This is a genomic window from Psychrobacter sp. YGAH215, assembly GCF_007280595.1.
Taxonomy (GTDB): Bacteria; Pseudomonadota; Gammaproteobacteria; order Pseudomonadales; family Moraxellaceae; genus Psychrobacter; species Psychrobacter faecalis.
Genome location: NZ_VKLR01000008.1, coordinates 57672 through 115342, shown reverse-complemented (window position 1 = coordinate 115342; position 57671 = coordinate 57672). Strand labels below are relative to the sequence as shown.

The following is a 57671-nucleotide window of genomic DNA, read 5'->3' as shown; positions in this document are numbered from 1 at the left end:
CAATCACATCCAATACTATCACCCTCTTTATCAATACACATTTTATTGCCATTTTCTAAATTGCCAATCCAAGCTTTGCCATTCGTAAATACAAATGCAGGTTGGTCTTTATAATGATCGCTCGCATTCACAACGCTATTGTCAAAGCGAAAAGGAATCACTAATTCACCGCCTAAATTGACAAAGCCCCATTCATTATCGATACGCACGCCCGCCAAACCTTCAGAAAATGGTCGCACGTCATCGAAAGAATAGGTAATCATAGACACATTATTATCATCAACAAAACCCCATTTGCCGTCTTGTTGCCGTGGCTGCAAGGTGGTAAAACTACGGGACGGTGGCAACTTTTGCGCAGCTTCATTGCTGCTAACAAGTGTACTTTTCGAATTTTGACTAGCAGCCTTGCTATTTGGGTCAGAGGTAGGTTTGCCGTTTTTATCCAACCAGCTGATAGCTTGATTTTTACGTACGCGCGTCATGCCGCTACGATAATCGTCAATATCACTAATTGCAGCGGAAAATGGTATGACTGTCTTGTTGGCAGTATCTACAACCCCATAGTGACCGTTTTGCTTGACCACAATCCGACCTTCAGAGACGGGACGCGCCCAACTTTGTCCTTCTTTGAGCATATCGTACATCGCAGGAATAACCTCGCGACCTTGCATATTGACGTAGCCCACCCGACCATTACGCAGCACTGGTAGCAAGCCGCCCGATATTTTGTCAGCATCTACTCTTTGATAGCGGGTTAAATCAAGCACGCTTTTGCCTTGCTTATCAATCAAGGCAACTGGTGCACCGAAATCTTTTATGGCTAAAAAATAGCCGCGACTAGAGGTACAAGAGACATTTTTATAATAGCTTTTGGGTATTTTGCAGCTGGCGGCCTGTGCATTTAACGTCAAAAAAAACGTAGCAGCTATGATGCTTATGACAGACAGGCGCCCGACAAAGATTGCACGCGATAGTTGTCGCGGCAGTGTCAATAAGAAATCTATTTTTCGTTTCGATATAGAACGTTGCAGCATAAGCAAACCTAGACTAAAAATAATAGAAGCTCTGTAAATATAGAGTGAGTTCATTATAAAAACCATATAGCGGAACTGTCATAGATTTTTTGAAGCCTCTGGAGTGCAAAGCGCACAGCAAGCGAGGAAAACTTACGACAGTTTCGCGTAAAAATATCATGTCTCTATTTTATATAGAATTCACTATATTAAGTTAAGTATTTGAAGAGTATCGCTATTTTAAACATGACGCACTTCAAACTACAAATGAGTGTTAGAGTAACAAATGGCAGCACGTGTGCCAATGCTATTGCTGTAAGAAGGTGACCGCTTTATTTATCTAAGGTGGGTGATACGTCATTATAAAATAAATCGCGCCAAAGCATTCCAATTTAAGAGCAAAACACTGACAATATGGCCTGTCTATATAAACCAGCTCTTGAGCGAACAACATTAAAAAAATGTCTTAAAAAAGCATCATAGTAATGAGATAAGGATATTGCATGGCTATCGCCTCTTCACGCTCTGCCGCTACTGGCTTGGTCATTGGTTGCGTCATTTTTGGTTTGGGCAGCTTAATTGTCGCTCATGTCGATATCGGCGGCTGGGCAATGTCATTTTGGCGACTGGCTATTTCAGGCGTGGTCTTTGCTCTATTGGCTAAAATGACAGGACAACGACTTCCACGCTCAAAGCGGGCTGTTTTTTACGGTCTATTATCAGGCGCGTTTTTAGGACTCGATTTAGCGCTATGGCACGAGAGTATTTATGCGGTCGGTCCCGGTATCTCAACCTTACTTAATAGCTTGCAGATTTTCTTTTTAGCGGCCATTGGTTTTTTATATTTTAATGAGCGCCAATCTATCGTGCAGCTTGTCAGTTTATTTTTAGCCATGCTAGGCGTGGCAATGATAGGTAGCCCTGAATTTGCACAAAATACCGCGGCGACTTGGGGGTTTGTCACGGGTATCGTTTCAGGCGCTATGCTTGCCGCGTCGATGACCTTTATCCGTAAAACCCATGATACTGAGCCAACGCCGATATTTATGCTGATGCAGTTGGTGAGTATCGGCGGCGTCATAGCAATGATTCTGCCGATGTTTATCTTTGATATGGGTAATATTTTGCCCAATACTTGGTCTGAGATTGGTTGGATATTGATTTATGGCACGGTGATGCAATGCTTGGCGTGGGGACTTATCGCCTACTCAATTCCTAAGCTGTCTTTAGCATTGACAGGGCTACTTTTATTAACCGAGCCCATCGCAGCCTTGGTGATTGATTATAGCTGGCTTGATAAACCGATTAATACGATGCAATGGAGCGGCGCGCTATTGACTATGTTTGCCATTTATTTAGGGTCGTTAAAACCTAAGCCACGCGCACTACGCCGTTATCGTTTTTTTGCCAGATTTTATAAACGAAATTATAAATAAATCGGTAATGAGTAAAAGTTATAATAAGTAAGAGCCGTAATAAGTAAAAGCCACAATAATCATTGTGGCTTTTTTTACGATGAACAAATCAAGCTTTTTGACGGTTAATCTTTTTGTCTATTAAATAAAGCATTCAGCACAATCGCCGCTAAGGTAGCCGTGCCGATACCACCCAAATCAAAGCCGCCTAGATGCAGACTAAAATTACCCGTACCCATAATAACGGTAACCGCGGCAATGATTAAATTGCTGTTTTTGCTAAAGTCGATATGACTGTCTATCCAAATTTTTGCCCCAGCAATCGCAATCAAACCAAAGACTACGATAGAGGCGCCGCCCAATAAAGCCGCCGGTATGGTCTGAATAATGGCACCAAACTTTGGTGACAAACCGAGTAAAATAGCAACCAAACCTGCTATCACAAAAATCGTCGTGCTATAGACTTTGGTTACGGCCATGACACCGATATTTTCTGCATAAGTGGTCACGCCTGTGCCACCAAAGCCTGCCGAAAACGTCGTCGCCAAGCCATCAGCAAAAAATGCTCGACCCATATAAGGTGTCACGCGCGCTTTGGTCATACCTTCGACCGCTTTAAAATGCCCTAAGTTTTCGGCAATTAAGATAAAGGCAACAGGTGCAATCAAAATAATCGCACTCATCTCAAAATGCGGCGTATGAATACTTGGCAGACCAAACCATGAAGCCGCCGATACATTGCTAAAATCAATCGGTACGCCATAACCGAGTATATTGGTCATGACAAAATAAGCAATATAAGACAAAATTAACCCAACCAGCAACAACAGACGGCGCAGCATACCGCGGGTAAATACTGCAACCCCACTGATAAGCAATACCGTCAGCGTCGCCATCCATGCATCAAACTGGTTGGCAGACACCCCTTGAATGGTCACAGGCGCTAAATTTAGACCAATAATCATCACAATGGCACCGGTGACAATAGGCGGCATCAAACGCTCAATCCAGCCTGTACCCGTCTTCATTACCAACAAACCTATCAAGGCATAAATGATGCCGCAAGCCATGATACCGCCCAAGGCGACATTCAGATTGTCATTGAATCCCACACCCGCATAAGCAGTAATCGCAATCACAGGACCGATAAAAGCAAAACTTGAGCCCAAATAACTGGGCATGCGCCCGCCAGTAATAATAAAAAACATCACCGTACAAATACCGGACATCAAAATGGCCAAATTGGGGTCAAACCCCATTAGTAATGGCGCAAGTACGGTCGAGCCAAACATGGCAAACGTATGCTGCACCCCTAATAACACACTCTTGCCAGGCGGTACGTATTCATTAATGCCGACCGGATCGCGATCCAAGTTGCCCTTATAAGGACGCCACGTTGGAAACCAACGACCATTATCAAAGTCTGGATTGTGCGAGTAACTCACCGCAGCTGTATCGATGCCAGCTGCTGCTAATGCATTATGAGGCTCTGGATGATTGCTCTCTGGTGCTGGAGAGTGAGGTTCAGGTGTGGTCATGCGCTGTCCTATTTGAGCTAAGAGAATAACAATCAGCTAAAAACTGTGAAAATACGGCTATGAAAATACAACTGTGAATTGAGTCAAAACGATAATAGCGAAAATTCATTTTCTTACAGTAAATATAAATCGCTACATAAATGGCGTTAAAAAACATGCTCGACTGTTTGCGCCATTCTCTACACTATCGTGATGGCTGAATTACAGGATGTTACATGGATATTGGTTGCGAGCATGATAACGGAGTTCTCTGATAAATAAAAGTTATTATTCACTCGCCTCGTGTCCGCCTATACTGATAGGTATTCATAGATAACGTCGCAAATTTTTAAATGCTTAGCTTTTTTATTTAAGTAAACATCTAAAAAAACACTCTGTATCGTCATAGTACGGTATTTATCAGAGAGTTTTTGGACGGCTATCTATTATTTTTTCACCCCAGTACTAAGCCCCTTCTACAACAGACGCTGATGCACTGACAATTTCTTGGTATTTTTATGATTAGTGTTTTCGACTTATTTAAAATTGGTATTGGGCCATCAAGCTCTCATACCGTTGGGCCTATGGTGGCAGCCAACTTATTTTTGACGTCATTGCTTAAACAAAGCGCATTGACAACGATTAAGAATATTGAAATCGAGCTTTATGGTTCTTTAGCTGCTACTGGTAAAGGGCACGCAACTGATACGGCGATATATTTAGGCTTACTTGGGCATACGCCAAGCACCATTGATACGCGCTTAACGGATCAATACTTGGCGCCTATTTTCGCGGACAAGCAGCTTAATTTGTCTGGCAAACATGTTATCGAGTTTGACACCGAGCGTAATGTGTATTGGTATGATGATACGGTATTGCCTTATCATCCGAATGCTTTGACTATCCGCGCGGTATTGACCGATGGTAGCAAATATCAGCAAACTTACTATTCAGTTGGCGGAGGCTTTGTTATTAACGAAGATGACGCCAATAATCCCGATGAGGACCATGCCAGCCCAACGATTGATATCGTTCCCTACCCTTTTAATACTGCCGCAGAGTTACTTGAGCAGTGCCATGAACATGGATTAAGTATCAGCGAGTTGGTACTTGCTAACGAGTGCCATTACCGCGATCAAGCCGATATCTTTAGTTATTTAGATGCTATTTGGCAAGTGATGCAAGACTGCGTAACCCAAGGCTGTAAAAATAGCGGCATTTTACCCGGCGGCCTTGATGTTAAACGCCGTGCCCACGATTTACACAATCAATTATGCGCTGAGAAAGGCCTACCTACCGCCAAGACTGACAAGCTGGCCGCAATGGATTGGGTCGATTTGTATGCGCTTGCCGTCAACGAAGAAAATGCCAATGGAGGTAAAGTCGTCACCGCCCCAACTAATGGTGCGGCGGGCATCATTCCGGCGGTCTTGCACTATTATCGTGATTTTCTGCCTAATTATAACCAAGCTAGCGTGCGTAAATTCTTATTAAATGCCACCGCTATCGGCAGCTTAATTAAACAAAACGCTTCTATTTCGGGTGCTGAAGTTGGCTGCCAAGGGGAAGTTGGTTCAGCCTGTGCGATGGCAGGTTCGGCATTGGCCGAGATAATGGGTGGCTCGCCAGCACAGTGTTTGAATGCCGCCGAGATTGGTATCGAGCACAATTTAGGTCTGACTTGCGACCCGATTGGCGGTTTGGTACAAGTCCCTTGTATCGAGCGTAATGCGATGGGCGCTGTCAAAGCCATCAACGCCGCGCGTCTTGCCTGCCGCGGCAATGGGCAGCATTTTGTTTCACTAGACAAAGCGATTGAAACCATGAAGCAAACAGGCGCTGATATGTCTGATAAATACAAAGAAACCGCACGCGGCGGTCTGGCTATTTATGCTGATAACCGCATTCCCACTGCTACCCGCGGTGTCAGTGTCAATTACAGTCAATGTTGATATAAAATATGTTTTCCTTTTTATGTCACCAAAAAAAAGCCTCTAATGATTAGAGGCTTTTCTATAATAAGCTACAACTAAAATTATTCAGCAGTTTTTGAAATCACTTCGTTTAGGATCCAAACTGGTTTAACCACTTTCGTCGCTTCATTCATAACCGCTTCTTGACGCACATCCAAGATATAACGATAGTTTGGCTCATAAGTAAAGCCTTGAATATCACCATTTAGAGGCGTATAGTTTTTCTGATAAGTCTGACGATATTGTAGGCATTCTGACTCAACCATAGTACCACTGGCGGTTGGCAGCTCACACACCGCTTTAAGTGGCGCTATTTCAATTTTGAAACTTGGAATATTTACCACTTTCACATTCACAGGCTCGCCTTCAACCACCATAGTACGCTCATCATTCATACCCATGGTAGAACAACCTGACAAAACAAAAGTTGTCATCAATGCCGCAATCGCTAATTTTTTCATTATTAAATCCTCAGTTTATTTATTAGTATTAATCATTACCTTTCAAACTCATTTTAATCAATTATCACTATCCAAAAGGTAGCAAGCAGTCATAAAGATACTGTTAATCAGAAAATCAATCTAAGCTCATATAAAATAAAAACGAGCATTATTGATATAAACTTCCTCAACTGTTAATAGTACCGTCTATTGTTTACTGCAACCAGTATAGGTCGCGCAGATGCCCAGCCTCTATAACTGCTTTGTAAAGTAACGTCAGCTTTTGCAACTGCTGTTAATAAACGGTTTAAATTAAGCCCTATTTAATACAAAAATATTGAGCAAAAAAAACGCTCAAACTATGCATGACAATACTAGCTTCGAGCGTTTTATAAAATAATAAAGAACTTTTAACTGCGATATTCTGCATTTATCTTAACGTAATCATAAGACAAATCGCAGGTATAAACCGTATCCTCAGCGTCACCACGGGCCAAATCAATATTAATGGTAATCTCAGGCCGGCTCATGACTTCTTTGCCCGCCGCTTCCGTATAACTTGGCGCCACACCGCCATTTTGACAAATCATCACTTCATCTAAGTAGACATCAACTTGCTCGGTATCAAGGTCGTCGATACCTGCATAGCCAACCGCTGCCAAGATACGTCCCCAGTTGGCATCACTGGCAAAAAACGCGGTCTTGACCAGTGGTGAATGCGCGACCGCATACGCCACATCGCAGCATTCTTGCGTGGTTTTGCCGCCCGTGACTTTGACCGTCATAAACTTGGTTGCGCCTTCTCCATCTCGTACAATCAATTGTGCCAAACGTACAAAAACTGATGTCAAGGCCTCAAATATCGGCTGATAATGTGGATGTTCTGGGCTATCAATAACCTCCGAGCTCGCCGTTCCGGTTGCAATTAAGACGCAGCAATCGTTGGTTGAGGTATCGCCATCGACAGTAATGCGATTAAAAGATTGCTCGTTAATTTTGCTCAGCATTTCTTGCAATAAATCAGCAGCGATATTGGCATCGGTCGCTACATAGCCGAGCATGGTCGCCATATTGGGACGTATCATACCTGAGCCTTTTGACATCCCAGTAACATGATAGCTGCTAGCGTCAACATCGACCTTTTCACTGGCAAGTTTTGGAATTGTATCAGTGGTACGAATACCATTTGCTGCTACTAACCAATTATCAGCGCCCAAACTGGCTAACGCATTGTCTAAACCTGCGATGATGGCATCGCTATTGAGTGGCTCACCTATCACGCCTGTCGAAAATGGCAACACAGAGCTGACGTCCACACCAGCTTTGGCAGCTAAGGCGGCACAGATATCAAGCGCGCGGCGTTTACCGTCAGCGCCAGTCCCAGCATTGGCGTTGCCAGTATTGGTGATTAAATAGCGCGGACTGGCTTTGGCAAAATGCTCTCGTAACACGCGTACTGGTGCTGCACAAAAGGTATTTTTGGTAGTGACAACGGCAGTGTTGGCACTATCAGCAATCTCTATCACCACCAAATCATCGCGGTCTTTGTAGCGTACGCCTGCCGCGGTAGCGCTTAGTTTAATCCCATCAATAGGATAAATCGTATTAGGTACTGCAACGTTGCCGACAGCCATCATTCAATCCTTATTCATCAATGCTGATGTATTATTTATTGGTTATTCATTTTTAGTTGTGCAAAACTGGTACTAAAAACCTGATGTTAAAAGTCTATGGTTCAAAGCCAGTTATTATACTTTATTTAAATCAAACGCTGCCCAAATTGGCGCGTGGTCAGACGGTTTTTCCATGCCGCGTAGCTCATAGCTGATACCAGCATCGACACAATGGTCGATCAAATCTGCCGTACATAAAATATGATCGATACGCAGCCCGCGCTTAGGATCATCATTGAAACCGCGACTGCGATAATCAAACCAGCTATATAATTCGGTGCTGTCTGGATAATGCAGACGATAAGTATCGGTCAGCTCTCGCGCCATCAAGTTACCATACCATTCGCGCTCTTCAGGCAAAAACGAGGTTTTTCTATTTTTAAGCCAGCGCTTGGCATTGGCCTCGCCGATACCAACATCGATATCTTCTGGGGCAATATTCATATCACCCATGATAACCAGCGAGCGCCCTTCAGCTTTTAGCGTATCAATATAGGTTATCAAATCCGCATAATAGGCACGCTTCATAGGAAATTTGGTCGGATGGTCTTGGCTCTCGCCTTGCGGAAAATAACCGTTAAGCACATCCACTTCGCGACCGTCAAATACGTAACGCGCATGGATAAAGCGCTTCTGTGCTTCTTCATCTTCTCCCGGAAAACCTTTTTGCACAAAAATAGGGGCAATTTTAGATAACAATGCGACGCCGTAATGCGCTTTTTGACCAAAATACTCGACGTGATAGCCCAAACCTTCCACATCTGCGAGCGGGAACTGCTCGTCGTGTACTTTGGTTTCTTGCAGACCGATCACATCAGGGTCGATAATCTCTTTTATCGCTTCTAACTGATGTTGACGAGCGCGAATACCATTGATGTTAAAACAAACAAAACGGGTCATAAACTATCCTATCATTATGAATTGAAATAAAATCTTTCTATAACAAGTATTTTTATAAAATAAGGCAAGCAGCGAGACATTATAAATAAAGGCTTATCATAACAGACATCGCCACAGCTAGCTGTTGCGCGCCTTTATCTCTTACGATAGAGTAGCTGTCATGAGTAATAATCTAGGCATTATTACTTCTTATTTTTATAACCTTATATATCAACCTCTCAAACTCTACACGCTATTAATGGCGCAAACTTACTGAGCAACACGATAATGACAACCATGAATAAAAATACCGCTGCACAATCGATGCACGCAAGCACCCCGCTATTTGCTACTGATTATAATGTCTATATTAACCATACTGATGCAGGCGGGATTGTCTACCATGCCAATCACTTAGTGTTTTTTGAAAACTGCCGCCGCGACTGGTTCACCAAGCTTGGTTTAAATGGCTATTTTTTACAGACCGATGATGGTGAAATTCAGCATTTTGTCGTCAGCCAAGCAGATTTGCAATATAAAAAAGCCATTTTATTAGATGAGGTCATCAATGTCCGCATTGATAAGGTTGAGCTAAAACCTGCCAGCATTATATTTTATCAAAGTATCCATCGCTTAGCGCCGAATGACAATGATAGCCCTCAGAAAAGAAATGCCTTTTCAAACACTACTTTATTAAGTCGCGCTAAAATCGTCATCGCTTGCGTGCAAAACCAAATCACGCCTGACTCTGCAAGCAATCATGGCGCACCCATGCGCCCTATTCGTGTACCGCAAAAATTAAGCGAAACCATTAATCAGGCAATAACCTCACATAGTATTGAACAGTAACCCGTACATAGTGCTGATTCATTCTCGTTTAAAGCTTAAGTCATAACACACTACTCTTTCACATATCGCCATTCCTTTGCAGTGGTATTTTTAGGCACGACTTAAACGGTTTTTTAAGTTATCTATCGTATTTATCCAAAGACCATCTTAAATTTCTATTAAAATATCAGCTCGTTTCACTACCATCTCATTGATGGTCTTTTCCTATAGAAGCATTTATTTATAAACATTTTATATGTACTGGGCAGTACTCGCATGCTAATATTGCATTTACTTAGATTCATGCTAATGTGTTGCTTAAATGTATCATTATATCGTCGATACATTATATTTTAGTTGCAAAGAAACTTAGTAGTCCGTCAATAGATAAGGATGTTATCAAACTCAGCGGCCATTGCTTTACGTCAGCGCTGATTTTTTATTGACACGGATACGACTGCTTAACGATAGAAACTTAATTGAAATTCCAGGACGCTGACTATGACGTTGAATAAACCTTGGCTTGCCCAATATCCTAAGAGTGTGCCGAAAACGATCGATCCAGATAGATATGGCAGCATCGTGGAGCTGTATGAAGAGTGTTTTGATCGCTTTCGTCTGCATCCTATGAGTATCTGTATGGGCGTGACTCATACCTATGATGACATTGATAAAGCATCTCTTGCCGTCGCCGCTTGGCTACAAGCACAAGGACTGCCTCAAGGCAGTGTGGTCGCGCTGATGATGCCAAACGTGCCGCAATACTTGCCAACCATGATTGGTATTTTGCGCGCAGGTTACGTCTGTACGCCCGTCAACCCTCTTTACACTGGCCGTGAACTGCGCCATCAGTTAAATGACTCAGGTGCGAAAGTTATCTTTGTGGTGGATAATTTCGCTCAAGCGCTCGAGCAAGTGATTGATGAGACACAAATTAAGCGTATCGTCTTATCAAAAATGGGCGATATGATGGGTCTCAAAGGTATTCTAGTAAATACCATTATCCGTCAAGTCAAACGCTTGGTGCCTAAATACAAGCTGAACGACCCTAAGCATGAAGTCACGAAGTTTCCCGATGTGCTCAAAAAAGGTAAAAACCTGCCCTTCCAAAAGCCAAAAATGACTTTGGACCAAAAAGCATTTTTGCAATATACCGGTGGTACAACTGGACTTTCTAAAGGTGCGATTTTATCTCAGCGTAATATCGTCGCAGGAGCCATGCAATCAGAAGCATGGACGCGCCCTATCACGTCAGAGATTAACGAAGTTTATATCAATATGGTCATGGCGCTCCCGCTGTATCATATTTTTGCCTTTATGCTAAGCTCACTTGGTATGCGTTCAGGCTATACCTTTATCCTCATACCCAATCCACGCGACATCCCTGGATTTATCAAAACCTTATCTAAACAACCGTTCCATATTTTCCCAGCAGTGAATACTTTGTTTAAAGGCTTGCTTGATAATCCAAACTTTAAAGACCTTGATTTTAGCTCGCTACGTATCTCGCAAGCAGGCGGTATGGCAGCGACCGAACAGACGGCAGCGCGCTGGCTTGAAACCACTGGCTGCGCCATGATCGAAGGCTGGGGTATGACTGAGTGCGTGGCTGTCGGCACTGCCAACGTGATTACTGACCGTAAGTTTAACGGCACTATTGGCGTTCCTGTCCCTAGCGTTGATGTTATTATCATTGACGATGAAGGCAATCGCTTAGGGGCCAATGAAGCGGGCGAATTGTGCGTTAAAGGTCCTAATGTCACCTCAGGTTATCTGAACAGAGACAGTAGCGAAGACTTTACTGAAGATGGTTACTTTCGCACGGGCGATATCGTCAGTATGGATGAAAAAGGCTACTTTAGATTATTAGACCGTAAAAAAGACATGATTTTGATCTCAGGCTTTAATGTTTTCCCGAATGAAGTAGAATCCGTGATGCTTGATTGTGAAGGCATTATTGATTGCGCGGTGATTGGTATTCCTGATGAGCGTCAAGGAGAAGCGGTCAAAATTTACGTCATCCCTGCCGACAATAACGTGACCAAAAACTCGATTAAAGAATTTGCTCTAGATAATTTGACCGGCTATAAATGTCCGCGTTATATCGAGTTTGTTACTGAGCTACCAAAGAGTAACGTTGGTAAAGTACTGCGCCAAAAACTGCGGGAAAAACATATGGCTGATAACCCTCAGCTATAATTAAAGCAAATATCTATGCTCAAAAAGCGCTCTAACTAAACGATAGAGCGCTTTTTTATTTTAAAATTTTAAACTTTAGTATGGATAATACTTATGCCGTTGATAGTCACGCTGTTATAGTATTACTATTTTTTAAGAAAAATACAAAAAACCCTCTAGTAGAGTTATCCATGTTAGTTAGCCTTACTTATATGATGCATCGTTTTAATTTAGAAATCCTTTCATCTCGTATTTTTAACCATTTATCGGATTTTACTTGCAACATAGTTTTCTTTTTTTATCAAATTTAACTATATACGCACAAGTTTCTGTATTATAATACCTGGTTCAATAGTAGTTATGTTAATGTAACGCCAAAATATGTTACGCTATTGTTTATTATTAGTTAGTACTGATAGTATCCTCGATAACTGGATATTTAATCTACTTCAGTAGTTGTTTCTCGTAGTTAAATACCTTTCTAGTCAAACAATCTTGTAATTAAATATATTTGTATTAAGGCCACCGTATTTTTTTAGCAGTATGTGAATAAATGGGATAGCACGCGACAAGCCACCGACTATAGGACGTATCGTCTATAGAGCAAGAATGGGTTTGTTGACAGGGATGTGACTACTTTTTTATAAAGCCTTAACTTATCACAAATTTAAGGACACTAAGTATGACCACTGATAAGCCTTGGCTTGCTCAATACCCAGAAAACGTACCTAAAACCATTAATCCCGATCAGTATGAAAGCCTTATAGACCTCTATGAAGAATGCTTTGATCGCTTTCGTATGCACCCTATGACCATTTGTATGGGTGTGACTCACACCTATGGCGACGTGGACAAAGCTTCTCTTGCCGTGGCTGCATGGTTACAAGCGCAAGGGATTCCTAAAGGTAGTGTGGTTGCACTGATGATGCCAAACGTGCCGCAATATCTACCGACGATGATTGGTATTTTGCGTGCAGGCTACGTTTGCACGCCGATTAATCCGCTCTATACGGGTCGTGAGCTGCGCCATCAGCTCAATGATTCTGGTGCTCAAGTTATCTTTGTGGTCGATAATTTTGCCCAAGCACTCGAGCAGGTAATCGAAGAGACGGATATCAAACGTATTGTCCTATCGAAAATGGGCGATATGATGGGATTAAAAGGTATCTTAGTCAATACGGTAATCCGTCAGGTCAAACGCTTGGTGCCTAAATACAACTTGAATGATCCTAAATATCACGTTACCAAGTTTCCAGATGTACTAAAAAAAGGCAAAAGCCTACCATTCCAAGCACCAAAAACGGCTTTGCAACATAAAGCGATTTTGCAATATACCGGTGGTACCACAGGACTATCTAAAGGCGCGGTATTAACTCAGCGTAACGTCGTCGCTGCTGCCATGCAGGTAGAAGCATGGTTTCGTCCGGTCACGTCTGAGATCAATGAAGTGTATATCAATATGGTCATGGCGCTGCCGCTGTATCATATTTTTGCTTTTATGCTGAGCTTACTTGGCATGCGTTCTGGTTACACTTTTATTTTGGTACCAAATCCGCGTGATATGCCTGGATTTATCAAAACTTTATCCAAACAGCCGTTCCATATTTTCCCAGCGGTTAATACTTTGTTTAAAGGCTTGCTTGATCAGCCAAACTTTAAAGACCTAGATTTTAGCTCACTTCGTCTCTCGCAGGCAGGTGGTATGGCGGCAACCGAACAAACAGCGGCGCGTTGGTTAGAAGTGACAGGCTGTCCGATGATTGAAGGTTGGGGTATGACTGAATGTGTAGCAGTCGGCACCAACAATATCGTCATTGATCGTAAATTTAATGGTACGATTGGCACGCCTGGTCCAAGCGTTGATATTATTGTTATCGATGAAGATGGCAAAGAAGTAGGCGTTAATCAGGCAGGCGAGCTGTGCATCAAAGGTCCAAATGTCATGTCGGGCTACTTTAATAAAGACAGTAGTAGCGACTTTACTAAAGAGGGTTATTTCCGTACGGGTGATATCGTCAGTATGGATGAAAAAGGTTACTTTAGATTATTAGATCGCAAAAAAGATATGATTTTGGTCTCAGGCTTTAACGTCTTCCCAAATGAAATCGAGTCGGTTATGCTTGACTGTAAAGGCATTATTGAGTGTGCAGTCATCGGTGTTCCTGATGAACACCAAGGCGAAGCGGTGAAAATCTATATCGTCCCTGCCGACAACAATGTAACTAAAGAAGATATCAAAGAGTTCGCTATCGATAACTTGACCGGTTATAAATGCCCGCGTCATATCGAGTTTGTCAGCGAGCTACCAAAGAGTAATGTCGGCAAGATACTACGTCAAAAATTGCGTGAAAAACATATGTCAGATAATCCGCAAACCTTGTAGTCGTTAAGACTCTCAGTAGTTAAGACTTATAAGTTTTAAAAAACAAAAGCCCGCTATATAAAATGTAGCGGGCTTTTTGTTGCGTTAATTTTTCTTGATTAGTTTTAAAATTAATAACAACACAACTGCTATCAGCTGACTCTATTGACCACTTGTAATGGCAAATGCTTCATCGCTTGACCGACAATCGACCATGGCAGGCTTGGTACGCAAGCTTCGTCTACTTCCGCCTCAATCGCAGCGACGATTGCTTTGGTGCCTGTTTCTGCATCTACTTCAAACGGTAAAGGTTTGGCATTTTCATTGATTTCGGTGCGCACATAACCTGGATAAATAGTCGACACCTTAATCGGCAATTTGGTCAATAGCATATCGGCACGGATACCTTCTGCAAGATGTGCTAAACCCGCTTTACTTGCGCCATAAGCGGTTAAATGTTTAGGCAAGCCGCGCATCGCTGACATACTAGATATCACCACCAGATGACCGCTATTTTGGGCTCGGAAAATATTCATCGCCGCTTCACATTGGGCAAGCGCTGAGATGAAGTTAATCTCGACGGTTTTGCGATTGGTATCAAAGCGCCCTTTGCCAATGCGGCGGCTATCACCGACGCCCGCATTGACCACCACGCGATCGATATGACCAAAATCCGCTGCGAACGCATCAAACACCTCGAATATCGCATCGTAATCACTGACATCCAAGACACGGTATTCAATACGAATATCAGGATACTGCGCCGATAGCTCGGTTTTTAAATTTTCTAAACGATCAGTACGGCGGGCGCAAATGGCAAGATTATAACCAAGTTTTGCAAATAACTTTGCCATACCCTCGCCCAATCCAGAGCTTGCGCCAGTGATTAAAATCGTTTTGCCATGCCCAACCTGCTGCTTATTTAAACCTTTAAGATAACGCGCCGGCTGAATGGCACTAAATAACTGATTTTTATGGTGGTTAGCGCTACTGGTCACTAAGTTTATTAATTTATTTTTCATAAACCATCCTATTGGTATTGATATAAATGAGGTCGACTGTCTATCATAACGTAAATCTACAGAGTAAGTTTAGCAGTTATAGCCTAAAGCAAACACGCAAGCAACCTAAAGCAGCATAGAATTAAACTAATTTAAAGATAGTGATGAAAGCTCATGTAAGAAAGCGGCTACCTATTTACAGTAACCGCTTTATGATGTTTTTAAGTAGCTTCTTAATTAGCTGGCTTTAAAACTTTGATCTTTGTTTGTTAGCGCCAAGTCACAAAGCGTTTGCCCTCAGCAAATAAATGACAGTATTCGTTCAAAGACAACAGGCGACTCCGTTCATTTTTAAGCGTCAGCGATGTCACGCCAGTGTTAACCAAACATTTATTGATCTGATACGCCGTCGAGCTACCTTGTTGTAATAACTGCGCGGTGATCGCAGCGATGATACCACCTGAGGTAAACACCAACACCGTACTATCAACGCCTAACTGTAAATTGGCAACTTGTTGACGTACTTGCTCAAGTGCCTGCTTGGCACGCTCATTAAACTGTAGCCAGCTTTCGATATAATCGCTGTCGTTTTCGCCCGCATGCCAACGCTGCATCGCGTCGTCAAACAACTCTGCCAGCCGTGTGACCGGCACCTCTGCTTTAGCAATCTCAGCAGCAATTCCCACACGGCTAGCAAAAGCAGGATTCGATTTTATCAGTACATCTTTATGATTAAACTCATCAAATTGCGGCAGTACATAGCTATCAGGCTCATCTAAATTGATGGCAGTTACGCTTGGTTTTTCGTTACTCTCGCCAAAAGATGACTGATAACTTTGCCAAAAATGGCGAGCAGAATCTTGCTGCCTAACCAAACTACCGCTAAAAATCGCATCGATTCGGCGCTGGGTCGTTGCATAATGCTGACCCAGCATTTGCGCCTGCATACTACCAAGCTCTGAGAGCTGGTCATAATCCTCTTGCCCAAATGACGCTTGACCATGACGCGCTAAAAGTATGGTTGTCATAAAACATTGCCTTATTAATCGTACTTTTCTAAGTTTTTTAGATTGAATCAACGGCTATAAATTTGTGCATTTACTATGCGTTTAAAGCGTTTACTCTTTAGCTTTAGAATTACTTTGTCCAAAATAGCTTTTTGGTAAAATGCCCTTGATAACCGTTTGAATCGGACTTGGCAGTTGCTCGACCATCGCCGCATCGACGCCCATATCTTGCAGATGCGGTTGCACGTGGCTTATAAATAAAGCCTCGCCTTCATACTGAGCAATCAGCTTGAGACATTTAGCATGTAAGACATGGACGATAATCCAAAAGTTCTTAAAAGCTGGATTGCTGGTTTGTTTATTATAATAACGATAATAAATCTGCTGCACGATACCGGCTAGGCGAAATAGTCCAAACACTTCATAAAACGTCCAGTTGTCTATCTTAAGGCCCGTCTTTTTAAGATAATAAGCCACCACTTCATCACGGGTCATCATGCCCTTTAAGTGCGTTGGCTGACGGCGAGATTGCTGCATGATGATGTTGTCATCTTCTTCAATCCAGTACGCTAACGCGCTACCCAAATCCATCAAAGGGTCGCCTAAGGTAGCCATTTCCCAGTCAAGCACACCGATGACCTTGGTCGGATCATCAGCCGCCAAAATCACATTATCAAAGCGCCAATCATTATGGATAACACAAGTTTTACTATCGGCAGGCGTGTGCTTGCCAAGCCATTGTCTTACCAAAGCAAAGCTTGGCACATTGGGCGTTTTGGCTTTGACATAACGCTTATCCCAGCCCATCACTTGACGCTCACAATAACCTTCGCCGCGACCAAGATTTACCAAATCAGGGTGCTTGGTATAATCGACTTCATGCAACTCAATCAAAGCGTCGATGACATTGGTACATAACTCTCGTGTTTGGGCTTCGTTTAAATCGACGCCTTTTGGCAAGTTAGCCCGCGGAATGATACCTTCCATTCGCTCCATGACATAAAAATCTGCGCCAATAACGTCTTCGTCAGTACAGAGCGCGACCATTTTTGGTACATACGGATAAGCGTCTTTTAAAGCTTTTTGCACGGTATATTCGCGCACCATATCATGTGCCGATTTGGCCTTGGTGCCTTTTGGCGGACGACGTAAAATTAAATCTTGGCTGTCACCTTCGCCTTCATATTGCAGCCGGTAAGTCCAGTTTGAAGCGCCACCTGAGAACTGGGTAACGGTTGGATCGCCCTCTACGTCAACGCCTTGCTCGCGTAGCCAGTCGCTGACCGCTTTGGCGTCAAGCTCTTCGCCCTCGCGCACTTCGCCGCCTTTATCTAGGACTTTATTAACGGTTTGATTGTCAGTATCAGTATGGTTGGCATGATGTTCAGTTGCCATAAGACATTCCTTATCGTGTGGTCGTTTATTTTTTACCAGTTATTTGTTGTTTATAAAAGCTTAAGAGTTAAAAATTCACTATCAAATCATTGATAGTGAATTTTTGGTCATATAATTTAAATGACAATGTAGCCGACTTTTTAAGATTTAGCAGGTTTAGACGAACGGCTAAATCCTTGACGTTTTAATTCTAATTTGGCAATCATAGTTTTATGCACTTCATCAGGACCATCGGCTAAACGTAGTGCGCGAGCTTGGGCAAAGAAAGCAGGCAACATCGTATCTTGACAAACACCCATGCCACCGTGAATTTGAATCGCCATATCAACCACTTCTTGCAAGACAGTCGGCGCAACCACTTTAATGGCAGAGATTTCAGTTAGGGCCGCTTTGGTCCCCTTCGCGTCCATTTTTTGCGCCGCGTATAAAGTCAGCAGGCGTGCTTGGTCAATCTTAATACGCGCCTCAGCGATACGCTCAAAGTTACCGCCCAATTGTAGCAATGGCTTACCAAACGCGGTACGCTGCATACCGCGCTTAACCGCGAGCTCAAGAGACTTCTCAGCAGCACCAATACAGCGCATGCAATGGTGAATACGACCTGGCCCTAAGCGACCTTGTGCAATCTCAAAGCCCATACCAGGCCCACCGATAAAGTTATCAGATGGCACACGTACATTGTTAAAGCTGACTTCACCATGGCCGTGCGGCGCATCATAATCGCCAAATACCTTTAACATACGCTCGATGTTAACACCTGCGGTTTTTGCTGGCACCAAGACCATCGAATGCTGATGGTGACGGTCTTTATTCTCATCAGGAGTATAAGCCATGACAATCAAAACATCGACGGCAGGGTCGCCAAGACCCGATGACCACCACTTGCTACCATCGATAACAATCTCATCGCCATCGACGACAGCAGTCGCTTGCATATTGGTTGCATCACTTGACGCCACATCAGGCTCAGTCATACAAAATACCGAACGCGTTTTACCTTCTAATATCGGCGTCAGCCACTTGTCTTGCTGCTCCTGTGAACCATAACGCCATAACAGCTCCATATTACCGCTATCAGGGGCATTACAGTTAAAGACATAAGGCGCGAGCAAACTGCGACCGGTGAGCTCGGCAATCGGTGCATAATCAGTAACCGAAAGCCCAGCGCCAAGCTTATCATCAGGTAAAAATAAATTCCATAAACCCGCTTCACGCGCTTGTTTACGTAGGCTCTCGTACTTTTCTGGCCAATGCCATTTGGTCCAATCGCCGTCTGGATTTTGCGCATGACAATCCGCCCAAAACTGTGCTTCTATTGGTTCGATTTGGGTTTCGATAAACTCTTTGACTTTGGTATGCATGGCTTGACCATGTTCGCTGGCGGTAAACATTAATGTGTCGCTAGACATAGTTGACATCCTTTTCTTTACTGATGATTAATGGCTTTTATAAAATTCACATCAAGATTCTATATATCAATACTTTATATATCGAGATTTCATAAAAAGATTAATGAGACTTTATAGTGTACGTGCGTATACTCTGTTTTATCTGCCCCATTTATAACACAGCATTTGCGATTAAACAGCAAAAAAGGCGCGACCCGCTAGGACACGCCTTTTACAAAATACAAACAATGCACGATTCGCTGTTGAAATACTAGAACGCTAGCTATCAATTAACCTAATGATATTTAAACTTATTTTAGGATATTTAAGCGAGTGTCTAAATCAAAACGTGCCAATGCATCTGGTAGCTTATCAATAGCCATGCTGAGTGTTGCTTCTGCGGCTTGTGATAAACCCAATTTTTCGGCAAGCGTTGGCTTTTGACGTGAATGCAGCGCGTACACTTCATTATTTTCCATACGCTCTAAAATATAACTGTCAGAGGTTTGCAAGCTATCAATTAAGTTAAGTTTTAGCGCATCTTCTCCATACCAATGCTCACCAGTGGCGACTTTCGCAACATCCAGTGTTGGACGATAGGTATTAACGAAGTGCTTAAATAACTCGTGCGTCTGCTCCAGCTCTTCTTGGTATTTGGCGCGGTCTTCGGCGTCATTTTCACCAAACACGGTCACGGTGCGCTTATAGTCGCCTGCGGTGAACATCTCGTAATCGACGTCGTGATTTTTGAGCCATTTATGGAAGTTTGGTAACTGTGAGACCACACCGATTGAACCAATAACCGCAAAGGGTGCGGCAACGATATTGTCGGCGACACAAGCCATCATATAACCGCCACTGGCGGCGACTTTATCGACACAGACGGTGAGTTTTAGACCCGCGTCTTTTAAACGGGCCAATTGTGCCGCTGCCAAGCCATAACCATGAACCAAACCGCCGCCCGACTCTAAGCGTACGACGACTTCATCGCCTTTATTGGCGGTACTGATGAGTGTGCTGATTTCTTCGCGTAAATGCTTCACCGCCGTGGCTTTGATATCACCATCAAAATCAAGCACAAAAACTTGCTGCTTCTCATCGCTATTATTCTTTTTGCTTTTACTTTTTGCTTTTAATGCTTGCTTGGCTTTTTTCGCCATGGTTTTCTTCAGTTGTTTAAGCGCCGCTTTACCTTGCGTCGCCTCCATCAGATCTTCACGACGTTGCTCTTGGCTTTTATTGAGATGGATAACTCTTAGCTCAACAGGATTTTTAGAAGGATGAAAAAGCATGAGCAGGATTCCTTGATAGTTGAAATAAATAATTTTAATAGATAATTTAAGGGGTTTTAATACGGTTTAATAAGTTAGCTTGATATGCGCACAGTGGATAGTATTTTCAAGCAAAATGACAATATTTTACCCAAGACAAATACTACTGCATAAATACCACCACTACTGATACGTCCCTGCCCTTCGTTTGAACACTACTGATTGGACGCCACAGGTTGTATAACAAAGGCAGATTAGGCATAATATGCGTTTACATCAAATTTTCTGCAGCCAACGTGATGACCATTTGTCTTATATCGCGTTATTCGTGCTTTTTTGGCTAAATACTCAAAGGCACGGCGCTTATATTACACGCTAGCGGCTGCATTATTGTATTTCGAATTGGGCTGACAACTGGATAATTATATTATGACGCAAAGCACTATGACGCATAGCGAATACCGAGACGAATATTGCGGCGCTGTAACCGAAAGCTTACTTGAGCAAACCATTAGCATCGTAGGCTGGGTACATCGTCGTCGCGATCACGGTGGTGTGATTTTCTTAGACATGCGTGACCGCGCAGGCATCTTACAAGTTGTCGTTGACCCTGACACCCCAGAAGCGTTCGCGACTGCTGATGCGGTACGTCCTGAATATGTTTTAAAAATTACCGGTCGCGTTCGCCGTCGTTACGAAGGCACTGAAAACGCTAATATGACCAGTGGTCAGATTGAGCTATTGGGTAAAGAGATTGAAGTATTGGCAAAATCTGAAACCCCGCCTTTCCCATTAAATGATGAGAAAACCACGGTATCAGAAGATCTGCGTTTAAAATATCGCTACCTTGATATGCGTCGTCCGCAAATGCAAGAGCGTATGGTTTTCCGTGCTAAAGCCACCTCAGCCATTCGTCGTTATCTAGATGACCATGGTTTCTTAGACGTTGAAACCCCTATCTTGACTCGTGCCACACCAGAAGGCGCACGGGATTATCTGGTACCTTCACGCACTCGCCCGGGTAACTTCTTTGCTTTGCCGCAGTCACCACAGCTATTTAAACAGTTATTGATGGTGTCAGGATTTGATCGTTATTATCAAATCGCTAAGTGTTTCCGTGACGAAGACTTACGTGCTGACCGTCAGCCAGAATTTACCCAAGTCGATATTGAGACTTCTTTCTTAAATGAAGAAGAAATCATGAATATCAACGAAGGTTTGATTAAGCATCTTTTTAAAACCATGATGGATGTGGAGTTTGAAGATTTCCCACGTATGACTTACGCGGAAGCCATGCGCGACTATGCCTCAGACAAGCCTGACTTACGTATCCCATTAAAATTGGTCGACGTTGCTGATTTAATGAAAGACGTTGATTTTAAAGTCTTTGCCGGTCCTGCCAACGATCCAAAAGGCCGCGTTGCTGCCCTTCGAATTCCTGGCGGTGCTTCATTAAGCCGTAAGCAAATCGACGCTTATACTAAGTTTGTGAGCATTTATGGTGCACGTGGTTTGGCTTATATTAAAGTCAATGACGCCAGCAACATCAACAACGGTGTCGATAAAGAATCTGGTCTACAATCGCCTATCATCAAAAACATGACTGATGACGTATTGGCAAGCTTGATTGAGCGTACGGGTGCCGAGAGTAATGATATTATCTTCTTCGGTGCTGATAAAGCCAGTATCGTCAACGATGCCATCGGCGCACTACGTCAAAAAATTGGTCTAGACTTAGAGATGCTAACCTGTGAATGGGCGCCTCTTTGGGTGACTGACTTCCCAATGTTTGAAGAAACGGATGATGGCCGCTGGACGTCAATGCACCATCCGTTTACTAAGCCAAAAGGGTCTGTTGAAGAATTAAAAACCAATCCTGAATCAGCGCTTTCTATCGCTTATGATATGGTGTTAAATGGTACTGAAATCGGCGGCGGTAGCTTACGTATCAATACCCTTGAGATGCAAAAAGCGGTATTTGAAGCGCTAGGTATTGATGAGGCTGAGGCCGAAGAGAAATTTAGCTTCTTACTTGATGCTCTAAAATTCGGTGCGCCTCCGCATGGTGGTTTAGCCTTCGGTTTGGATCGCCTCATTATGCTGATGGTCGGCGCAAGCTCTATCCGTGACGTGATCGCCTTCCCTAAAACCAAAACTGCTGAAGACCCATTGACGCAAGCGCCTGCTCCGGTAGATAGCAAACAGCTACGTGAACTTGGTATCCGTGTACGCGAAAAGGCCCAGCCTGATACCAATAAACCTGCACAATAAATGGTTTAGTCATGCGCAGATATTGTTTGAATTACCCGTTATGTAATTTATCACCATGTGAATGGTCATGAATCCATATCATTTCTTCAAATTCGTGCCACTATCTATTTTGCAGATGCTGGCACGTTTTGTTGCGTGGATAATATTACGCCTACCAAATGCTAGTATTATGCGTACTGTGCGTATTAATATGGCACTAGTTGCGCCGTCGTTATCTGCTCATCAAAAACGCGCATTAACCAAAGACATCATTTATCATCAATGTTTAACCAGTATTGAGTCTATCAAGAGTTGGGCGATGCCGCCTGAGTGGAGCATCAAGCAGATACGCGATGTCCACAATAAAGACATTTTGTTAGAAGGTCTTGCCAGTCCAAACGGTATGCTGGCCATCGTCCCGCATCTGGGTACGTGGGAGATGATGAACGCGTGGCTCAATCAATTTGGCGCGCCAACGATTATGTATAAACCAGTCAAAGGCGACATCACCAATGACTTTATCTTGCAAGGCCGCTCGCGGTTAAATGCCACGCTGGTACCCACCGATGGTAGCGGGGTCAAGGCTATCTTTAAGACTCTAAAGCAAGGCGGTTTTAGTATTGTGTTGCCTGATCACGTTCCTGAACCTTCAGGTGGCGTAATTGTGCCCTTTTTTGGGATTGAGACGTTGACCAGTACGCTGGCCTCCAAGCTTGCCAGTAAAACCAAATGCGCACTGGTCGGCTTATCTTGTATTCGCCGTGATGATGGGCAAGGTTTTGATATTTATTGTTATAAGTTAGACGACCCCGCCCTATATGACCGCAATACTGAAACCGCTGCTTATGCGCTCAATCTGGCCATGCAACAGATGATTGAAGATAAATGCAGCCATTATATGTGGGGTTATCGCCGTTTTAAACATATTCCCACATTAGGGAATCCTTACAACGTTGATGAAGGAACTTTGGCCAAATTCATTCTTGACAACAAGCGGGCTGATCAAAACGTTCATGATACAACCACGCGCGTTGGCAATGAATAATGACCTTACAATTAGCCAAACGTTTATAGAGCTCCTGAATCATCGCTGTGATAATATTGGCTGACCTTTGTACCTTTAAACATTACTAAGGCGTGTTCTCAGTTCAATCGATCGTCCTATAAATGGATTAAAGATGGCTAAATTTTGCCAAACAGCGTCAAATATTCAGTCAATATCTCAATATTGACCGAATATTTGGCGACAATTTATCTCATTTTTATCACCCTGTTAAAAATGAGAACACGCCCTAAATATTTTTTATTTATATTAATATGAGTGCATTATGGCAACCGACGTAACCAATACCTCATCGACAGACCACACGCACGCACGCAGTACTGCCGAGCAGCGTTATATTATTTGTATGAAATGGGGCGATAAATATGGTCCTGAGTACGTCAACCGTCTTTATAATATGGTCAGTCGCCATTTGACTTTAGATTTTCAAATGGTTTGCCTCACCGACGATAGTACTGGCATCGACCCTGCAGTTGCTTGTTATCCCATTCCAGAAATGGATTTACCAGCAGGCCCTGAACGTGGCTGGAAAAAACTGACCACTTTTAAGCCAGAGTTATATGATTTAAAAGGTGTCGCCTTATTCTTAGACATCGATATCGTTATCGTCGATAATATTGATGCTTTTTTCACTTATAAAGCTGAGTATGAAGACAGCGTCGTCATTATTCGTGACTGGAAAAAGCCATGGCGCATGATTGGCAATAGCTCGGTTTATCGCTTTAATATCGGTATGGGTTCCTATCCTAATTTGCTCGCAAACTTTGAGCGCAACTTTGAAACCATTCGTACACAGGTTCGTCATGAGCAGGCTTATCTTTCTAACTATCTGCGTGAGCATCACCATTTAGAGTACTGGGATAAAAACTGGTGTGTCAGTTTTAAATATCAGTGTATGGCGCCTACTCCTTTGAATTTTGTACGTGCACCGACGTTACCTGAAGGCGCAAAAATTGTTATCTTTCATGGTGAAATTAATCCACCAGACGCTATCAAAGGCGGCGGCGGTAAATGGTATCGTCATGTGAAGCCTAGCCCTTGGTTGCAAGAGTATTGGGTGTAACTAAGTCATAGAAACATCTGGAACCCAACATGGAATTACCTCCTAGCGCCACTTTTAATATTGACAATCAGAGTGTTGGTATTTCTGCTTTTGATGCAAGAGAAGCCGAGCAAAACCTTCACCAGCAAGCAGTCAATATCATTGCTTCTGGTCCATCTATTACAGATTTATCATTTGCGGACTTAGTAGATACGGCGACTATTTTTGTGAATGGCAGTATTAGCCTAATGGCTCAATACAATTTTACCAATGTCGTCGGTTATGTCATTAGTGATGCGCGCTTCGTCAAACATCAACCAGATATTTTAAACAAGTACTACACAGGCCAGCCTTTGTATGCAACTCTAGCAGTGTTTGAGGCATTAGCAATCTCACACCCCAGCATGATAAGCAAATACCATAATGCAATGCGTATTATCTATCCTGCCGATCGAGCTTGGAGCGTAAAAACAAATAAGTCTTGGTTTGGTAGGCTGCTATTAAAACCACTCTCACATAATAAAAAGATACCGCTAGCATTATTGGCCAATCAACCTAACTTTGTTATAGATACGCAGCATCAGCCTGCGCCTATCGGCCTATCTTTAGATATGACATATGGGTTTATAGAAGCAGGAACAGTAGCTTACGTCGCCGCCCAGTTGGCTTATTCACGTCACGCTGGCACGATTCACTTATATGGGATTGATTTATTGAATAATAACCAACCTCGATTTTATGAGAGTAAAGGCGATAGCGCGCCTTGTAAATTAGATAAGGCAATTACTGATCGGATTGTGCCGTCTTTTAACCTGCTAGGTAAGATTTATAAAGAAAATAACGTGCCTGTTGTAAATCATTCACCAGTCTCTCAGGGTCTATTTAGTGCACTAGATTAATTGCTATTTTTTAAATGTATTAGTGGATAGAAAATTTTGGTCAGATACACGCTTCAATCAATATATAAACATTTACGAATAGGGTTTGTATTAAATGACAGCACCGAGTGGATGGCGAAGAAAAGCGATTTTACTGTTTAAAAGTGAAAAACAATTAAATGCGGGAAAAATCGTCAAAACCTTTATGAATAAAAGCCTTGATGAGATGAAAGCCTCTCTAATCACAGATGCTATGTGCGATGCTTCAGCCTTAACGCATAAACCGCGAACCAATGATTTAACTGCTCATTTGGAGAATTTAAAACATCAGTTTATCGGGCAGTCAGAGCTTTGTTTTTATCATGCCACACTCGTAGTATTACTACGTCGCAATTATAAGCCCAAAGAAATTTTTTCTGAGTTTGAGCAGTTATGGAATACAGAAACAGACTATCTGTTAGAGCATTTGTCTTTACGCTGGGTTGTTTCTGCCTGTGACACCTTTGTTGATCATTCAACCGATAGCATCAGGGCTGCTATTTTGATGAACATCACTACGCTTGTGAATACTTTAAGAATTTATGAAACTAAACAGTTTTTGCTACAACCTGCTAATTCTGAATCTTTGCCCCTGCTCGACGACAATATTGAGGCATTTTATCGGAATGACATTCCTTTATACGACGGCTTGACTTATTTTCGTATTGGCTCTGATGATACTTTAAAAAACATGCGTAAGCGTTATGAGAGTTTTTATGGATCCGATAAGCTAGCGACGACAATGCTATTATCCGTTTTTGACAAGCTTCAAAAAAACAACAGTGCTTTTTCTACTATGCGCTCTTTACATAAAAGTAAAAACTCTGAGTGGTGGTTAGATTAAAATCAGTTACTAATACTACTGGATATATTTGAAATACTTATCTAATATAGCGCCAGAAAATCTCACCATTCGTGTTTTATTATTAAATTTACAGAGCTTTCCATGACTTCAGCTTCAACTCCATTATTCTTTGAAAAAATCAGTGCACCGGATAGCTTTATCGTATGTTGTTTTTATACCGACAGTTATCGCAGTCATGCTTTAAATCTAAAGCAATCGCTCGATGAATTTAACCTCAATTACTACTTTAAAGAAGTGGAAGATGCGGGTTACTGGGAGGCAAATACTCGTATCAAACCACACTTCATTTTAGAATGTCTAAAAAAATTCCCTAATAAAAATATTTTATATTTAGATGCCGATGCACTGGTCAAAAAACCTTTAGATTATTTTAATACTATTGATGCTGATGTCGCATTTTATAAGACTAAAGGACTGCCGGGCATGTCGCACGACTATCTGGCTAGTACTATGTTTTTTAGCAATACTGCCAATACTATGGCTTTAGTAGAACAATGGATAACCGAACAAGTAGACGGCAAACAAACTCAAGTAGATCAAGACAGTTTGGATGTCGCTATGGAGAAGCTTGGCGACACCTTAACCGTAGAAGCACTCAATCCCGGTTATATAAAAATATTCGATAAAGACTATGATGGTGATATTTATATTGAGCAATATCAGGCCAGCCGTGGTCATACCAAGCTTAAGCGGCAAAAAATACGACAGCGTAATAGATTTATAGGCGGTATCGTATTGTTAATTGTTATAGCTATCGGTATTTTATTAAATAAATAACTATTGTCTAGAGTATATCCTAATTTTGAAAATACCAGAAAAGGTTGGGTAAGTTTTTTTGAGTTAAGAGCTTACCCTAAACACGGTTAAATACTCATTACTTAGCCTATGTTTGTTTAGCAAAGCTTTCTGCAAACGCTAAATATTTTCTAGCGATGGGAATAGGTAGAAGTGCTTCATTAAAAGGAGCAGAGAATTGTTGTGAGTCTTTCATAGCTTGGTTTAACTTCTCACTGATAAGGGTGATATCATCTGTTGGCATCAAATTCTTTTTTGGTAGTAACTCTTTGGGTCCAGATTGACAATCGGTACTAACTACAGGTGTAGATAACGCTAGAGATTCTGCAATAACTAAAGCGAACCCTTCCCAATTAGAGGTTAATACTTTAAATCTAGCATGTTTAATATAAGGAAATACATTTTCACAAAACCCGAGAAGAACAACTTTATCTGACAAATCGAGATCTATAATTAATTGTTCTATTTCACCTTTAAGCTTACCTTGACCCGCTAATAACAATGGCAAAGACTGATCTGTCTGCGCATAAGCTTTTAATAGAATATCGTGGCGCTTTGCTTCCTTAAAGCTACCAACGTGAATGATATAGTCTTGATACTCTGGAATAAAAGCTTCAGCTAAATTCTGAATACCATCTCTATCAATTGGGTTATGAATAGCAGTTACTGGGTTACTCTCACCAAAATATCTTACAAAATCTTCTTTAACACCCTCGCTTACACACACGCAAGGATGTTTTGAATATCTATCTCTTAGTGTTAACTTCAAATTATCACTATCTGTTTCATTAAACTTATAATATAACGATAACGTATTATGGATAACATAAATAATATTTGGCAGCTTACTATAACAAAAAATACTGTCTGAACGCTCCAGATTAGATAAAAGCAAAGTAGGCTGACCAATATTCTTAAGAATATAGTTGTCTACTTTTTTGGCAATAACTGAATAGCGTATCTTACCTTTTGGTAACCAACGATAACGCTCGTAGTCTATTAAATGATAAGTTAAGTTTTCATCTAACGTAAACTCTACTTTAGCATTAAATCGCAATACATGAACATCAAAGCCTAATTGATGAAAAGCTGCCCCTATTGTTAAAACAAATCGCTCGGCACCCGCGCCTTGTAGAGAGTTGATAGATAGGACAATCTTATCTTTTTGTGACGCCATAGCACGCATCAAGTATCCTCAATCGTTTTTTATAAAGTTGCATGCTACCTGCATTTCAATATTATTGACAGTTTATAAGTTAAATAAACGCGAAAAAAATGACTTACCATCTTTTCGACGGGTTATTTTATTACCCTTATAACGCTTATGCGTTTTTTTCGGAAAATGACCAAACGGCGAGACGCGGTAATCATCTAGTTTATATCCAGCAGCAAGTGCTTCATTATAATAACTATCAAATAATTCACTAAGCTCAGTTCTTGGATGTGGCATTATTTTACCATCGAACCAATGTTTAAACCCCTCCTCCTCGACTCTTGCAAGCGCGTATTTATGACTAAACTGCGTGCCCATGTCTGAATAATGTAATATCTTAATCTGTTCTAATGCCAAGTCTTCACCATCGATACAATTATAGCTATCTTCATAAGGTTCAACGAGTTGAGGGTTAAACTTAATTAAATCCATCATTTTTTGATGACTATCAACATCTTGTCTAAGCTGGTCAACTGGCAGTATCTTGCTTTTCGCTTTGGTACAATCCCATAGGCAGGTACATAACCTCGTCATATCAGCATTCGTTTTAGCAGCTACGATAGCTTGGCCTTCAATAGGATGTTGCCATAGTTGAGCCAAGTCGCTCAAGATGACCACATCGGCGTCCATATAAATTGCTCTGCCAGAATAGTTACAATATTCTGGAATTGCCCAACGGAATCCTGAAAAAGGGGTTGCCCACTTAGCCGTATTCCAACCTTCTCCTGTTTCAGTGTTAGAATACCAATAACTATCTGGATTGCGTGATAGCTGCATCCATATGATTTCGACTAGCGATTTGGTATGTTTACGAATACTATACTCTAAAACCATCATTTGCTCTAAATCACAGTTATTAGGATCGCACCCTACAAAAACTTTGATAATCTCATCACTCATAATTAAATCCTAATAATTAAGTATAATAAAAATTATTATATGTTAATGGTTTTTAATAACGAAAAACTCATAATACGACAGATAAAAATCGTGCCCGACTATGCCTATCTATCAATTGTCTCTATAATACGGAAAAACTTATAGACCAGACTTACTTTAAGTTGGTTGTATTATTATAAGGCTCGTATTATGACACCCGCTGAACAATCGTCCTCTTATGCTCAGCCTATAAATAATGGCATGGATATTCTCTCTAAACAACAGCCTGAAAAACCTAAATCTTGGCGCGGGTTTGGGTTGTTTTTAATGGCTTACTTTTTGGTTTGGTCTATCACTCCAAGCTTTCTAGCCAGCAGTGTACCCTTCGATGTTAGCGAGGGTATAAATTGGGGCAGCGAATGGCAATGGGGCTATTATAAACATCCCCCATTATCGTCATGGATATTATACAGCTTTTATCAATTGTTTGGTCATGTTGGCCCTTATTTACTCAGCCAATTATCTGTCTTACTGACCTTAGTCCTAATTTATCAGTTAGGTAAGAAGATTTGGTCACCAACCACCGCTCTAATCGGTAGCGCGTTAACTTTAGCGGTTCTGTACTACACTTACCCTAGCCTTGAGTTTAATCACAACGTCGCTCAGTTTCCCATTTGGGCAGGGTTGTACTTAGCGTTTTATCAATCTTTGACTCAAAACCGTCTCAGAGATTGGATATTACTGGGTGTGATTGGTGGACTTGGCATGCTAACCAAGTACACCGTGATATTCTTACTGATACCAATGGCATTCTATTTAATGCTGCCAAAACAGTGGCCATTATTAAAACAACCGAAACCGTGGATAGCGGCTTTTATTATGTTGGCTATCTTCGCACCGCATTTATATTGGTTAGCAACGCACGATTGGTTGCCGCTTAGTTATGCCAGTGGACGCTCGCAAGAGGTTGCTGCGGGGGCATATAACATCAAGCGGCATTTTAGCTGGATAGGATTTATCATTGCTCAGCTTGTCGCCCATATTCCGCTACTAATTATGCTTGCTGTTAATCGCAAGCGTTTATTAAAGACTGATGACTACAAGCACAGCTTACCGCAGGACGCAGGACTGCTTTGGTATATGTGGTTATCACCAATCGCGGTATTGGTTGTTTTAAGCTTGGTGTTTGGGGTGGGCTTGCGTGATATGTGGGGCATGCCAATGTGGGCACTGTCAGGGTTGCTCGCTGCCTCCTTGATAGCACCTGCCACTCAATTATTAACCGCCATCAAGCTACGAAAAGCTCTGACTATTTGGTTGTCCCTTGTTACCGTACTAATGGTAGTATATGTGGGCTTCGGCGACAAGATTCGTCATAAGCCTTCTCGTATGCAGTGGCCGGAGCAGGCATTGACAGTTCAAGCACAAACCACTTGGCAATCATTGAGTAGCTGTACACTTGATAGCGTTTCAGGTGATCGCTGGCTTGGCGCATTAGTGGCGATGAATAGCGGCTTTCCCTCACAAATGATATCCGGTCCTGCAAGCCACTCGCCCTGGATGAACACCCAGCGCCTACAAGAAAATGGTACGTTAGTCATGTGGCAAGAGGGCGAAGAAGATATCGTCCTACCGTTGCTTGATGATGTTGATGCTATTGCCACTACTGAAGTAGAGAATAGCCATAACAACGCTAATCCCTTAATTAAGCAGCAGGGTCAATGGCAGATTGATTGGCGTGACGGTAAGATAGAAAAGCCGTTATTGATAAACTGGTTGGCTTATGTTCCAAGTCGCTGCTTTCAGGATTCAGAATAAAGCCTTATTTTTCAGCGGCTGGTAAATAGCCATTTATATGAATAAAATAATTGAGTGTTTATGCTAGATCAGTTGTCACAATCTCGCCCTTATTTGTCGATTATTATGCCTGCGTACAACGATGCGGAAGCCTTACAAGTGTTTTTGCCAGAGGTCTTCGCCTTTACGCAGACACTACGCGCGCCAGTAGAGATAGCATCGGCCAAGCAAAATCTGGAGAGTTCAACAGCAAGAATAGCAAACTGTGAGATTATTATTGTTGATGATGGTAGCCGCGATAACTTAGTCGAGGTAGTCACACAGTTAATACCTACTCGTCCAGCAAATACAGAATTAGAGCTCATACGTTTATCGCGTAATTTTGGTAAAGAGCCCGCACTCAGTGCTGGTCTAGCAGCCGCGCGAGGCGAGATAGTTGCTATGATTGATTCAGATGGACAGCATCCTTTACCAGTATTAGCACAAATGCTAACGATGATTGAGCAATCGGATATTGATATGGTCGCGGGTATTCAAGCCAATCGCCCGCATGAAAGCCGGCTCGCAAAAACTTTAAAAGGCAGTTTTTATCATTTTATCCAGGACAGTCAGCGTTATGAGATTCGTCCTAATGCCGGTGATTTTCGGGTGATGAATCGCAAGGTGCTAAATGCTTTACGCTCATTACCCGAGCGCCAACGCTTTATGAAAGGCTTGTATGCTTGGGTTGGCTTTAATACGGTTTACTTGCCCTTTACCGCTGCCAATCGCGATACTGGTGAAAGTAAATTTAACTATGGCAGCTTGTTTGAATTGGCACTTGTAGGTATTACCTCCTTTTCTCAGCGACCACTGCGGCTGATTTCCCGCATAGGTTTTGCAGTCTCTGCATTGGCTTTTTTATACGGCTTATATATCGTGATAGATACCCTAATATTTGGTAGCGATGTCGCAGGCTGGGCAACGGTTGCCGCAGGAATTATGTTTTCTACTGGTATACAACTGGTTTGTATTGGCGTAATTGGCGAATATGTCGGTAGACTCTATGAAGAGGTTAAGCAGCGACCACTGTATTTAATCGATGAAGTCATCAATAGCAAGTCTGCGCATACTACTCATCAATACGCTGATAATTACCTACAGGCGACGGCCAAAAGTGCAATGGGCAAACCAGCTGATGAATAACACAGCAGAAACGCAATCGAATGCTATGCAAGCCCTTTGGTTTTTAGCCGTTGGCGCCAGTGCGGCTTTGGTTCATTTTTTAGTATTGGTCAGTATTGTTAATTTCACGACTGCCACGCCAGCATGGGCAAACGTAGGCGCTTTTTTAATTGCTTTTATGGTCAGCTTTTTCGGGCATTTTTATTTTACCTTTAAACAATCAGAGTATTCAAATAAGAGTATTCGGCCAAACAATAATCATATTCATAAAAAAAAGCATCTTCCTGCTTTAGGAAAATGGTTTAGTAGTTCCGCTGCAGGATTCATTGCCAATCAAGGCTTATTCGTTTTAGGGTTACGTTGGTTTGGCGAGCAGTATTATATAGTGATATGGCTACTGGTCACGGGTGTTATTACCGTTATGACCTTTGCCTTGGGCAAGTTTTGGGCATTTAAATCATGAGCCATCCTCATTATAAAGAGCAAGCTGCTGCGCTATCTAACCATACCCGCCCTGTGATTATTAACGTTGATGATTTAGGACTGTCGACTGCCGTCAACGATGCGGTCATTCATCTTGCTGAACTTGGACGTATTGGTGCCAGCAGCTATATGGTTGGCGGTACAATTACGGATAGCAATATCAATCGTCTGAACCAACTCAATGTCGATATTGGCTTGCATTTAGATCTGACGGGTATATTTGCTTCCGCTCTGCGTGGTTCATTGAAATCAATCATTATCGCAAGCTACTTGCGTCGTTTGAATCCCATGCAAGTAAGCGATGTTATTAAACAGCAATTAGATGGATTTGAAGAACGCTTTAATCGTGCGCCTGTATTTATTGACGGACATCAACATATTCATCAGTTTCCTGTTATTCGTAAGAGCTTGATTAAAGAGCTAACTAACCGCTATAGTGATGAGATAGCAAAAGACATGCTGAGCGCACGCGTTACTACACCGCTTATCAATGACGTAAAGTCTTGGATCATTTATATACTAGGTGGTTATGCTTGGCGAAAATCTTGTCAGCATCATCAAATTCTAACCAATGATAAATTTGGTGGGGTTTATGGTTTTGATGCTGATCTTCAGCAATTAGCAATATTATGGAAAAAGTGGCTGCAAGCTGCACCCTGTCATACAGCTAACGTATCACCTACACTGATTATGTGTCATCCTGCTGTTCCTGAAAGTAGAAGTAATAGCTGGCAGGATGACATCAAAGCGGCTCGTGAGATTGAGTATAAGTGGTTAATCAGTGACGAGTTTGCAGAGTTATTAGCTCAGTATGAAGTAAAATTGATGCGCTGGTCAGATATAACATTAACCTCTTGAACCTTTAATAATTATCAAAGTCATAATAAAAGTGACGCAATGATAAAGAGAAAAAAGCTAAGATTGTTTCAGTCTTAGCTTTTTTATTTCATACAATATAGTTTTAAAAATAAAATGCAGTTTTAAAAATTAATCAATAAAGCTTAACCAATCCATATACTGCTCATTACGGCCATGTACTACATCAAAGTATAAGGTTTGCAATTTCTCAGTCAATGGACCACGGCCCCCATTACCGATGACGCGGTCATCGTATTCACAAATAGGCGTCACTTCAGCCGCGGTACCTGTCATAAAGATTTCATCTGCTAAGTAAAACTCATCACGAGTGATACGGCGCTCAACGACTTTGATACCCAAATCATCAGCGAATTGAATGATAGTGCGGCGAGTGATACCGTCAAGCGCACCGCCGCCCAAATCTGGGGTATGCAGTACACCATCTTTGACTAAGAACAAGTTCTCGCCCGCGCCTTGGCAGACATAACCTTGTGGGTCCATTAAAATAGCTTCGTCATAACCATTACGCGTGACTTCTTGGTTGGCCATGATAGACACTGGATAGTTGCTTGATGCTTTAGCTTTACACATGGTCACGTTGGTCATGTGATGGGTAAATGATGACGTTTTTACACGGATACCGTTTTTGATACCGTCTTCACCAAGGTATGCGCCCCAATGCCAAGCAGCAACCATGGCATTGATACTATTGTCACGCGATGATAGACCGAGTTTTTCGGCGCCAACCCAAATAAGCGGACGAATATAGGCTTCTGCCAAGTTGTTTTGCTTAACCACATCTTTTTGTGCTTGCTCAAGTGCCGCTGCATCAAAAGGCACATTCATTTGGAAGATTTTGGCAGAACCTAATAGACGATCGGTATGGTCTTTTAAGCGAAAAATTGCGGTGCGATTGTCAGCAGTTTGGTAAGCACGTACGCCTTCAAACACCGCCATGCCGTAATGCAGGCTATGCGTAAGCACATGAACCTTGGCATCTGGCTGTTCAATCATCGTGCCATTCATCCAAAGCTTACCTTCTTGTGTTGCCATATTCATTTAATAGTCCTTATGCTAGCGCTGACGTCTAACTTTTCTTGTTGAGTGTTAATGGTTAAATAAGTGTTTTAAGTAAAATTGCCTGCTGACACTGAGTGCCTATTTTTAGATGCAATTTCAAATGCAATTTTTCTATCTGCAAATTTAAGGTGCCAGTGATTATAGCACCGGCACGAGAGGCAAATACAATATTTTAGTTTATCACTGCATGGCTTTTATTCATATACCATTCGTTACAATGGCTATCAAAGCCCTACGCTTATTGCATTGAACTTATAACGTCGCATCATTGTTTTATGGCAGGATTATTCAGCAGATTCTACGCCCATCAAATGCTGCCACTGCGCTTGTACCAGTGCTCGCGTTTCTGTCCATAATGACTCATCAACCAGTAATGACTGCTCTGACAATGCCAATTGATGCGTCGCGGCGCGGATGCGTAAGTAAGCATCGGTCAAATCCTGACAAATCTTTGCCTCCCAAATACCCAAAGTCGCCATCTCTTCAAAAATACGCACGTTATCACTCCATTTGGTCAAGCTTGGATGCTCGTGCGAATAAGCCAATACCGCAAACTGCGCGAGAAACTCAATATCGACAATGCCGCCCGCATCTTGCTTAAGGTGAAACTTGCCCGCTTGCTGCTGGTGCTGACTGGTGCCCAGATGCTTTTGCATTTTAATACGCATACTGGTGACTTCGATACGGACTTGCTCAATGGTACGCGGTAGCGCCAAAACGGTACGGCGAATGTCACAAAAACGGGCGGTCACGCGCTTATCACCGCAGATAGCCCGCGCCCGTACCAATGCTTGATGCTCCCAAGACCAAGCCTTCTCAAGCTGGTAGGTTTCAAACGCATGACAAGAAACCACCATCATGCCCGCATTGCCCGAGGGACGCAGGCGCATATCGACTTCATAAGCACGGCCATCACGGGTTTGGGTATTAAGATAAGTCATCAGCTTTTGTGCCAAACGGGCGGCAAACTTCATACCACTGACCGATTTTTCACCCGTGGTCATGCCCTGCTCTTTTATTTTATGCAAAAACACCAAGTCTAAATCTGATGAATAGGATAACTCAAGCCCGCCAAGCTTGCCGTAACCAATGATGGCAAAGCCGCAATCCGCTTCAGTGACCGGATCGCCATCTTGACCAATTGGGTAACCATAACGTTTGACGATTTCGGCAAAGGCGCGCTCAAGCGCCGCTTCTAACACCACAGCGGCAATATAAGTCAGTGAGTCTGACACTTTCATAATTGGTCGCTCTGCCAGCACGTCACTGGCAGCCACTGCGAGCACTTGGTTCTTTTTAAACAATCGCAGTACGCTCAGCAGTTCTTCTTCATCGTTCGGCTCTACGCGCAACAACTGCTGGCGCAAAATATCACGCAGCTCACGCTTGTCTGGCAGATGTCGATAGCGCTGCTGCAAAAACGTGTCTAAAAGTACCGGATAATGCGCCAACTCCTTAGCAATCCAAGGGCTGGCTGACAACATCGGAATCAGCTCAACGGTGGCATTGGGGTTTTCTGCAATCATTACCAAATAAATAGAACGGCGGCAAATGGCTTCTAGCAAATTTATTAAACGCGGCAAAGCGATATTAGCAAGTTGCTGCTGCTCTTCATGGACAAGGAGCGCGTGGACAATCACAGGATACGCATCATCCAAACGCTCACGCGCTTCATCGCTCAAATTGGCGACCATTTTTGACTGCCAAAAACCTTGTAAACGCTCACGATTTTCTTCAGTTAATACCTCATTTAAGCGCGCAATCTGCTCGTTTAGATGTTCAGGCTCAAACTCATCATCGTCTTGATCGGGTATCTGCCGTTCGGTAACCATACGCTCAAACGGCACATTGACATGATAGCGGTGATCATTCAGCGTCGCTAATAACCCTGTCCAATCATCAAAGCCAAGGGTAATGGCCAAATTATGCTGCCACTCTGGGTCATGCGGTAAGCGCTGCGTTTGCTGATCGTTAATCGCTTGAATACCGTGTTCAAGGCGCCGTAAAAAACGATAAGCAGCCTGTAGCTCTTGATAAGTAGTTTCTTCTAAATACCCAAGTTGACACAGTGCCTGCATCGCTGCCAAACAAGACTTAACCTGTAACTGCGGATGCCGACCACCATAAATCAGTTGAAAGGCTTGGACGATAAACTCAATGTCTCTGATACCACCTGCGCCAAGCTTGATATTATCTAAGTCTTCGCGCTGAGCGACTTGATTTTGAATCAGAGACTTCATCTCTCGCAAAGCTGAAAAAGCACTATAATCAACGTAATAACGAAACACAAAAGGCTTAATCAGCGCTTGTATGTCGTCAAAAAACGGCTGCTCGATGTTCCCAACCACACGCGCTTTGAGCCAAGCAAAACGTTCCCATGCCCGCCCATGCTGGGCAAAGTACTTCTGCAATGCGGATAAATGAATCGCCAAATCGCTGCCATCGCCCCACGGACGCAAACGCATATCGACCCGAAATACAAAACTATCAGCGGTATTATTATCGAGCAGCCTAATAATGCCTTGTCCAAGCCGGGTCATAAAACGCTTATTATCAATACTGCGCGTGCCTTTTGCTTTGTCACCGTCCGTTTCACCGCGCGCCTGATGGACGAAAATCAGGTCGATATCACTGGATAAATTCAGCTCATGCGCGCCAAGCTTACCCATTGCCATAATCGCCATATCATCGATTTGCACATTACCTTTGGCATTAATAAAGGTCGGTTGCCCATACTGCACAATCAGCTGCTGATAGGTATAGTCTTTGGCAAATAAAATACAGCCATCGGCAAATTCAGACAGCTCATCGGTCAGTTGCTCAAGCTCAATCATGGCCAAGGCATCTTGCCAAATCCAGCGCATCATTAGCAGCATACGCAAATGCCGCAAACCACTCATTACCTTGTCTTCATTGGCGAGCTGATAATTCTCATCCAACGTATAATCTTGAATCAAATCATCAATTTGCTGGCGCGTTAACGTGCTCTCTAGCGGATAACTGCGCAAAAACGTCTGGCAAGCGCCCGTTCGACTTTGCCAAACCTGATAGGCAAACTCGCTGGCAGTCTGTAGCACTTGCAGCTGCTCTGGGCTAGGCTGAAAGCCTGTACTACTAGGCATGGTAGATAGCATAACGACGACAACTCCTTGCAGCATAAAGCTATAAAAACCACATCAATCGCAAAAATTATTTTTACAATATTAACGCGGCTATAAACAATCTTATTTTAGGATTTTTATAGTAGCATAAATCCTCAGCCATGCTACTGACAGCACTTTACTGATTAAGAACTGACGAACATAAGAAAGTTTTGCGAATAATGCTACAATAGCCAATACTTAAAAGGACTTAAAACCTAAACCTAGAAATCTTGAGTTTTAAACACTTTGGGTCTTAAAAATCTTGAGACGCTGTGTTTTTTCTTTATCCTCATTCATCATAAGTGACACTGCGATTATGACGACCACGACCCCGCTATTATTAATTACTGCTGATCCCAGCCATCCGCTGGCACATCTAGCGTTACGCTATGCGCGTACCTATCTCGCAAACACTGACACAAATAATAATGACACGAACAATAATAATGAGACCGATAGCAGCGATAACAATGAAAACGCACCTGCGCCATTGAATATTTTTTTCTATGCCGATGCCGCCAATACCGCCAATCGCTTGCGCTGGCAGTCAGCAGACCAGATGAATATCACTAAAGAGTGGCAAAAGCTTGCTGAGCAATATCAATTGACGCTGCCCGTTTGCGTCAGTACGGCGCTTAGCCGCGGTATTTCAGATAGCGAAAATAGCACCCGTCATCAGTTAAATAGTGAAAATCTGGCCGCTGGTTTTAAGCTGGTTGGACTGAGTGAGCTTGCCATGATGATGCAAGGTAACTGTCGTTTGCTGCAGTTTTAAACAGCGTTTTGCATGACAACTCACTGTCAAAACAGCCAACTTAACAATAACCAGATGAATAATAGTGGTTGGCGATAATCAGATTAGGAATACATCATGAAATTACTCATTCGCTTGCACACAGCTACCGAGATGGTAAGTTATGAAGGCTGCGCGCTGGCTTTAACGTTAGCGACTTTTGGTCATGAGGTGCAGCTATATTTGGATGCGTCTGTCTTTGGTTTTTTAATGCAGCCTGAATCACGTTTGCATGGCATGATTCAGTCGCTTGAGTTATATGATATGCCAGCCGCTTGGTTACCGGACGATGTGTTTAGCGGTTGGATCGCGGGTATGTTACCGGCAGATTTGGCGACGCAGCTGACCTTGATACCAGAGGTGGTAAATTCGCAAGAATTTGACCAGATTTTGGTCTTTTAGTAGCAACTTTTTGGGCTAGGACGAATTTACATTGTTAATATTTATTTAAATATACCCCACTCTCAACTTATTTTTCTAAGGTATTGGTTTACTTAGTTTTTAAAATTTCAGTTAAAACAATTAAAATTTTAAATTCTATAAAAATCAAAAGCCTACGATAAGTTGAGATTGGCGTTTAAATATGACAATAAATACAGTAAGTAAGCGGACACGATTATGGCAACTTTATACCAATTACATAGCAGCATGGATACGCTCAGACGCAGCACAGAACAAATGACATCGACGTGGCGTGCGGGTGACAGCATTATATTACTGGGTACAACGGTCGCTTTTATTGACTGGTTTAATGCTTATTTGGAAGACCTTGAGCACATTGAAACAAAAGAGGTAGCGGCAATTTATGCTCTCGCTGAGGACGTAGCGCAGCTGAACGATAATACAGTAGCAAAGCTCAATTTATCCGCCAAATTAACGGCTATTTTGAGCGATAATGAATGGGTCGCCTTAACTCAAAATACTTATGCGAATGGCGCTACCTTTGATAAAGTGGTAACAATTGCTCTATGATGAATTCTAAAGATGATATTACACCTGCTGAGAAGATGACTGCAGTGGACTTAGACCAAGACGGGCATTTATGCGACCATACAGTTTGGACGCCTACGATTGCGCAGCAGCTCGCGAATACTCTAGATGTAACTTTAAATGCTGAACATTTAGCCATCTTACAGCAGGTACGCGCATTTTTTACCAAATTCAATCACGCGCCAGCGACCCGCCCGCTGATTAAATGGCTACAGCAAACCTTGCCTGAGCATGACATCAGCAATCAAAAGCTCCAGCAGTTATTTAGTACGGGTTTGGTTGCCCGTCATGTCAATCGGCTTGCTGGCCTGCCAAAACCGCCAAATTGTTTATAAAGCACGTGGTTTATAAAAAAAGCAGCAAAAAAGCGGTTAAAGAAAATGAAACGACTGATTTTCTTTAACCGCTTTTTTACCCAATTACCCTGCTAGCTTCTCTATCTCTACTCTATTTTGGGTCATAAACGGTCAAGGTGTCATAACCGATACTGCGACCTTCATCGCCGTCAAATCCTTGCTGTCGCCAAACTTCATACAAGCATATTGCCACGCTATTAGAAAGATTTAAACTGCGCGAATCCGCAAGCATTGGTAAGCGTAGCCAGTTATCAGCGCCGATATCGGTACGGATATCCTCTGGCAGCCCTGCCGTTTCAGAACCAAAAACCAGCGCCACATGATTTGAAGATGGACTATTAGACGCACTGCTATCTAAATGCTGAGTCGTTTGTCCGCTAAAATCATAGTCATAAAACGGTTTACTCAGCTTAGTCGTCAGTGCGGTGATAATCTCGCAACCAGCCGCTTGTAGCGCTTGCTTGGTCATTGCCCAATCGTCATGTACTTGCAGATGAGCGTATTCATGATAATCGAGACCTGCACGGCGTAGCTTCTTATCGTCGAGCTCAAACCCTAACGGCCTGACCAAATGTAGCTGCGCCCCACTATTGGCACATAAGCGGATAATATTGCCAGTATTGCTAGGCATCTTTGGCGCTACCAACACGATATGAATGGTCATACAAACTCCATAAATGATTTAAGCATTTTGTCTAAACGTATATAACAGACGTAATCAAAAGTTACAGTTTACTGCCAATAATTACATTTTGATACTGGGCACTGATTTTAACTTTGATTATCATGACCCTAATGGATAGCGAGATAATTTAAAAACATTGTCCTTGTATCCTGTAACCCCTCAGTGAAACTTATGTAAAACGCTAGGTTCCATTGTTATGACTTATAACACTCTATCTTTTTTGAGGAAAAAATTATGAAAAAATTAGTTATCGCTTCTTTGACTGCTATGTTTGTACTAACTGGTTGCAACACTTTTAAAGGTCTAGGTCAAGACGTATCAAGTGCTGGTGGCGCTGTAACTGGTACTGCACAAGAAGTACAAAACAAAATCTAAGCCTTTTTAGGCTTATATTAAAGAAGCTTATCATTTGGTAAGCTTCTTTTTTTGTCTGCACGCTTTATAAAAATACTCTTAAGATCTGATTAAGATATCTTCTACCCAACGCCGTTGGCTGTAAGTGTTCATTATCATCTACTAAAAGCCCTTGTTTAATAAGTTGATTTACTTCTAGGGCAATATTGTCATAGCTCAGCCCTGTTCGAGCTTCAAACAAAGACCATGTCACGCCTTCATGTAAACGTAAGGCATTAAGCATAAACTCACTGACCAACTCATCACGCGTAATTGCCAGCCAGCCGACCATTTTTGGCGCGCCCTCTTTTTTTATATTATTCATCGTGTCGATATCAAAAGTCATATAGTCTTTTGGCATACGAGATTTGCTAAAGCGATAAATACCCGTCTCTGTTGATACCTTTTTTAATACCTCATCAGACACTTTATCAGCCGTTAATGTTTGATTTCCATATCTATCATCAATGGTGACTTTACCGTGCGCACCAGCACCAATCGCTAAATAATCACCAAATTGCCAATAATTGACGTTATGACGGCAAGGTTTATCGGACGAGCCTGCCCAGGCCGACACTTCATAGTTGTCATAGCCCAAATGCTCAAGCAATGTCTGCCCCGCTTGCTCAATATCTGCCAAACTATCTTCATCGGGTAAAATCGGCTGACTGCGATAAAACACCGTATTTGGCTCAATGGTCAACTGATACCATGAAATATGAGTAGCACCTGCGTCATGTGCCATTTGAATGTCGTTCAGGGCTTCACTCATCGTTTGCTGCGGTAGCCCATGCATCAAATCGACGTTGACACGTTCAAATCCAGCGCGACGAGCGGCTCTAATGGCTGATAATGCTTGGGCGGGATTGTGAATACGCCCCAGCGTGGTGAGCTGGCCAGCAGCAAAGCTTTGTACGCCAATCGACAAACGATTGATGCCTACGTCTAAATACTGTGCAAATGGTGCATGCTCAAGGGTGCCTGGATTGGCCTCCATCGTCACTTCAATGTCACCGGCAAACTGAAAAATCTCACGCAAACCGTTAAATAAACGCTGATACTGGGCAATGGGCAGTAGCGACGGTGTGCCGCCACCGATAAATATTGAGCTGATTTCTCGTCCTTGGGTTAACGCTTGCTGTGACGCTGCATCAAGTAATAGCGTATCAACGTACTCATCGTACATAGATAGCTGACTGTCCATCGGCAGCTCATGCGAATTAAAATCACAATAAGGGCACTTTTTCACACACCAAGGAATATGGATATAAAGTGCTAACGGAATATCTTTCACTATAAGCGCACTTGTTTCGTTACGACTATTAGCGTCAAGATGATTCGAAAAATGAGAGGATTTGATATTTGACATAAGCGGACTTATCTATAAAGGAGTAGCTGCGGTCATCAGCAGAAAGTAGCGCTAGGATAACGGCTGGGCGTGCTAAAGAAAAGCCTAATCAGTATAAATTGGCCATAAAAGTATTGGGAACAATCGGCGTTTATAGCAATGGCCGATAGTGGTAATGCTAGATAAGCTAGATGACTACAAAGAATGAAAATAAATATGGAATAAAAATAGATGGTGGGCAACTTTTAAAGCCATCACTATGAAACCATTATGATTACATTAATAATTTTACAAGGATAAAGACTATGGCGTATTGGCTTATCAAATCTAATCCCCGCTGTTTTAACATAGGAGACTTACAAGGTGCAGGCACGGAGATGTGGGATGGGGTACGTAATTATCGCGCCCGCAACTTTATGCGTGATGATATGAAAGTTGATGACAAAGCATTTTTTTATCACTCTAGCGCCAAACCTTCTGGCGTCGCTGGTATCGTGACTATCAGTAAAGCTGGTTATCCCGACCCCACCCAGTTTCACCCCGAACATCGCCATTATGATCCTAAAGCAACTGAAGATGAGCCGCGCTGGTACATGGTAGATGTGACTTTTGAGCAGGCTTTTACGGATATACTGCCATTAGCGCAGCTTAAATTTTTGCCGGCGCTTGAGGATTCTTTATTGCTAAGAAAAGGCTGTGAGCAGCTGACCATTTTGCCGCTTGAACCCAAGCATTGGAAGACGATTATGGATATGGCAGAAGAGCTAAATCTGTTGCCAAATTCGCCTAGCGCCATTTAACCATAACGTAGGACTGGTAAATCATTAAAATTTGAAAAATACCAATCCTAATGCGAATTTAACAAAACTTTCTTATCTTGACCTCTCAATTCTACTTATGGATTGACGGGTCATTTTTCATTTTGGTCTTAACTGTTTAATTTTTTACTCTGTCGGCATGTTGTTATTAATAATCATTAAAAATGGACTTGCTCATATTATTTATCGGAGTATTATCATCGCACCAATCCTATTTCACTGTTTCGCTATTAACTTGTTGATGGCAGCATTTGCTCATCCACAATAATTACTGCAAAGAATAAAAAGTTGCTCATTATGGTTTTCCCATTGTCCTTTAGAGATTTTAAAAGTTACAGCTTACGCTTAGGCGTACTCGCCCTCCCCATCTTAATTACCCAGTTTTGCCAAGCAGCGCTTGGTGTCGTCGATGCCATTATGGCCGGTAAAGTCTCCGCCCTTGATTTAGCAGCCGTGGCCGTCGGCTCCGGTATTTGGCTGCCGCTATTTTTATTGGCAACGGGTATTTTGATTGCCACCACGCCGCTTATCGGCGAAGCCATCGGCCAAAACAATCATAGCCAAGTGCCGCATATTACCCAGCAATCGTTATGGACGGCCGGCGTCATTGGTATTATTGGCTTCATCATTGTCAATCTAGCGCCCAATATACTTGGGGCGATGGGCGTACCTGAAAACATTCAACCCATCGCTGCCCAGTATTTACATGGGGTATCGTTCGGTTTTCCGGCAATTGCAGTCTACGCAGTGCTGCGCAGTTATTGTGAAGCGCTTGGCCGACCAGAGCCGGTGACGGTTATTAGTATCATCGGACTGCTTGCCGATATTCCGCTTAACTATATTTTTATCCACGGTTTATTTGGTATGCCCGAGATGGGCGGCGCTGGTTGCGGAGTAGCAACGGCCATCGTACTTTGGATTAATGTCTTGCTATTGGCGACATATACCAGCTTTACTAAGCGTCAACAGTTTGCCAGTACGCGCTTCTTTTATGCTTTTGCCAGCCCTAACCGCACGCAAATTAAAAAACTATTAAAACTTGGCATTCCGATTGGTATTTCTATCTTTTTTGAAGCCAGCTTATTTAGTTTAGGGGCGCTAGTTATCAGTCCGCTCGGTGAGATTGCGACCGCTTCGCATCAAGTGGCACTTTCGGTGACCTCGCAGCTGTTTATGATTCCCATATCAGTTGCGATGGCGCTAACCATTATGATTTCTAACCGCTTTGGTGAAAAAAATCTGATGGCGCTGCGTCAAGTGTTAACTACAGGGCTTGTATGGACGGTTATCATTGCGCTGACGTCTATGCTCGGCGTTTGGTTATTTAGGCCGCAATTGGCGGCGGCATTCACCGATAATCCTGTGGTACGCGCGCAAGCCATGCACTTACTCATTTTTGCCCTCGCTTATCAATTATTTGATGGCTGGCAAGTCAATGTCGCTGGTATATTACGCGGTATGCAAGATACCACTGTGCCGATGTGGGTGACGCTATTTTGTTATTGGTTGGTTGCTTTACCGCTTGGCGTTTATCTCGTGCGCTTCACCGACGTTGGCGCACAGGGTTTTTGGATGGCTCTCATCACTGGGTTATTCTTATCGTCTATATTATTAAGTCTGCGTCTGTGCTATCAGCAAAAACGCTTGACAACATTATGGGCCTGATACTGTCATACGCTTGGTTCAAACGTAGCATCTAGTAACCATGACTGGCGCTACCTTATGACATCGACTATCATAAATCATTGAATATTTCTTACGCTTAAGCATGCTTACGTCATAATATGTAAAAAAACTCAGTTAACAACTGTACATCGATTGCTCATTGGCGTGAATATAGGTATCATTAGCAATTACCAATACAATATTTAGTTACACTATTTTTTTCTAGAAATTAGTACAAGGTAAAATTAAAATTATGGATATCGAAAAAATACGCACCCTGATCGCACTCATGGAAGAAAGTGAACTGGTTAATTTAGAAATCAGCTCAGATGACGAACACATTAGTTTGACTCGTCACTATGATGCGCCAGCACCGACGATGATGGCTGCGCCTGCCGCAGGTGCTGCACCTGTCGCTGCCGCCGCAAAAGCCGCTGTCAAAGCTGGCAGCGTTGAAACCTCGCCGATGGTGGGTGTTTATTATTCAGCGCCAAGTCCTAATGACCCGCCATTTGTAAAGGTCGGTCAAAAAGTGCAAGCAGGCGATACGCTTGGTATCATCGAAGCCATGAAAATCATGAATCCTCTTGAAGCGACTCAAAGCGGCGTCATTGATGAAATCTTAGTGGATAATTCTGAAGTGGTACAGTTTGGCCAGCCAGTCATACGCTATAAAGCGTAACGCTATCTACCAACCTTTACTTTGTAATGATTGAGACCTCGTTATTATTCATCGACATCAGCGCTCAATTTGTCTAAATTTGATGTAGCGCCCTTTGCTGTTACGATGTCCAAAATAGCGAGGCTATCAATGACTGCCGCTTCGACAAGGATGACCCCATGATAAAAAAACTGCTCATCGCCAATAGAGGTGAGATTGCCCTACGTATCGTTCGAGCTTGCAAGGCGCTTGGCATAGAGACCGTCGGCGTCTATTCAACGGCGGATGCCAATTTAATGCACCTACGCTTTGTTGATGAAGCAATCTGTATTGGCAAACCCAATGCCAACCAAAGCTATCTCGATATTAGCACCATTTTGACCGCCGCTGAAATCACTGGCGCTGATGCCATTCACCCTGGTTATGGTTTTTTGGCAGAAAATGCTGAGTTTGCTGAACGCGTCGAAGAAGCTGGCTTAACCTTTGTCGGTCCCAATGCTGACCACATTCGCTTAATGGGCAATAAAGTATCAGCCATTAATGCCATGAAAAAAGCAGGCGTACCAACAGTTCCTGGTTCAGTGGGTGCCGTCACTTTGCATAACGCTGAAGAGCAAGCGCGCAATATCGGCTTTCCGCTTTTGATTAAAGCTGCTTCTGGTGGCGGTGGCCGCGGTATGCGCGTTGTTGAACGTTTTGATGAGCTTATCGGCCAAGTACAAGCCGCCAAGCAAGAGGCTGAGCTATGGTTTGGTGATGATACCGTTTATATGGAGCGTTATCTCCAAAATCCGCGCCACGTAGAAGTACAGGTACTGGGCGATGGTAATGGCAATGCCATTCATCTGTATGACCGCGATTGTTCATTACAACGTCGTCACCAAAAAGTCTTAGAAGAAGCACCTGCCCCAGATATCCCTGACGATGTGCGTCAGCCTATTTTAGATGCTTGCGTCAAAGCTTGTGAGCTGGTCAAATATCGCGGCGCGGGTACCTTTGAGTTTTTATTTGAAAATAATGAATACTTTTTTATTGAGATGAATACCCGCGTGCAGGTTGAACATCCAGTCACTGAGATGATTACCGGTATCGATGTCGTCGTTGAACAGCTTAAAATCGCGGCTGGCTACGGTTTATCGTATCGTCAGAGCGAGATTGAAATTCAAGGCCACGCCATAGAGTGTCGTATCAATGCCGAAGATCCAGCGACCTTTATGCCTTGCCCAGGTACGGTCAATCAGTTGTTTGCCCCAAGTGGCGCGGGCGTGCGTTTTGACTCGCACCTCTACCCAAGTTATGAGATTCCAAGCTATTATGATTCCTTGATTGGCAAGCTGATCTGTCACGGTCAGACGCGTCAGCAAGCGATATCTAAAACCCTGCATGCGCTTGATGAATTGGTGATTGAAGGTATCAAAACCAATATATCCTTGCATCGTGATGTGATTTTAGCGGATGATAAATTTGTTAATGAAGCGCAAAACATTCATTATCTAGAAAGAGAGTTATTAACGTCTAATAAAGATAAAGCTGATTCTGCTTCTTAGTTAGTCTTAGTCTTTTTGTTTAAGCAGAAATTAAAAAAAACCGCTACCTAAAAGATAGCGGTTTTTTTATATGTCTAAATTTTATAAAGTGCTGCTTAAATTTTATAAATAACGCTAAGGTAATATTCTGGTGAAATTCATAAAGCATTCTGTACCCTCAGGATCGGCGCACCACTGCATTTTATTGCCTTCATGGTTCAAAAACGCTATTAATGCCTCGCCAGTTTGATCTACCTGATTGCCCGAGCAATCGACTTCGTTATTATCATAAACCGTTTTTAGCGCAATAATAGGTAAGCCTTCATCACGATGGGTGACTAAGTAGCGCCCGTAGGTCCACTCTTTACCACTAACTGCCCACATCTCATTATCGGCAGCAAAGTTATAAATCTCTCGACATTGAGTAGACTTAGCGGTTAACAGGTTTTTACTGCTAGTTGGCTGCACCTTGACGATACGCTTTTCATTTTGGGTCAACACGCCACCCTCAGCGCCAGTGCCTACTTTTGGTTCATCAATTTTGCCCAGCTCCATCTTTGACGCCGCTTGCTTAGCTTGCGCTTCTTTGGTCATGGTGATACCACTGTCTAAATCTATCTCCCACTGTCCGGCAATAGCGGGACTGATATGGGTGGTAACGGTAGGTTTGCTAACCGCTTCACCGTTCACTGGCAGTGACGCTAAAATAGAGGCCAATGAAAATGAAGCAAAAGATATAGGTTCCATAATTAACCTTTTTTAATATTATAATAATAAATAAGACGTACATTAGCGTAAGTCTTAGACACCAAAAACACAAGTAACATTATGCTATTAGTCGTACGACTTTGACCAACCCTGACCTCAACGTAAACCTTCATCAATAAATTCATGCCCAATATTGTTTTTAAAACTCACCTACCAAATATTAAGTGTATATACACAAAAATAACGCCATGGCTAATTTGCAAAAGCCATGGCGTTATAGATTAACATCGTAAATCGAACTATTTTATTATCGGCTAAAGGCGATATTAAGCAGCAACTGGACTAGCCGCTTGAGCAAAAGCAGACAATGCCCCTTTAAGCATCGCTGATACCGTGCTACTACAAGTGCCGATGCCTGAGTAAACATCACCGTCGACATTTAGTTGAATGTAAGCTGCGGCATTGGCGTTGGTTTTATTGTCATTGTTGGTATCATCATCGATACCATCACCGCTATTATGCTGCGGATTAATCGCGTGCTCAGCGTAGTTAATAACATGGATGGATTTACCAGTGTGTTGCGCAAGCCCATCAATAAACGATGACAAAGGACCATTACCGGTTCCGTCAATAGTAATGGTGTCGCCATTCATCTGTACTTGACCGTTAAAGTAGACCTCGCCGCCTTTGTTATTGACACTATAATCTAGAAGCTCGAAGCTGCCTTGCTGTAGATATGTCTCTTCAAAGGCTTGTAAGATTTCATCGTTTTGCAATTCACGAGCAGCGCTTTCCGCTTGTTTTTGGACCACGCCGCTAAAGTCAATTTGCATCCAGCGCGGCAAATTAAAGCCATAATTGCGCTGCAAGATATAAGCAACGCCGCCTTTACCAGATTGGCTATTGATACGGACCACATCTTGATAGCTGCGACCGATGTGCGCCGGATCAATCGGCAAATAAGCAACGTCCCAAACGTTATCGGTTTCATCTTGGTGTTTTTCATTGTAATCAAGAGATTTTTTAATAGCATCCTGATGTGAGCCACTAAAGGCGGTAAACACAAGCTCACCAACGTACGGATGGCGCGGATGTAGTGGCAAGTTATTACACTCGCTCACCACTTGTACAATCTCGCTCATATTACTAAAATCAAGCTCGGGGTCAATACCTTGACTAAACAAGTTCATCGCCATCACCATGATATCCATATTACCCGTACGCTCGCCATTGCCAAGCAAAGTGCCCTCGATACGATCGGCACCAGCAAGCACGCCAAGCTCGGCAGCCGCTACCGCACAGCCACGGTCGTTATGCGTATGTAAGCTTACGGTGACATGCTCACGCTTGGCAATATGACGACAAAAATACTCTACTTGGTCGGCAAATACGTTTGGCGTTGATGCTTCAACCGTCGCTGGCAAGTTTAAAATCACTTCTTGGCCGTTTTCAGGCTGCCAAACCTCACAAACTGCGTCACAGACTTCTACCGCATATTCAGTTTCCGTCTGGCTAAAGCTTTCAGGCGAATACTGAAATACCCATTCTGTTTCAGGGTACTTGGCCGCATATTCAACCAATAAATTAGCGCCAGCAATGGCTATTTCTTTAATTTCTGCTTTATCTTTAGCGTATACTTTTTCGCGTTGTACACGACTGGTTGAGTTATAGACGTGAACGATGGCACGCTTCGCGCCTTTTAATGACTCAAAAGTACGGGCAATCAAATGCTCACGCGCCTGCACCAATACTTGCAAGGTTACATCGTGAGGGACATGATTTTCTTCAATCAACTTGCGAGCAAAATCAAACTCTACTTGCGCCGCCGACGGAAAACCAATTTCAATCTCTTTAAAACCTACATCGACCAAGGTTTTAAAAAAGCGCATTTTTTGTTCAATGGTCATCGGATCAATCAGCGCCTGATTGCCATCACGCAGGTCCACGCTTGCCCAAATTGGTGATTTCTCAATCGTCTTGCTCGGCCATGTACGATCTGCTAGCACAGGAGCAAACGCAAATGGACGATATTTACGGAAATCAAAAGCGGCATTTTTTGGGGTGACTTTTGCAGGCGCGCGGTCTGCATTGCGTGTTGCTTGATTAGGCATAATCAATCCTTAGATAACATAAAGAGCTGAGTTGAAGTATAGTTTTAACTGGGCAACTAATGACCAAGCACTCTTTATCATACGAGATAATAAAAGTTTATGCCATTATAATAACAAAGTTTTTGTGCTAGAAATCAGCTTTATTTAGCTACTATTTATAAAATTTTAGTGAAATAGACCACTATCCCACCTATAATTAGATTATTCCACTAGATAGATGATATTCGATGTTAAATAATCATACGAACAATGTTTTACCTATAGATATTGATGCTACCGACAAACAGTTATTACGCTTACTACAAACCCAAGCACGTATGAGTATTACCGAGCTTGCCGAGCAGGTGAATTTATCGGCGACCCCTTGCGCGCGCCGTATCAAACGCTTGGAAGAAGCAGGTATTATCACCGGCTACCATACCCAGACCGATGCGCAAAAGCTTGGCTATCCTTTAGCCGTTTTTATTGCGATTAGTATGGATCGCCATACTGCAGATCGCTTTGAGCTTTTTGAAGAGAAAATCCAAAGTTTTGAGGAAGTGGTGAGCTGTAGTATCGTCACCGGTCGCACCGAAGACTACTTAATCAAAGTACGGGTGCGTGATATGGCACATTATGAGGAATTTTTATTGCATAGGCTCAATCGTATCGAAGGCGTCGCTCAAGTGCATACCAGTTTTGAGCTACGAGAAGTCTTTAGCCGTAGCGTGGTTTAGTTTGACTGCTTTTGAGCTTGACGCTGAAAAAAGAAAACTAAAACCAACCCTAATAATAAACCGCTAGCCGCGACCAACAAACCCGCGTTAAAATTATCCTGTTTCCCTGCCAGCGCTACCGTGACCAGCGGCCCTATGAACTGCCCTATGGCATAGGCCAAAGTTGCCAGTCCAATCAGCAAATTTGAGTAAGCGGGATTGATATTTTTAATCAAATTAAGCGTCATTGACACCATACCGACAAAGGTCAAACCTAAAATCACCGCATTACCGTACAAGCCAACGGCGCCATCAAACCATAGCGGCAAACACATGCCAAATGCTTGCAACAACGTCAACCCCATCAAGGTTTTACTTTCGCCAATACGCTTGGCAAGCGCGCCCCAAATAGGGTTTGACAACATGGCAAAGATACCAACCACTAGCCAAATCAGTAGCCCTGCATAGCTTTGTGCCGTCAGGCGCTGCGTTGCCATGACTGGCAAAAAAGTCGCCGACGTAATATAACCAAACCCCGCCAGCACATAACTTGCCGACAGTAATGCAATCGCCTTACTATGACCAGCGGCCGCTTCATATAACGAACGTTTAAAATTACGATAAGCTTGCGGTACAGATAGGCGTTGATTGCTGCGGTTTAATTCGGCAGGCTTCGATTTGAGAACCTTTTGCTGAAAGGATTGTAAATTAGAAGACGTGGATTTAGATGAGTGTGAAGCGGACGAAATCAAGCTTTGCGGTCTGATAGCATAAAGTAGCCATAATAACGGCAGACTGATAATTCCTGCTACCAGCCAAATGATATCAAAATGATAACCGAGCGTTAATAGCCACCAAGTCAAGACGGCAGAGGCACTGATACCGACGCCAATCCCCGCATAGTGCAAAGCTGAGAGCACTGAGCGGCGCTCATCACTAAAGCTTTGAATCACCAGCGATGAGCTTAAAATCATCGCCACCCCACTGGCGATACCTGATAGCAGCCTGATGATATACCAGCTATTCAATGACAGATTTGGCACCACCAATAGCATGGTAGTCACGATGCTGACGGCTGTCCATGTTATGAGCATTTGCCATGTCAAACGCTGAGGCACAAACATCGCAATCAGCGCCCCAATAAAATAACCACTATAATTGACCGAGGCCAGCCAACCTGCAATGACCGTCGTTAACGATAATTGCGTCATGATATCAGGTAAGGTGGCGGTAAATAAAAAGCGCCCGAACCCCATCACTACTGCCAGACAATACAACCCTATGCAAGCAATCGCCGTTTGATGAGTAATAATAGTAGCAGCACGGCTTTTAAGAGCAGTCATCATGACAGAGCCATTTTGTGGCAAAACGCCCACAATCCTTTGTGTTAAAAAAAGCCATACCTAACCAATTAAAAATAGAAAAACGTCTCAATACAACACTTACTGCTATCACGTGCTTACTACTAAGAAATATTGCGAATTGGATTGCTTGCTTGTTCAGCTGCTTCCGTCTGCCCTAGCATTTGCACGCGCTGATCGCTAAACATATCCATGTCAGGGGCAAGCGTGCGCATAAAGCGATCAAAATAGAGCATTTGCTTGGTCAATAAGGCAAAGTCGCGTGGGAAATGAATGCCATGACGCTTGCCGACCTCAACAATCTCTAGCATCATTTTATTTAATTCATCAGCTTGCTCTTTACTATTGAAAGGCACGCCGCTGGTAAATGCTTTGTCTTCTGCCATAATGGTTTTCATCATACGCTGCAAATCATTGCCCAATGCCGCGACCTCAACTTGATTGCCGCCATGAGTCATTTCCATATCAACCATATGGCGCGCCATGGCTTGATAATCACTGTCTTGCATTGCTTGCATCATACCCATGCAGGCGCGCCAGCTTTCCGCTTTTAATTTACCAACGATACCGAAGTCTAAGAAACCAATACGCCCATCGGTTAATAGCATCAAATTGCCCGCGTGCAAATCCGCATGGAAACTATTACAGAGCATGAGACTGGCAAACCAAGTATTAAGGGTATCTGCCATCACTTGCGCCGGATCATTACAATACTGACGCATGGCGGCTTCATCTACCATAGAAACGCCGTATAAGCGGCTCATAGTCAGCACGCGCTTGGTGGTCAGCTCCTCATAGACAGTTGGCGCAACGACGCGTGTATTTCCTGATATCGCTAAAAATTGCTGAAAATCGCGGATATTTTGCGCCTCAGCGATAAAATCGGTTTCGGCCAGCATCCGCAGACGAATCTCATCGATGATTGGCGCAATACTGGCAAAGCGCATTGAAGGCATTAGGAGCTCAACCAATTTAGTCACGCCATGTAAGACGCCCAAATCCGTTTGCATAATGGTTTCAACGCCAGGTTTTTGTACCTTTAATACCACTTCATCACCATTATGCAATCGCGCGGCATGCACTTGGGCAATAGACGCTGAAGCGAGTGGTTTTTCGTCGATATAAGCAAAAATCTCTTCAAGCGTCAGGCCAGTGGCGGCCAGCTCTTCTTTTAATACCTGTTCGATATAAGTGTAGGATAATGGCGTCGTTTGATCCAAACAGCTCTGAAACGCCTCTACATATTCACGTGGAAATAATGACGGCGTACTGGCAATAAACTGCCCGATTTTTATATAAGTCGTGCCCAATTGCTCAAAGGTTTCTTTTAACAGCATCGCATCAGGTTTTTCACCCTTTGCAACTCTCAGTGCAGACAAACCAGCAACGCTTGCGGTTTGGCGCACACGATTAACGACATTAAAGGTATGCTTTAATAAATGCGGACGATGAATTTTCATAAAAAAACAACTATGGTAATAAAAAGGAGGTTATGAGGATAGGAAGAGTTAAAAAGCTTGAGCAATTTGCTAATGTTTGGCACAAATCGGACAATGCACATCTTTGCGATAGCCCATCAGTCGTTGCTGCATCTGGCTACCATCCCATATTAACAGCTTATTTGTCAGTGGATTTTTGGTTAATCCTAGATATTGTAGCGCTGCATTGGCTTGCAAGTTACCCATAATAGCGGGCGTAGTGGCGAGTACCCCTGAATTGGCACAAGTACGTTCATCCGCCGCCGCATCGTCTGTTACCGAACCAAAGACGCAATGATAGCAGCCGGTATTTAAGTGCGGCTCATATAGTGCCAATTGTCCTTGCATGGCTATCGCTGAGGCGGATAATAACGGAATCTGGTAACGCACACTAATGCGGTTGATGATATCGCGAGTGGCAAAATTATCCGTGCAGTCTAAAAGTAAGTCAGGCTTACCAGATGCCATCTCAAGCAGCTCATAAGCATTGTCTTCACTCAATCTGGCCACTGTCCCACGCGCCCTAACCAAAGGGTTAATTTTGGTCAGCATATGAGCCGCTGTCAGCGCCTTAGGTTTGCCAATATCTTCAGGTAAAAATAGCGTTTGCCGTTGTAGATTACTGGCTTCAATCACATCATCATCAATCAGCTGCACTTGCCCAAGCCCCGCCCGCACTAACATCTCAGAAGCAGGACAACCGAGACCGCCTGCCCCAATCATCACGACTCGCGAGGCTTTTAAACGTAGCTGCGCATCGATATCCCAGCCATCAAGTAATATCTGCCGCGCATAACGCAGCAGTTCTGCATCTGTTAGCTGCCCTGTTTCTTTGGAGTGCGTCATACTTTCTACCACTATTTTTCACCACAAGTTATAAGCAAAATATCCATTATTAAAAACCTATTCTTAAAGACTCACCTTTAAAAACGTACTCTTAAAAACCAATTATAACAGCTGAGCTAAAGTCACCCTGTCATTACCGCTAAAGTCCTGCACAGTATGAACAGACTCAAAGCGATTGTCCAAAAATAGCTGACGAACCGCTAAACCTTGATCAAAACCATGCTCAATTGCTAAAAGCCCCGCTGCATTCAAATATTGCGGTGCCTGCTTAACAATAAGCGCTATATCGGCAAGTCCATGATTGGGGGCGCTTAAGGCGCTAATCGGCTCGGCGACCAGTCTTGCTAAATGCTCATCTTCTTCATCGATATACGGCGGGTTGGATACAATCACATCAAATAATGGCTCATCCTGAACAGACAGCGCCTCATACCAACTGCTTTGGATAAACTTAATATCAGCAGCAACCTCATTTACCACTGCATTATGCCTAGCCACTTTTAACGCCTCTAGCGATAAATCAACGGCAACCACTTGCCATCTCTCAGCCTTATTGTTTGGCTGACGCTTATTTAACTCATGCGCGAGGCTAATCGCTATACAGCCTGAGCCAGTGCCCAAATCTAAGAGACGCTTTGGTTTATTATCGTCATCGTTGCGGTTTGGTTGAGCGTTTATCCAAGCTAAAACTTGTTCAATCAGTACCTCAGTATCGGGTCTCGGTATCAATGTATGCTCATTGACTGTAAAATTCAGCGACCAAAATTCTTGCTGTCCCGTTAAATACGCCAAGGGCGTGCCCTGCTGCATCTTAGTCACACCCGCATAAAATTGCGTAAGCTCGCTATCGGTCAGTTGATAGTTTTCATCCGTGATTAAAAAAGAGCTTGGCTGCTCAATGACAAACAACAGCCAATCCGTGAGCCAAAACGAGGGCAAATGACTGCTTGCAGCTGCATTCGTCAATTGCTGAATTTTTTGTTTTATTTGCCCAATGGTAGCTGCTGTCATAGATAACTCGTAAAATTACTGTTTACTAAATAAGCCTGTTGAACTGGCCATATGTCATGCATTAACTACTCTGAAGCGCGGGGCGGCTCTTTATTTAATTTACCATCACTGCTGTCATTATCGCCATAAATGTCGTCGTTACTACCAATAACAACATGTTTGTCAACCAAATAAATCAGTATCAATACAGGGATACCAATTAAAAAAGTAATCAAGAAAAAGTTTGCAAAGCCCACGTTATCCGAAATACCACCAGAATAGCCCCCGAGCACTTTGGGGAATAATGTCATGAGTGAGGAGAATATCGCGTATTGTACTGCAGTAAATTTCACAGAAGTCAAAGCAGATAAAAAAGCAATAAAAACCGCAGTAGCAAAACCAGCTGCTAAATTATCAATTACTACGGCCAAATACATATAATTCATATCGCCTGGATGATAGGTTAACAAGATGAATAATAAATTGGTAGCGCTAGAGGCGATAGCACCAATTAGCATCACGTGCATCATTTTCATTTTTTGAGCGATGAGGCCACCTAAAAAACCCCCTGCAATCGTCATAAACAATCCAAGAAATTTGACTGCATCCGCAATTTGAATTTTGGTAAAGCCCATCTTAGCGTAGAAAACGTTGGATAAATTGCCTGCGACGATATCTGACACACGGTAGAAACCAATAAGTAGTAATAACAGTATCGCTTGCTTACCATAACGACGGAAGAAATCCGCGATAGGATCAACCCATAATTGTTTGGCAACCAATTTTTTGGCTAGTCCAACAGCGATAAGTACATAACCAACACCCATTGCCACTGCTAAGCTACCCAGTAATCTGACCACCTCCAATACAAACTTCAAAAACACCCCTTCAGGGCTCTCAAACACTTTACCAATAAAGACAAAAGCAGCGATAAATGCTAAAACAGACAAGATAAACAATAATAATATTCTAATATTGTCATTACGTGTCTGCACCACTGAGGCGACTTTATTGAGTATCTTAGGTTGGTTTAAAATAAAATATATCAATAAAAATGGCGCACATGCGACCACAATTAAGAAATACATGTTGATCGTTGGGACAAATTCAACAGGTATTAAGGTAAGCGGTATGTCTAATATTCTAGTAGCAAAGGTGCTGATAAATACGGGCAAGCCGTAAAGAATACCGGGAATTAATAAAAAAGCGGCATAAATAGAAAACACTTTTAAATTTCTTTGTTGCTTATTTAGCTCCACTGTTTCGGCAGTAGGCTCATAAATGGCAAATGTAGTTAGCAGACCAACTGACATAACGGCCATCATTGTGTAGTAAGTATTACGCCACGCTTCATAGCTATAAAATTCTTCTGAAGAGCCAAAATAAGTCGCCAAATAAAGCGCGCCTGCCCCAGCAACAATCATCCCAATACGATAACCAGCCACATAGATAGAAGATAACGTTGGCTGTAATTCAAACCCTGCCAGCTCAATTCTGTAGGAATCCACCACAATATCTTGTGTAGCAGACGAAAATCCCAACAAGACTGCGCCCAGTGCCATAACCCAAAGAACATTTTCTATTACAGGATTAACACTTGCCATGATAAAAATAGCAATCAGTACCATAAGTTGTGATACAAACATCCATGCACGACGACGACCTAACCACTTGGTCAAAAACGGCAATGGCATAGAATCAATTAATGGCGCCCAAATAAATTTAAAAGAATAGCCGAGACCTGCCCAACCAAACATCGTGATGACACCTGTTTCAAGACCTGCCTCACTCAGCCATAATGATAAGCTCGAAAAAACCAGTAAAATAGGCACACCAGCGGCAAAGCCAAGAAAAAGCATAATCATGACACGAATATCGGAAAAAGATCGCAACGCATCAAGCCATGATTTTCTGGCAATCGGTTGATCAGGCGTTACAGGTTGGACAGCAGACATAATAACTCACCAAAACTTGAGACAAAAGAACACAACTGCGCACAATTTTTATCAATCATTTCTTATTGATTATAGATAAAAAGGATCGATAAAAATTGCTCAGCGTTGTATAAAAACCATCGTTAGCACAAAATTGAATTATGGTACTTGAGAACGCTAACCTTGACTAGATGTTTTTGCATTAACTTAATAACCATAGCATTTGGCAACACCGTTTATTTCAATACGGTAACGTCGTGTATCAGTAGCTCACCCAAACATTAAAACAATCTTTCTTTCGTTGTCTATTGCTTTAAACACCTATTGTCAATTTAAGAAAAATAAATTACTATATATTCCGAATTAGTATAAATTCATAGCCATTTATTATATACGAGAATAATAACTTTGATTTACACTAGCG

48 protein-coding genes (1 of these 48 only partly in view) are annotated in these 57671 nt (G+C 42.7%); 25 read left to right on the top strand and 23 right to left on the bottom strand.

Features of this window, described 5'->3' with window-relative positions; all coding sequences use genetic code 11:
* Positions 1-1034, bottom strand: the 5' portion of a protein-coding gene (locus FOR85_RS04805) for a WG repeat-containing protein (protein WP_144296949.1). 1 nt of this gene lie to the left of the window's left edge; the window shows 1034 of its 1035 coding nt (coding positions 1-1034); the start codon lies at positions 1032-1034; the stop codon is cut by the window's left edge — 2 of its three bases fall inside, at positions 1-2.
* Positions 1035-1516: 482 nt separating this feature from the next.
* Between FOR85_RS04805 and FOR85_RS04800 the strand changes: the two genes are divergently transcribed.
* Positions 1517-2449: a DMT family transporter gene (locus FOR85_RS04800; protein WP_144296948.1), complete on the top strand. Its 933-nt coding sequence runs from the start codon at positions 1517-1519 to the stop codon at positions 2447-2449.
* Positions 2450-2553: 104 nt separating this feature from the next.
* On the opposite strand, the gene FOR85_RS04795 is transcribed toward FOR85_RS04800, so the two are convergent.
* Positions 2554-3966: a solute carrier family 23 protein gene (locus FOR85_RS04795; protein WP_223808508.1), complete on the bottom strand. Its 1413-nt coding sequence runs from the start codon at positions 3964-3966 to the stop codon at positions 2554-2556.
* 497 nt (positions 3967-4463) lie between these two features.
* Here FOR85_RS04795 and FOR85_RS04790 point away from each other — a divergent pair, with 497 nt between their 5' ends.
* Positions 4464-5897 carry an L-serine ammonia-lyase gene (locus FOR85_RS04790; protein WP_144296947.1) on the top strand — a complete coding sequence of 478 codons (1434 nt, stop codon included), beginning with the start codon at positions 4464-4466 and terminating at the stop codon, positions 5895-5897.
* Positions 5898-5980: 83 nt separating this feature from the next.
* Here the strand turns inward: FOR85_RS04790 and FOR85_RS04785 are convergent, their stop codons facing one another.
* The 3 genes from FOR85_RS04785 to xthA all read right to left on the bottom strand — a co-directional run bounded on the left by FOR85_RS04785 (position 5981) and on the right by xthA (position 8931).
* On the bottom strand, positions 5981-6379 hold the full coding sequence (locus FOR85_RS04785) for a DUF4377 domain-containing protein (RefSeq protein WP_068408379.1): 399 nt from the start codon (positions 6377-6379) through the stop codon (positions 5981-5983).
* Between the two features lie 389 nt (positions 6380-6768).
* Positions 6769-7992 carry a bifunctional glutamate N-acetyltransferase/amino-acid acetyltransferase ArgJ gene (gene argJ, locus FOR85_RS04780; RefSeq protein WP_144296946.1) on the bottom strand — a complete coding sequence of 408 codons (1224 nt, stop codon included), beginning with the start codon at positions 7990-7992 and terminating at the stop codon, positions 6769-6771.
* 114 nt (positions 7993-8106) lie between these two features.
* Positions 8107-8931 carry an exodeoxyribonuclease III gene (gene xthA / locus FOR85_RS04775; protein ID WP_102076264.1) on the bottom strand — a complete coding sequence of 275 codons (825 nt, stop codon included), beginning with the start codon at positions 8929-8931 and terminating at the stop codon, positions 8107-8109.
* A gap of 276 nt (positions 8932-9207) precedes the next feature.
* On the opposite strand from xthA, the gene FOR85_RS04770 reads away from it, so the two are divergent.
* From FOR85_RS04770 to FOR85_RS04760, 3 genes are all read left to right on the top strand, one after another.
* Positions 9208-9759 carry an acyl-CoA thioesterase gene (locus FOR85_RS04770; RefSeq protein ID WP_144296945.1) on the top strand — a complete coding sequence of 184 codons (552 nt, stop codon included), beginning with the start codon at positions 9208-9210 and terminating at the stop codon, positions 9757-9759.
* A gap of 480 nt (positions 9760-10239) precedes the next feature.
* A complete protein-coding gene (locus FOR85_RS04765; protein WP_144296944.1) occupies positions 10240-11937 on the top strand; it encodes an AMP-binding protein in 1698 nt (565 codons plus the stop codon).
* Between the two features lie 661 nt (positions 11938-12598).
* Complete coding sequence (locus FOR85_RS04760; RefSeq protein WP_144296943.1) at positions 12599-14299, top strand: AMP-binding protein; 1701 nt, start codon at positions 12599-12601, stop codon at positions 14297-14299.
* A 131-nt stretch (positions 14300-14430) separates the two neighbouring features.
* Here the strand turns inward: FOR85_RS04760 and FOR85_RS04755 are convergent, their stop codons facing one another.
* From FOR85_RS04755 to sohB, 5 genes are all read right to left on the bottom strand, one after another.
* A complete protein-coding gene (locus FOR85_RS04755) occupies positions 14431-15300 on the bottom strand; it encodes an SDR family oxidoreductase (protein ID WP_144296942.1) in 870 nt (289 codons plus the stop codon).
* A 248-nt stretch (positions 15301-15548) separates the two neighbouring features.
* Entirely contained in the window at positions 15549-16307 is a 759-nt protein-coding gene (locus FOR85_RS04750) for a histidine phosphatase family protein (RefSeq protein ID WP_144296941.1), read from the bottom strand.
* Positions 16308-16397: 90 nt separating this feature from the next.
* Positions 16398-17681 (bottom strand): phosphotransferase family protein, encoded by a 1284-nt coding sequence (locus FOR85_RS04745; RefSeq protein ID WP_144296940.1) that lies wholly within the window; start codon positions 17679-17681, stop codon positions 16398-16400.
* Positions 17682-17821: 140 nt separating this feature from the next.
* On the bottom strand, positions 17822-19072 hold the full coding sequence (locus FOR85_RS04740) for an acyl-CoA dehydrogenase family protein (protein ID WP_190295500.1): 1251 nt from the start codon (positions 19070-19072) through the stop codon (positions 17822-17824).
* A 308-nt stretch (positions 19073-19380) separates the two neighbouring features.
* Complete coding sequence (gene sohB / locus FOR85_RS04735) at positions 19381-20361, bottom strand: protease SohB (protein ID WP_144296938.1); 981 nt, start codon at positions 20359-20361, stop codon at positions 19381-19383.
* A 423-nt stretch (positions 20362-20784) separates the two neighbouring features.
* Here sohB and aspS point away from each other — a divergent pair, with 423 nt between their 5' ends.
* The 6 genes from aspS (at position 20785) to FOR85_RS04705 (ending at position 27254) form a co-directional block, all read left to right on the top strand.
* On the top strand, positions 20785-22611 hold the full coding sequence (aspS, locus tag FOR85_RS04730; RefSeq protein WP_144296979.1) for an aspartate--tRNA ligase: 1827 nt from the start codon (positions 20785-20787) through the stop codon (positions 22609-22611).
* 67 nt (positions 22612-22678) lie between these two features.
* Positions 22679-23635 carry a lysophospholipid acyltransferase family protein gene (locus FOR85_RS04725; protein ID WP_144296937.1) on the top strand — a complete coding sequence of 319 codons (957 nt, stop codon included), beginning with the start codon at positions 22679-22681 and terminating at the stop codon, positions 23633-23635.
* A 283-nt stretch (positions 23636-23918) separates the two neighbouring features.
* Positions 23919-24716, top strand: coding sequence for a glycosyltransferase (locus FOR85_RS04720; protein ID WP_144296936.1), 798 nt, complete (start codon positions 23919-23921; stop codon positions 24714-24716).
* Positions 24717-24745: 29 nt separating this feature from the next.
* Complete coding sequence (locus tag FOR85_RS04715) at positions 24746-25594, top strand: hypothetical protein (RefSeq protein WP_144296935.1); 849 nt, start codon at positions 24746-24748, stop codon at positions 25592-25594.
* Between the two features lie 94 nt (positions 25595-25688).
* Positions 25689-26456: a hypothetical protein gene (locus FOR85_RS04710; protein WP_144296934.1), complete on the top strand. Its 768-nt coding sequence runs from the start codon at positions 25689-25691 to the stop codon at positions 26454-26456.
* Between the two features lie 102 nt (positions 26457-26558).
* Positions 26559-27254 carry a putative nucleotide-diphospho-sugar transferase gene (locus tag FOR85_RS04705; RefSeq protein WP_144296933.1) on the top strand — a complete coding sequence of 232 codons (696 nt, stop codon included), beginning with the start codon at positions 26559-26561 and terminating at the stop codon, positions 27252-27254.
* Positions 27255-27360: 106 nt separating this feature from the next.
* Here FOR85_RS04705 and FOR85_RS04700 read toward each other — a convergent pair whose 3' ends face one another.
* Positions 27361-28458, bottom strand: a complete 1098-nt coding sequence (locus FOR85_RS04700; RefSeq protein WP_223808507.1) for a glycosyltransferase — start codon at positions 28456-28458, stop codon at positions 27361-27363.
* Positions 28459-28521: 63 nt separating this feature from the next.
* On the bottom strand, positions 28522-29385 hold the full coding sequence (locus FOR85_RS04695; protein WP_144296932.1) for a glycosyltransferase: 864 nt from the start codon (positions 29383-29385) through the stop codon (positions 28522-28524).
* Positions 29386-29574: 189 nt separating this feature from the next.
* Between FOR85_RS04695 and FOR85_RS04690 the strand changes: the two genes are divergently transcribed.
* Genes FOR85_RS04690 through FOR85_RS04675 form a run of 4 tightly spaced genes read left to right on the top strand, consistent with a single transcriptional unit; the run spans position 29575 to position 33666 of the window.
* Entirely contained in the window at positions 29575-31182 is a 1608-nt protein-coding gene (locus FOR85_RS04690; protein WP_144296931.1) for a glycosyltransferase family 39 protein, read from the top strand.
* Positions 31183-31242: 60 nt separating this feature from the next.
* Positions 31243-32346 (top strand): glycosyltransferase family 2 protein, encoded by a 1104-nt coding sequence (locus tag FOR85_RS04685; RefSeq protein WP_144296930.1) that lies wholly within the window; start codon positions 31243-31245, stop codon positions 32344-32346.
* The gene (locus tag FOR85_RS04680) at positions 32339-32788 is read left to right on the top strand and encodes a GtrA family protein (protein WP_190295497.1); all 450 of its coding nucleotides are present in this window, start codon (positions 32339-32341) and stop codon (positions 32786-32788) included. The genes FOR85_RS04685 and FOR85_RS04680 overlap by 8 nt, the downstream gene beginning before the upstream one ends.
* Positions 32785-33666: a ChbG/HpnK family deacetylase gene (locus tag FOR85_RS04675; protein ID WP_144296928.1), complete on the top strand. Its 882-nt coding sequence runs from the start codon at positions 32785-32787 to the stop codon at positions 33664-33666. Before FOR85_RS04680 ends, FOR85_RS04675 begins: the two co-directional genes overlap by 4 nt.
* 129 nt (positions 33667-33795) lie before the next feature.
* Here the strand turns inward: FOR85_RS04675 and FOR85_RS04670 are convergent, their stop codons facing one another.
* Both FOR85_RS04670 and glnE read right to left on the bottom strand, forming a co-directional pair.
* Entirely contained in the window at positions 33796-34725 is a 930-nt protein-coding gene (locus tag FOR85_RS04670) for a branched-chain amino acid transaminase (protein WP_144296927.1), read from the bottom strand.
* 305 nt (positions 34726-35030) lie between these two features.
* The gene (gene glnE, locus FOR85_RS04665) at positions 35031-37880 is read right to left on the bottom strand and encodes a bifunctional [glutamate--ammonia ligase]-adenylyl-L-tyrosine phosphorylase/[glutamate--ammonia-ligase] adenylyltransferase (RefSeq protein ID WP_144296926.1); all 2850 of its coding nucleotides are present in this window, start codon (positions 37878-37880) and stop codon (positions 35031-35033) included.
* A gap of 325 nt (positions 37881-38205) precedes the next feature.
* Here glnE and tusD point away from each other — a divergent pair, with 325 nt between their 5' ends.
* The 4 genes from tusD to FOR85_RS04645 all read left to right on the top strand — a co-directional run bounded on the left by tusD (position 38206) and on the right by FOR85_RS04645 (position 40007).
* Positions 38206-38664 carry a sulfurtransferase complex subunit TusD gene (gene tusD, locus FOR85_RS04660; RefSeq protein WP_144296925.1) on the top strand — a complete coding sequence of 153 codons (459 nt, stop codon included), beginning with the start codon at positions 38206-38208 and terminating at the stop codon, positions 38662-38664.
* A 96-nt stretch (positions 38665-38760) separates the two neighbouring features.
* Positions 38761-39084, top strand: a complete 324-nt coding sequence (locus tag FOR85_RS04655; protein ID WP_144296924.1) for a hypothetical protein — start codon at positions 38761-38763, stop codon at positions 39082-39084.
* A gap of 216 nt (positions 39085-39300) precedes the next feature.
* Entirely contained in the window at positions 39301-39654 is a 354-nt protein-coding gene (locus tag FOR85_RS04650; RefSeq protein ID WP_144296923.1) for a hypothetical protein, read from the top strand.
* Positions 39651-40007 carry a TusE/DsrC/DsvC family sulfur relay protein gene (locus FOR85_RS04645; protein ID WP_144296922.1) on the top strand — a complete coding sequence of 119 codons (357 nt, stop codon included), beginning with the start codon at positions 39651-39653 and terminating at the stop codon, positions 40005-40007. Before FOR85_RS04650 ends, FOR85_RS04645 begins: the two co-directional genes overlap by 4 nt.
* 112 nt (positions 40008-40119) lie before the next feature.
* Here the strand turns inward: FOR85_RS04645 and FOR85_RS04640 are convergent, their stop codons facing one another.
* On the bottom strand, positions 40120-40692 hold the full coding sequence (locus FOR85_RS04640; RefSeq protein ID WP_144296921.1) for a tRNA (cytidine(34)-2'-O)-methyltransferase: 573 nt from the start codon (positions 40690-40692) through the stop codon (positions 40120-40122).
* A gap of 255 nt (positions 40693-40947) precedes the next feature.
* Between FOR85_RS04640 and FOR85_RS04635 the strand changes: the two genes are divergently transcribed.
* Entirely contained in the window at positions 40948-41088 is a 141-nt protein-coding gene (locus FOR85_RS04635; protein ID WP_144296920.1) for an entericidin A/B family lipoprotein, read from the top strand.
* A 64-nt stretch (positions 41089-41152) separates the two neighbouring features.
* Here the strand turns inward: FOR85_RS04635 and hemW are convergent, their stop codons facing one another.
* Positions 41153-42475: a radical SAM family heme chaperone HemW gene (gene hemW, locus FOR85_RS04630; protein ID WP_144296919.1), complete on the bottom strand. Its 1323-nt coding sequence runs from the start codon at positions 42473-42475 to the stop codon at positions 41153-41155.
* Between the two features lie 284 nt (positions 42476-42759).
* On the opposite strand from hemW, the gene FOR85_RS04625 reads away from it, so the two are divergent.
* The 4 genes from FOR85_RS04625 to accC all read left to right on the top strand — a co-directional run bounded on the left by FOR85_RS04625 (position 42760) and on the right by accC (position 47145).
* Positions 42760-43254 carry an EVE domain-containing protein gene (locus FOR85_RS04625; RefSeq protein ID WP_144296918.1) on the top strand — a complete coding sequence of 165 codons (495 nt, stop codon included), beginning with the start codon at positions 42760-42762 and terminating at the stop codon, positions 43252-43254.
* 315 nt (positions 43255-43569) lie between these two features.
* A complete protein-coding gene (locus FOR85_RS04620; protein WP_144296977.1) occupies positions 43570-44937 on the top strand; it encodes an MATE family efflux transporter in 1368 nt (455 codons plus the stop codon).
* A 253-nt stretch (positions 44938-45190) separates the two neighbouring features.
* Positions 45191-45619 (top strand): acetyl-CoA carboxylase biotin carboxyl carrier protein, encoded by a 429-nt coding sequence (accB, locus tag FOR85_RS04615; protein ID WP_144296917.1) that lies wholly within the window; start codon positions 45191-45193, stop codon positions 45617-45619.
* Between the two features lie 158 nt (positions 45620-45777).
* Positions 45778-47145, top strand: a complete 1368-nt coding sequence (accC, locus tag FOR85_RS04610; protein WP_144296916.1) for an acetyl-CoA carboxylase biotin carboxylase subunit — start codon at positions 45778-45780, stop codon at positions 47143-47145.
* Between the two features lie 114 nt (positions 47146-47259).
* Here the strand turns inward: accC and FOR85_RS04605 are convergent, their stop codons facing one another.
* Together FOR85_RS04605 and leuA are read right to left on the bottom strand one after the other, a co-directional pair.
* Positions 47260-47871: a hypothetical protein gene (locus FOR85_RS04605; protein WP_144296915.1), complete on the bottom strand. Its 612-nt coding sequence runs from the start codon at positions 47869-47871 to the stop codon at positions 47260-47262.
* Positions 47872-48158: 287 nt separating this feature from the next.
* Positions 48159-49943: a 2-isopropylmalate synthase gene (gene leuA / locus FOR85_RS04600; protein ID WP_144296914.1), complete on the bottom strand. Its 1785-nt coding sequence runs from the start codon at positions 49941-49943 to the stop codon at positions 48159-48161.
* A 227-nt stretch (positions 49944-50170) separates the two neighbouring features.
* Between leuA and FOR85_RS04595 the strand changes: the two genes are divergently transcribed.
* Positions 50171-50659 (top strand): Lrp/AsnC family transcriptional regulator, encoded by a 489-nt coding sequence (locus FOR85_RS04595; RefSeq protein ID WP_144296913.1) that lies wholly within the window; start codon positions 50171-50173, stop codon positions 50657-50659.
* On the opposite strand, the gene FOR85_RS04590 is transcribed toward FOR85_RS04595, so the two are convergent.
* The 5 genes from FOR85_RS04590 to FOR85_RS04570 all read right to left on the bottom strand — a co-directional run bounded on the left by FOR85_RS04590 (position 50656) and on the right by FOR85_RS04570 (position 57268).
* The gene (locus tag FOR85_RS04590) at positions 50656-51984 is read right to left on the bottom strand and encodes a YbfB/YjiJ family MFS transporter (protein ID WP_144296912.1); all 1329 of its coding nucleotides are present in this window, start codon (positions 51982-51984) and stop codon (positions 50656-50658) included. The genes FOR85_RS04595 and FOR85_RS04590 overlap by 4 nt on opposite strands.
* A 119-nt stretch (positions 51985-52103) precedes the next feature.
* Positions 52104-53459: an AarF/ABC1/UbiB kinase family protein gene (locus FOR85_RS04585; protein WP_144296911.1), complete on the bottom strand. Its 1356-nt coding sequence runs from the start codon at positions 53457-53459 to the stop codon at positions 52104-52106.
* Between the two features lie 69 nt (positions 53460-53528).
* Positions 53529-54323, bottom strand: a complete 795-nt coding sequence (locus FOR85_RS04580) for a HesA/MoeB/ThiF family protein (RefSeq protein ID WP_144296910.1) — start codon at positions 54321-54323, stop codon at positions 53529-53531.
* Positions 54324-54425: 102 nt separating this feature from the next.
* Positions 54426-55334: a peptide chain release factor N(5)-glutamine methyltransferase gene (prmC, locus tag FOR85_RS04575; RefSeq protein ID WP_144296909.1), complete on the bottom strand. Its 909-nt coding sequence runs from the start codon at positions 55332-55334 to the stop codon at positions 54426-54428.
* Positions 55335-55399: 65 nt separating this feature from the next.
* A complete protein-coding gene (locus FOR85_RS04570; RefSeq protein ID WP_144296908.1) occupies positions 55400-57268 on the bottom strand; it encodes an MFS transporter in 1869 nt (622 codons plus the stop codon).
* Positions 57269-57671 lie beyond the last annotated feature (403 nt).

Bases quoted from the DNA above. Each gene is read 5' to 3' on its own strand.
- FOR85_RS04800 (WP_144296948.1), top strand. From the start codon at position 1,517: ATGGCTATCGCCTCTTCACGCTCTGCCGCTACTGGCTTGGTCATTGGT.
- FOR85_RS04795 (WP_223808508.1), bottom strand. From the start codon at position 3,966: ATGACCACACCTGAACCTCACTCTCCAGCACCAGAGAGCAATCATCCA.
- FOR85_RS04790 (WP_144296947.1), top strand. From the start codon at position 4,464: ATGATTAGTGTTTTCGACTTATTTAAAATTGGTATTGGGCCATCAAGC.
- FOR85_RS04785 (WP_068408379.1), bottom strand. From the start codon at position 6,379: ATGAAAAAATTAGCGATTGCGGCATTGATGACAACTTTTGTTTTGTCA.
- argJ (WP_144296946.1), bottom strand. From the start codon at position 7,992: ATGGCTGTCGGCAACGTTGCAGTACCTAATACGATTTATCCTATTGAT.
- xthA (WP_102076264.1), bottom strand. From the start codon at position 8,931: ATGACCCGTTTTGTTTGTTTTAACATCAATGGTATTCGCGCTCGTCAA.
- FOR85_RS04770 (WP_144296945.1), top strand. From the start codon at position 9,208: ATGAATAAAAATACCGCTGCACAATCGATGCACGCAAGCACCCCGCTA.
- FOR85_RS04765 (WP_144296944.1), top strand. From the start codon at position 10,240: ATGACGTTGAATAAACCTTGGCTTGCCCAATATCCTAAGAGTGTGCCG.
- FOR85_RS04760 (WP_144296943.1), top strand. From the start codon at position 12,599: ATGACCACTGATAAGCCTTGGCTTGCTCAATACCCAGAAAACGTACCT.
- FOR85_RS04755 (WP_144296942.1), bottom strand. From the start codon at position 15,300: ATGAAAAATAAATTAATAAACTTAGTGACCAGTAGCGCTAACCACCAT.
- FOR85_RS04750 (WP_144296941.1), bottom strand. From the start codon at position 16,307: ATGACAACCATACTTTTAGCGCGTCATGGTCAAGCGTCATTTGGGCAA.
- FOR85_RS04745 (WP_144296940.1), bottom strand. From the start codon at position 17,681: ATGGCAACTGAACATCATGCCAACCATACTGATACTGACAATCAAACC.
- FOR85_RS04740 (WP_190295500.1), bottom strand. From the start codon at position 19,072: ATGTTTACCGCCAGCGAACATGGTCAAGCCATGCATACCAAAGTCAAA.
- sohB (WP_144296938.1), bottom strand. From the start codon at position 20,361: ATGCTTTTTCATCCTTCTAAAAATCCTGTTGAGCTAAGAGTTATCCAT.
- aspS (WP_144296979.1), top strand. From the start codon at position 20,785: ATGACGCATAGCGAATACCGAGACGAATATTGCGGCGCTGTAACCGAA.
- FOR85_RS04725 (WP_144296937.1), top strand. From the start codon at position 22,679: ATGAATCCATATCATTTCTTCAAATTCGTGCCACTATCTATTTTGCAG.
- FOR85_RS04720 (WP_144296936.1), top strand. From the start codon at position 23,919: ATGGCAACCGACGTAACCAATACCTCATCGACAGACCACACGCACGCA.
- FOR85_RS04715 (WP_144296935.1), top strand. From the start codon at position 24,746: ATGGAATTACCTCCTAGCGCCACTTTTAATATTGACAATCAGAGTGTT.
- FOR85_RS04710 (WP_144296934.1), top strand. From the start codon at position 25,689: ATGACAGCACCGAGTGGATGGCGAAGAAAAGCGATTTTACTGTTTAAA.
- FOR85_RS04705 (WP_144296933.1), top strand. From the start codon at position 26,559: ATGACTTCAGCTTCAACTCCATTATTCTTTGAAAAAATCAGTGCACCG.
- FOR85_RS04700 (WP_223808507.1), bottom strand. From the start codon at position 28,458: ATGCGTGCTATGGCGTCACAAAAAGATAAGATTGTCCTATCTATCAAC.
- FOR85_RS04695 (WP_144296932.1), bottom strand. From the start codon at position 29,385: ATGAGTGATGAGATTATCAAAGTTTTTGTAGGGTGCGATCCTAATAAC.
- FOR85_RS04690 (WP_144296931.1), top strand. From the start codon at position 29,575: ATGACACCCGCTGAACAATCGTCCTCTTATGCTCAGCCTATAAATAAT.
- FOR85_RS04685 (WP_144296930.1), top strand. From the start codon at position 31,243: ATGCTAGATCAGTTGTCACAATCTCGCCCTTATTTGTCGATTATTATG.
- FOR85_RS04680 (WP_190295497.1), top strand. From the start codon at position 32,339: ATGAATAACACAGCAGAAACGCAATCGAATGCTATGCAAGCCCTTTGG.
- FOR85_RS04675 (WP_144296928.1), top strand. From the start codon at position 32,785: ATGAGCCATCCTCATTATAAAGAGCAAGCTGCTGCGCTATCTAACCAT.
- FOR85_RS04670 (WP_144296927.1), bottom strand. From the start codon at position 34,725: ATGAATATGGCAACACAAGAAGGTAAGCTTTGGATGAATGGCACGATG.
- glnE (WP_144296926.1), bottom strand. From the start codon at position 37,880: ATGCTATCTACCATGCCTAGTAGTACAGGCTTTCAGCCTAGCCCAGAG.
- tusD (WP_144296925.1), top strand. From the start codon at position 38,206: ATGACGACCACGACCCCGCTATTATTAATTACTGCTGATCCCAGCCAT.
- FOR85_RS04655 (WP_144296924.1), top strand. From the start codon at position 38,761: ATGAAATTACTCATTCGCTTGCACACAGCTACCGAGATGGTAAGTTAT.
- FOR85_RS04650 (WP_144296923.1), top strand. From the start codon at position 39,301: ATGGCAACTTTATACCAATTACATAGCAGCATGGATACGCTCAGACGC.
- FOR85_RS04645 (WP_144296922.1), top strand. From the start codon at position 39,651: ATGATGAATTCTAAAGATGATATTACACCTGCTGAGAAGATGACTGCA.
- FOR85_RS04640 (WP_144296921.1), bottom strand. From the start codon at position 40,692: ATGACCATTCATATCGTGTTGGTAGCGCCAAAGATGCCTAGCAATACT.
- FOR85_RS04635 (WP_144296920.1), top strand. From the start codon at position 40,948: ATGAAAAAATTAGTTATCGCTTCTTTGACTGCTATGTTTGTACTAACT.
- hemW (WP_144296919.1), bottom strand. From the start codon at position 42,475: ATGTCAAATATCAAATCCTCTCATTTTTCGAATCATCTTGACGCTAAT.
- FOR85_RS04625 (WP_144296918.1), top strand. From the start codon at position 42,760: ATGGCGTATTGGCTTATCAAATCTAATCCCCGCTGTTTTAACATAGGA.
- FOR85_RS04620 (WP_144296977.1), top strand. From the start codon at position 43,570: ATGGTTTTCCCATTGTCCTTTAGAGATTTTAAAAGTTACAGCTTACGC.
- accB (WP_144296917.1), top strand. From the start codon at position 45,191: ATGGATATCGAAAAAATACGCACCCTGATCGCACTCATGGAAGAAAGT.
- accC (WP_144296916.1), top strand. From the start codon at position 45,778: ATGATAAAAAAACTGCTCATCGCCAATAGAGGTGAGATTGCCCTACGT.
- FOR85_RS04605 (WP_144296915.1), bottom strand. From the start codon at position 47,871: ATGGAACCTATATCTTTTGCTTCATTTTCATTGGCCTCTATTTTAGCG.
- leuA (WP_144296914.1), bottom strand. From the start codon at position 49,943: ATGCCTAATCAAGCAACACGCAATGCAGACCGCGCGCCTGCAAAAGTC.
- FOR85_RS04595 (WP_144296913.1), top strand. From the start codon at position 50,171: ATGTTAAATAATCATACGAACAATGTTTTACCTATAGATATTGATGCT.
- FOR85_RS04590 (WP_144296912.1), bottom strand. From the start codon at position 51,984: ATGATGACTGCTCTTAAAAGCCGTGCTGCTACTATTATTACTCATCAA.
- FOR85_RS04585 (WP_144296911.1), bottom strand. From the start codon at position 53,459: ATGAAAATTCATCGTCCGCATTTATTAAAGCATACCTTTAATGTCGTT.
- FOR85_RS04580 (WP_144296910.1), bottom strand. From the start codon at position 54,323: ATGACGCACTCCAAAGAAACAGGGCAGCTAACAGATGCAGAACTGCTG.
- prmC (WP_144296909.1), bottom strand. From the start codon at position 55,334: ATGACAGCAGCTACCATTGGGCAAATAAAACAAAAAATTCAGCAATTG.
- FOR85_RS04570 (WP_144296908.1), bottom strand. From the start codon at position 57,268: ATGTCTGCTGTCCAACCTGTAACGCCTGATCAACCGATTGCCAGAAAA.